The organism is Leifsonia sp. Y878, from assembly GCF_057669685.1.
The window spans coordinates 115,344-169,704 of the sequence record NZ_JBYHFS010000003.1 but is presented as its reverse complement, the minus strand read 5'-3'; the positions used below and the strand labels follow the sequence as shown (position 1 = coordinate 169,704).

Below are 54,361 nucleotides of genomic sequence, written 5' to 3'. Positions count from 1 at the left end.
GTCAACGGCCTGAACTTCGGCCTCCTGCTCGCGCTGGCTGCCATCGGCCTGTCGCTGATCTTCGGCACCACAGGACTCAGCAACTTCGCGCACGCCGAGATGATCACCTTCGGCGCACTGATGGCGTTGACGTTCAGCGTCAACATCGGTTGGCCGATCTGGCTGGCGATCATCATGGCCATCATCCTGAGCGGCGTGCTGGGCTGGGGCATGGATGCCGCATTGTGGCGGCCCCTTCGGAAGAGGGGCGTGGGTTTGATCCCGCTGATGATCGTGAGCATCGGCCTCTCGCTGGCGCTGCGCTATCTGTTCCAGTTCTACTACGGTGGCGCAACGCAGCAGCTGCCAGGGTCGGGACTCGCCGACCTGCAGCTAGGCCCTGTCAGGCTCTCGCCGATCGACATCGCGAGCATGGCCATCAGCATCGTCGTTCTGCTCGCCGTCTCCTACTTCCTGTTGCGCACCCGCATCGGCAAGGCGACTCGTGCGGTGTCCGACAACCCGAGTCTGGCCTCAGCCAGTGGAATCGACGTAGACCGTGTCATCCGCATCGTCTGGATTCTCGGCGGTTCGCTTGCCGGCCTGAGCGGCGTGCTCTGGGCGTACTTCCGCCCAGGCGTCAGCTGGGACATGGGCTTCCAGATCCTGCTGCTGGTGTTCGCCGCGACAACACTTGGCGGGCTCGGCACGGCATTCGGCGCCCTGATCGGATCGATCATCGTTGGCCTCTTCGTTGAGCTGTCGACGCTGTGGCTTCCCTCCGACCTGAAGTACGTCGGCGCACTTGTCGTCTTGATCCTGGTCCTGCTGCTTCGGCCGCAGGGAATCCTGGGTCGCAAAGAGAGAATTGGCTAGAGGGGCATCCGATGGACTGGGGAGCAATTTTCAACAACGCGGCCGTCGAGCTGATCAGCCCGACCACCGCGGCTTACGCCCTTGCCGCACTGGGGCTCGCCGTGCACTTCGGGTACACCGGACTGCTGAACTTCGGCCAGGCCGGGTTCATGGCACTCGGTGCATATGGCTACGCCATCTCGATTCTCACGTTTGGTTTCCCCGTGTGGGGAGCCGTGCTTGTGGGCATCGGGGCATCCGTCATCTTTGCCTTGATTCTCGGCATTCCGACGCTTCGGTTGCGGGCTGACTATCTCGCGATCGTCACGATTGCCGCCGCAGAGATCGTGCGGTTGCTGTTCACGACGAACACCTTCATTGCGGTCACTGGTTCGGCCAACGGCCTGAGCGGCTACAAGGGCGGGTTCGCGGCGCTGAACCCGATTCCGGAAGGCACGTACGGATTCGGACCGTTCACGTTCAATGCCTACGACCTGTGGCTGCGGATTGTGGCCTGGACCATCGTCGTCCTGGCCTGCCTGTTCACCTGGCAGCTGATGCGCAGCCCGTGGGGCCGCGTGATCAAGGGAATTCGTGAAGACGAGGACGCTGTCAGGGCCCTCGGCAAGAACGTCTACTCGTACAAGATGCAGTCGCTCATTCTCGGTGGCGTCTTCGGCACCATCGCGGGAATGATCTTCATCCTGCCGCGCGCCGTTGTGCCGTCGAACTACCAGACGTCGCTGACCTTCTTCGTCTACGCGATCCTGCTCCTCGGTGGGGCTGCAACGATCCTGGGGCCCGTCATCGGGTCGATGATCTTCTGGGTGTTGCTGTCATTCTTCTCCGGCTTCATCGCCAGGGCCGTCGAGGCCGGCTGGCTGCCGTTCATGTCGAGCATCCAGGCTGGCCAGTTGCGCTTCATCCTGGTTGGAGTCGCGATCATGTTGATCGTGGTGTTCAGGCCGCAAGGCATCTTCGGAAACAAGAAGGAGTTGGCCTTTGTCAAGTGACACGATTCCCACGCAAAAGCCGGTCAAGTCTGTCGACCTGCACATCGGCGAGGCCGTCCCCGGCTGCAAGAAGCGCGACCCCATCGTCGTAGCCGACAACGTGAGTCGCACCTTCGGCGGATTGAAGGCAGTGGATGTCGCCCACCTCGAAATCCCGCGCGGCGCGATCACCGCGTTGATCGGTCCGAACGGTGCCGGCAAGACCACGCTGTTCAACCTGCTCACCGGCTTCGACAAGCCCGATACCGGCACCTGGGACTTCGAAGGGCGTCCGCTACACGGCGTCCCAGCCTACAAGGTGGCCCGCATGGGTCAGATCCGTACCTTCCAGCTGACCAAGGCACTCGGCCTGCTCACTGTCATGGACAACATGCTACTTGGGGCGAAGGCGCAGATCGGCGAGAACTTCTTCCGAGCAATACTTCCGTTCCTATGGCGTCAGCAGGAGGCCGCAAACAGGGAGAAGGCCATAGAGCTCCTCGCCCGGTTCAAGCTCGACACCAAGAAGGACGACTACGCCGCCAGCCTCTCCGGCGGCCAGCGCAAGCTCCTCGAAATGGCCAGGGCGCTCATGAGCGACCCGACGCTCGTAATGCTCGATGAGCCGATGGCCGGCGTGAACCCGGCGCTCACGCAGTCGCTGCTCGATCACATCCTGAATTTGAAGGCCCAGGGAATGAGCGTGCTGTTCGTTGAGCACGACATGCACATGGTCCGTCACATCGCTGACTGGGTCGTCGTCATGGCTGAGGGACGTGTCGTCGCAGAGGGCGACCCGCACACGGTCATGCAGAACCCGGCCGTGATCGATGCCTACCTCGGGCAGCACCACGATGAAGACCTCGGCACAGACGAGCCAGAGCACGTTGAAGCAATTAAGGAGCTGCTCGATGACACTCTCTAACCCGGTGATCGCCGACGCCCCTATTGAGACACGCGTGCCCGTCGTCGACGTGCAGGCCATCACCGCCGGGTACCTGCCCGGCGTGAACATCCTGAATGACTGTTCCCTCACGGCATACGACGGTGAACTGATCGGCATCATCGGCCCGAACGGCGCCGGCAAGTCGACGCTGCTGAAGTCGATCTTCGGCCAGGTCAAGGTGCGCGAAGGCGACATCATGCTCCGCGGCGAGAAGATCACGAACCTGAAGGCCAACAAGCTCGTGGCCAAGGGTGTCGGCTTCGTGCCGCAGACGAACAACGTGTTCCCCACCCTGACCATCCAGGAGAACCTGGAAATGGGAATGTTCCAGAAGCCGAAGGGCCTGGCGGAACGACTGGAGTTCGTGACCGAGATCTTCCCAGAGCTCAGCAAGCGCCTCGGCCAGCGGGCAGGGTCACTCTCTGGCGGTGAACGCCAGATGGTCGCGATGTCCCGTGCACTGATGATGGGTCCGCACGTGCTGCTGCTTGATGAGCCGTCTGCCGGACTCTCCCCCGTGCGCCAGGACGAGGCTTTCCTGCGCGTCAAGGAGATCAACAAGGCCGGTGTCACCACGATCATGGTCGAGCAGAACGCCAGGCGCTGCCTGCAGATCTGTGACCGTGGCTACGTACTCGACCAGGGTACGGACGCCTACACGGGTACCGGCCGCGAACTGTTGCGGGACCCGAAGGTCATCGGCCTCTACCTCGGTACCCTCGGCCAGGACTAACCACCGCCACCATCGTCATCCGTTGCCCCGCGCTCGCCCAGAGCGCGGGGCAACGTTTGCATGTGCCCGCTGCGCTCCCCCACGTCGAACGAGCGACGTCCTCCGGCGTCCACAGCCGTCCATCGCTCCCCCACGTGGAACGGCAGACACATCCTGGCGCGCGATAGAGCGCAGGCCAGAGGCGTTGTAGCCCGTTGACGGCCACGATGGCCATTCGCCCAAGAGACCCTCGCTGGGTCTCGAGACGGCCGTGAACGGCCTCCTCGACCAACGGTGCGAGCGCCACGGGTACGCGAGCGGAAGCACGCTGTCGCCTCCCCCCGCACACGCCTCCCCCCGCACACGCCTCTCCCCACACACGCCTCTCCCCACACACGACGAAAGGCCCCGGCCGAAGCCGGGGCCTTCCTACATGCGTTGCTGCCTAGTTGATGCGGCTGTACGTGTTGTCTGGGTTGAACTGGAAGATACCGATCGTTGCTTCGGTCGGGTCGCCGTTCTCGTCGAACGTGATCGGGCCGGAGTAACCGTCGTAGTCGATCTGCTCGCCCTTCTTCAGCAGGTCAACTGCTGCTGCGAAGTCGGTGACCTTGGTGCCTTCACCGGTTCCGCCGGAGACCTGGCGGAGGTACTTGCCGATAGACACACCGTCGGTGTCGTTCCCAGCGTATGCAGCGAGCGCGATGAGGATGACGGCGTCGTACGACTCAGCTGCGTAGCTGAAGTCGGTGAGCGTCGGGTCGATGGCCAGCAGGCGCTCGGTGAAGTCACCGAGCGTTGCGGTGTCGAGTCCGGGCAGCGTGCCCTTCGAGCCGGCGATGAGGCCAGCGGGGAAGTCAGCGCTGTAGTCGGCCAGGTTTCCGTCGACGAAGTAGAGCTTGTCGCCGGCGAATCCGGATCCGACCAGGGCCGGGGTGATGACCTTGGCCTGGTCGAACGTGATCAGTGCGATCGCATCGGGGTTGGCCGCCGTCACTTCAGAGATCTGCGATGCGAAGTTGGAGTCACCTTCGTTGAAGAGCGACTGAGCGACAACCTTGCCGCCGGCGCCTTCAAATGCTGCGGTAACGGACTCGGCGAGGCCGGTTCCGTAGGAGTCGTTCAGCACGATGAGGCCGAGGGTGGAGTTTCCGTCTTCAGCGATCAGGTTACCGAGTACTTCACCCTGCAACACGTCGGAGGGAGCCGTACGCCAGAACAGGCCGTTGTCGGGGTAGTCGGTGAAGTCTGCCGAGGTGTTAGCCGGCGAGAACTGCACGACGCCGGCACCGGTGATGGTGTCGATGACGGTCTTGGAGACGCCGGACGATGCTGCTCCGACAATCGCCGAAACCTTCTGCGACAGCAGGTCGGTGACCGAGACAGTTGCTGTGTCTGTGGTGGTGTCACCGGAGTCACGCAGGATGGCTTCGATGTCGATGCCGAGGCCTGCCTCGTTGATTTCCTGAACGGCCAGGTTGACACCGGCTTCTTCGGGCGGGCCGAGGAACGCGAGAGCGCCACTCTGGGGAAGAATCGTGCCGATCTTCAGTGCGAGATCGCGGTCGCCGGCTGTGATCGGCTGCGCGTCACCGCTCGCGGCGGGCGAAGCGGTCTCGCCGGGTGTCTCGGCCGTGCTGTTGCTGCATCCAGTGAGCAGGAGTGCGCTGACGCCGACCATGGCGATACCAGTGACTACTGCCCGTACTGAGCGGGAGGCCGAGGCCTTCGCGAATACGCTCATGTTGCTCCTTGGGGCTAGGGATACTAAAGAGAACACAGCAGCCAACTAGCTACCGTCCTGTCACAGTATTGACAGGAAGCACCTGAAACAAGACAACGATGTAACAACCGTGTAAACCGACCCAAATCGTTACGATTTGTGATCTGAGCGAGTATTTATTGCGTGAGAGCTGTGAGCGTCCCGCTCGCGCCGCCGTAGCTGATGTGCTGGTCGTCGGCCAAAATGCTCAGGCATTCCCCCCACGACGCGCAGTCAACCTCTCCTGAGGCCACCTGTCGCAGTCCAGCTGCAACGGATGCGCCGCCATCGTCGTCGCTGACCACGGCAGCCAGGGCGCTCACCACGACAGCGTCGTAGGCTTCGGACCCTCCGGTCGTCTCCGCGAGCCCCGGATCGGCGCTGTTCAGTCGGATCCCGAACTCGCCGCTGGCCGCAAGCGCAGTGCCACCATTCACGAGGTCATACAGTGAGATGACGGCCATACCTGACGAGCGAGCGGATGACGCCACATCGGCAGGCAACTCTCGTGTCACATCCCACACCAGCACGTCGACGCCGCGCGCGACAAGGTCGGCCAGCGCGGTCACGAGATCCCCGGCCGAATTGCGGTGGATGATCTCGAGCGGTTGCCCGCGCACCCCGCCCTGCTCAGCGATTTCACGGGCGGCCAGCTGGGCTCCCGCGACCTGCGCGGCGCCGGATCCGGCGGCGTCGCCCGTCATCGGGAAGAGCGTTCCGATGCGGAGCACGCCGTCGCCGGATGGAACGACCCTGGCGGTCGCACTCGTCGGCGTTGGCGTCGGCGCCAACGGCTCTGACGAGCAGGCGGTCACAGCCAGCGGAATGACGACGGCAAGACCCAGGAGGGCGGCAACGGTGCGGCGAAGCATCATGGTCCTTTCGGTGGCTGGTGCATCCAGAGCGTATCGGCCGCTTAGACCGGTTCGAGCGATACGCGCCGCGGCGCGCGACCGGAGACGATCATGTCGATCGTCAGCACAATCAACGCGACCCAGACCAGAGCGAAACCGATGAGCCGTTCTGGCGGCATCTCTTCTCCCAGCACGAACACCCCAACCAGGAACTGCAGCACGGGAGCGATGTACTGGGTCAAGCCCAGGAAGGTGAGCGGCAGTCGGCTGGCCGCCGCTGCGAAGAAGAGGAGCGGAACCGCTGTCGCGACGCCCGCCGCAAGCAGTCCCATCGTGTGCCATGGAGAGATGGTGCCGATGGTCAACCCAGACAGCGCGGCGACGACGATGAGCTGGATGATGGCGATCGGAGCGAGCCACGCGGTCTCCAGCGTGAGGCCCGTCACGGCATCCACGTCGTTGCCGACGCGCTTCTTGATCAGGCCGTACGAGCCGAAGGAGAAGGCGAGGATCAGGGATATCCAGGGCACGGAGCCGTAGCCGACGGTGAGAACGCCGACGGCGATCACGCTGATTCCCACCGCGATCCACTGCACCACGCGCAGGCGCTCCCTGAGCACGATGACGCCGAGGAAGATCGTGACGATCGGGTTGATGAAATAGCCGAGCGCGGCCTCAAGGACGTGCCCGCTGACCGCAGCGAAGACGTAGGTCTGCCAGTTGACATAGATAAGAGCACCGGCCAGCCCCATCGTCCACACGACCCGCGGCTTCGCGAACACCGCGGTGAGAGCTCCCCACTTGCGCGTGACTGTGATCAGCAGCGCACAGAAGACGAGCGAGAACAGCACGCGCCACGCGACGATCTCGAAGGCACCTGTCGGCACGAGCAGCAGGAAGTACAGCGGCAGCAGGCCCCACAACGCATACGCAGAGACCGCATAGGTCAGCCCCTTGCTCTGCTCACTCCTGGCCGGTCGGCCGGCGGCGGCGAGTGCGGCGGAGGGAGCGGCAGGGGTTTTGAGGGGGTCTGCGGACATCTGTCAATCCTAGGGTCGGCGATTCGCCTGCCGCGCACAAAAAAGTCGGGCCCCCGATGCTGTGCATCAGGGGCCCGACGAGAAAAGCGAGAAACTATCGAACGACCACTGCGAGGACGTCGCGTGCCGAGAGGACCAGCAGGTCTTCCCCACCGAACTTGACCTCGGTTCCGCCGTACTTGGAATAGATGACCTTGTCGCCGACAGCGACGTCGAGCGGGATGCGGTTGCCGTTGTCGTCAATGCGGCCGGGGCCTACTGCAACGACTTCACCCTCCTGGGGCTTCTCCTTGGCAGTGTCAGGAATGACAAGACCTGAAGCAGTAGTCTGCTCTGCCTCGACCTGCTTGATGACGATGCGATCCTCGAGCGGCTTGATGGAGACCGACACGGTTGACCTCTTTCTTAACTAAGACATAAGGGTTGGCAGACTCACGTCGAGAGTGCTAATTCGAGTTTAGGGCGCATCTGGCACTCACGCAATGTGAGTGCCAGACAATGACGGCACCGACATCGGTGCTACCGTGACGTAATGGATCGCTCAGAGCTCGTCGAGCTGTTATCACCAGAGGGCCTGCGTCTTCTTGACTCACTTCCCCCCTTCGAATCCAGCGCAGATGTCGTACGCCTGGTCGCCGACCTGCGCAAGGCAGGGCACTCCCCTGGGCTCGTCGCAGCCGTCCTCACTCAATCCAAATTGCGCGCGAAGGCGCAGGGCAAGTTCGGCGAGTTCGCGCAGCGCATGCTGTTCACCGAAGCTGGTCTCGAGCAGGCCACCCGGTTGCGCGTTGCCGCACTGCACGCCGGCCGATTCGCAGGGGCGGGCCTCCATCGAGTCGCCGACCTCGGGTGCGGAATCGGGGGCGACGCAATGGCGATGGCTGCCATGGACATCGCGGTGACCGCCGTCGACGCCGACGAAGTGACAGCGACCGTCGCGAGTTTCAACCTGGCGCCGTTCCCGCAGGCCCACGTCGAGCACGCTGACGCTGAGACGTTCGACCTCACCGGATTCGACGCTGCCTGGTTCGATCCGGCCAGGCGCACCTCCGGCCACAAGAACACGTCTCGCCTGACGAGACCGGAGGACTACTCGCCCTCCCTCGACTACGTGTTCGGCCTCGCGAAAACCCTCCCCATCGGCGTCAAGCTCGGCCCCGGCCACGATCGCGACCTGATTCCAGCTGAGGCAGAAGCGCAGTGGATCTCGGTCGACGGGCAGCTCGTTGAAATGGGGCTGTGGTTCGGCGTATTGACCAGGGAGGGCATCCGACGTTCCGCGCTCATCCTCACGCCTGGCGGCGTTGCTGAGATGACAGCGGATGCCGACGCAGACGACGTGGATGTCGCCGAACTGGGCCAGTACATTTACGAGCCCGATGGCGCGGTCATTCGCGCCAGGCTCATCGGAGACCTGGCCCGATCCGCTGACGCCGGCATGGTGAGCGATGGGATCGCCTACTTCACGTCTGACACGCTGATCGAATCACCGTTCGCCACGGCATTCCGTGTCATCGACGAGTTGCCGTTCGACGAAAAGAAACTCAAGCAGGCACTCAAAGCCCGCGATATCGGCACCATCGAAATCAAGAAGCGCGGCGTTGACCTTGACCCGGCTGCCCTGCGGGTGCGGCTGAAGCCAACCGGAAGCGCCTCAGCCACGCTGATCATGACGAGGCGTGCTGGAAAGCGCGTTGCATTGCTGGTGGAGCGCGTGGCCAGCTCGGTATAGGCCGAGGCACGGCTCACAGCGGGGCAGGGCCGCGGCTACACGCGGCCGGGGAAGACCGCGGTGATCAGCACGATCCAGCCCGCTGCAACGACGACGCCGACGATGCCGGCGACCAAACCGAGCAGCCAGGTTCGCCCGGCCATCCGCTCAGTGCGCCGCGCGATGAGCGCCAGGATGATGGCAGCGAGTGAGACCAGGATGCCCCACATGCCGAACACCGCGATCACCAGGCCGAGCACGCCACAGACGACGGACGCGTTCGAGAGCTGTCGTCGCTCGGTGAGCGCCTGGATCTCCGAGTTCGTGTAGACGTACGGCACCCATTCGGTGGGGGCCGTCACCGTCGATTCGTAATCGAGCTGACCTTCAACCGGCGCTGGAGGACGGGTGAGATCCAGACTGAATTCATCCCTGGGCACCCCAGACTCGCTCTGTTGCCCGTTCATTGACGCGACCTCCGGGTTTAAGCACAACGCACGCACGAGGCGGCGCTCGCGTAACGCAGGATGGCGCCCCGAGTTCTGGCGCCCACCGTCGAAACTACGGCCACACTGGCCGGCTAGTTATAGTACCGGTAGCCACCGGGGGGAATCGTCGCGATGACGATGGCCCAACCGATGATGCTGATCACGGCGATCGCCAGGCCTACGAATCCGGTGATGATTCCGGTCAGCCACATGGCCTTGGCCCGCGGCTCCTTTGACCTGCCGAGGAAGCCGAGCACGACGGCGGCGGCGGGAATGATCAGGCCGAGGATGCCGCCGATGATCGGCAGGAAGACGACGGGAAAGCCGAGCAGGCCGACGATTCCGGCGATCAGCGAGATGATGCTGAGCACCGGCTGCTTGGCGGCGGGTGTCCCGTATGGAGCGGCACCCGGTGCGCCGTAGCCTGGTGCACCGTAGCCTGGTGCACCGTTGCCGGGCGGCGGCGGAGTCGGCGCACCGTATGACGGCGGTGCGGCCGGGCCGCCGTATGGCGAGCCGGACTGCGGTGTCGATGATCCGGATGGCGTGGACGGTTCGGACGGCGTGGAAGACGCGGTCGCTGCCGCGCGGGAATCTGCAGCTGAAGCGGATGCCGCAGTTGGCCTGTCGTCCAGCGGGTTGGGAATGTCGGGAACCTGCGGCGCATCCGGCCCCGGAATGTCCGGAACCTGGGGAACGTCTGGCACGTCGGGCACGTCCGGGACGTCGGGCACCTCTGGGACGCGCGGAGCGTCAGGGTTCTGTGGGTCGCTCATGATGGTGTCTTCCTTTCAACACGCTGATCGCGGTCGACGCCGGACAAGCGGGCGCGACCGCACACACTGCGCTAGTTGGTGTAAAGGTTGTCCGGGTTGAACGTGCCTGGGTACATGCTGGCCATATATGGCAGGAATGCAAACACAAGGATGATTCCCACGATGGTGGCAAGAATCCCGAGGTAGCCGAGCACCAGTCCCGCGATCGCGAGACCGCGACCGAGTTCGCCGGTGCGCTTGATCTGGCTCAGGGCGATGTGGCCGGTGATCACCGCGACGAGCGAGATGAAGAAGGCGGACACCAGAGAGACGATGGCGAGCGCGTTGTACTTGTTCTGCGGTACCTGCTCACCGTACGCTGGCTGCCCGTATGGCTGGGCGTAAGGCTGACCGTACGGCTGGCTAGGCGCACCTTGCTGGTATCCAGGTGCGGATGGTGGGGTTGTGGCAGGACGATTCGGGTCAGTCATGTCGAGGCTCCTTCCGAAAGCCGGGCATTCGCGGTGCCAGCGTGACACCCGAGAGTCAATCAGGTGTCATTCAACCATTTCGGCTGGTTACCCCCTCAATCAGGATAGTCTCAGTCCGCGCTGAACGGGAAGAATGCGCCGTTACACCTGAATCTGGGTGACGGGAAGCGTCGAATCCGCGCCGAATTCCAGTGTCGACGGTTCGTGGCCGGCCATGATCAACTGCGCGCCAAGTGCCGCAATCATGGCGCCGTTGTCCGTGCACAGCAACAGTGGCGGAATGCGCAGTGAAATTCCTGCCGCCCGCGTGCGTTCCTCTGCCACCGCGCGCAGCCTGGCGTTGGCGACGACACCGCCACCGAGCAGGAGACGCGGAACGCCATAGTCGTTACAGGCAGCGACCGCCTTGGTGAGCAGCACGTCAACAACGGCTTCCCTGAAGCTGGCAGCGACATCGGCCACCGGCACCGGCTCTCCGGCATCCTGACGCTGTTCGACCCACCGGGCGACTGCGGTCTTCAGCCCGGAGAACGAGAAATCGTAGCGGTGCTTGGCCATGTCCTTGGGGAGGCTGAGTCCGCGGGGAAACCGGATTGCCTTGGGGTTGCCGTCTGCGGCGACCCTGTCGATCTGCGGTCCGCCCGGATACGGCAGTCCGAGAACCCGCGCGACCTTGTCGAACGCCTCCCCTGCCGCGTCGTCGATGGTCTCCCCAAGCAACACGACGTCTGACACGAGGTCGCGCACGAGCAACAGCGACGTGTGGCCGCCAGAGACCAGCAGTGCGATGGTCGGATACGCCAGCGGTTCGGTGTCGGCCACCGCGTGGTCGGAATCCGTGGGGTCGGCATCCGCTGAGCCTGCTGCCCCTGCGTCCGTCACCCTGAGGACGTCTGCGCCCACGTGACCGACCAGGTGGTTGACCGCATAGATCGGCTTGCCGAGCGAGACGGCGAGCGCCTTGGCCGCGCCAACGCCGACCATGAGTGCGCCAGCAAGTCCGGGACCACTGGTGACAGCGATAGCGTCGATGTCGGCGAGGCTGATCCGGGCTTCGGCGAGCGCAGCGTTGATGGAGGGGACGAGCTCGTCGAGATGCGCCCTGGCCGCGACCTCAGGTACCACTCCCCCGTAACGCGCATGCTCTGCCATCGACGACGCAATCGTGTTCGACAGCAGCGTCGTTCCCCGCACGATGCCGATGCCGGTCTCGTCACAGGATGTCTCGATGCCGAGCACCAGCGGATTGGTGCGATTCAGTTGTTCGGTGTCACTCATTGATTTCATGCCTCTGCTGCAAGTGTCGCCGTTGGTTCGACGATGTGGAGTCGCATGACGACCGCATCGACGTTGTCCGGCTGGTAGTAGCCGCGGCGGGTGCCGACTGCCTCGAAGCCCAACCGGTCGTAGAGTCCCTGGGCGGTTGGATTGTCAGCGCGCACCTCGAGGAAGATCTCTCGCGCACCCCGTTTCCGGGCCTCAGCGATGAGGCTCTGCATGAGCACCCGGCCAAGGCCATGGCCCCTGGCGTCCTCGTGCACCGCGATGGTCTGGATGTCGCCCTCCCGCGCGCCCCTCGGGGCCAGCAGCCCGGCGTATGCCACGATGCGCTTCTGGTCATCGGGAACCGCTTCGTCCGGATCGACGGCGACCAGGTAGTAGCAGGCAGGGTCAGCGACGTCCCTGGCCATCATCGTCGGCGACCAGGCGTCGTTCTCGAAGATGCTCGTCTCCAGCAGCATGATGCCGTCAACGTCGGCCAGGTGGGCACGGCGCAGCTGCCAACTCACTCAGCTCACCCGTTTCGGGCCAGCGGAGAGCGTGACGTCGGGCGATCGCAGATACAACGGTTCGTCGGCCGCGAACGGTCGCCCGTTGGCAAACGTCAATTCGGCGACCATGCCGAGGTCACCGGCGGAGATCACCGCGGCATCGAAGCGGGGCATGCCGGCGTGAACGAAGTTCGCTTCGAGGAGCTCGGCAGGTTTGGACAGGCTTGGACCGTCTACACGCACCGGCAGCCCGGCATCGTCGCTGCCACTGTACGCAGACCAATAGACCTCTTTGCGGCGGGCGTCGGTGACGACGAGCAACGGACCCGCCTCCCCTGCACGGTAGCGCCCATAGGCAATGGCGTCGTGACTCACGATCGGAACGAGCGGCTTGCCTGACCCGAGTGCAAACACGCGCGCGGCGGCGATGCCGACCCTGAGACCGGTGAACGGCCCAGGTCCCATGCCGGCGACGACACCGGACAACGCAGAGACGGCGATGCCGGCCTCTGCCAGGCACTGTTCGATGAGGTCGCCGATCACTTCGGCGTGCCGCATGGTGTCTGGGATGCCGCGTTCAGCGATCACCCCAGCCTCGCGGTCGACGACGGCAACGCTGGTTCCTGCTGAGGTATCAATGGCGAGAAGCACTGGTTAAGCCTATGCCCAGCTCGCGTCTGCCCATCGAGGCCCGTATGCCCTGATGGTGACGGTGCGAGGTTCGTCGAGGTCGAGGCCCAGCTCATCGGCATCCGCTGCCGACTCGGCGGGCTGTGCCTCCGCTTGTGAAGCGCCCACCGGCCTCTCGATCTCAATGTCGAGCCAGGAGTCTGTGATGCCATCGAGCATGCCGCGGCCCCACTCCACCACCACGATGGAACGGGCGAAGTCAATGTCGAGGTCGTCGAGTTCAACCGCGCTGGTGAGCCGGTAGGCGTCGACGTGCACCAGCGGCGGGCCGCCGATCGTGCTCGGGTGGGTGCGCGCGAGCACGAACGTCGGGCTGGTCACGGCACCGCGCACCGCGAGGGCCTCGCCCAACCCCCTGGTGAACGTGGTCTTCCCTGCGCCGAGGGGGCCAGTGAGCACGATGAGGTCGCCAGCCCGCAGGATGCCGGCCATCTCGCGGCCGAAGTCATGCATGGCATCCGCGTCGGGGATGACCCTCGTCGCAGCGTGGGATGACTGCTCAGCGTTGGATGACTGCTCAGGGCTGGATGACGGGGTCATCGGTCGACCACCGGCAGGTAGCTGCGGGCGACCCGATTGCCGATTCGCGTGACGATCTCGTAATTCACGGTGCCAGCGGCATCCGCCCAGTCTGTCGCACTCGGTACGCCCGTTGCCGGGTCGCCGAAGAGCACGGCCTCGTCGCCGACGCTGACGGGGTCTTGACCGACGCTGACAACGAACTGGTCCATCGCGATGCGGCCGGCGACCTGGTAGGTCTTCCCGCTGATCGACACCGGTGCCCGGCCTGACGCCTGCCGCGGGATGCCGTCTGCGTAGCCGAGCGGCACGAGCGCCAGGGTGACCTCTTCTGGCGCACGCCAGGTGTAGTCGTACGAGACGCCGGTTCCTGGCGCAACCCGGCGCACAGCGGCCACCCTGGTGCGGAGGGTCATGGCAGGGATGAGCCCGAGCTCGGCAGAGGTGGCGTCGTCGAACGGCGACAACCCGTACAACCCGATGCCGATGCGCACCATCGAGTAGCGGGCAGCCGGGAGCCGGATAGCGGCAGCGGTGGAAGCCAGGTGCACCAGGGTTGGCGCCAGCCCTGCGCTGGTAGCGGCGGCCAGGCCGCGGTCGAAGCAGGCGATTGCTGCTGCGTCGTCGGCGGCAGACGCGTTCGAGAGATGACTGAAGATTCCACGCACACGGATGCTGCCTGCCGCTTCGAGCAGGGCAGCAGTCGCGAATGTCTCTGGCCAGTCGCCCTCTGAGACGCCGTTCCGGCTGAGGCCGGTCTCCAGTTTGATCTGCACGTTAGCGGTACGGCCATGCGCGTCGGCTGCACGAGCAATGCCCTGCAACTGCGCGCTGGAGGATGCCCCCAGGTCGATGTCGGCCAGGATGGCCGGCGTCCAGTCGGTCAGAGGGTCGTGCAGCCAGGCCAGGATCGGGGCGTGGATGCCACCGTCACGCAGCGCGAGGCCCTCCGCGATGTCGGCGACCCCCAGCCAGTCTGCTCCCGCCGCCAGCGCGGTCTCTGCGACGGGGATGGCGCCGTGCCCGTATGCGTTGGCCTTGACGACGGCCATGGTGTGTGGCGTGCCGGCCAGCGTGCGCAGCCGCGTGACGTTCGCTGCTATCGCAGTGAGGTCGATGACTGCTTCTCTGAAACTACTCATGAGTCGCCCTCCGCGACGACGAATGCGCAGGCAACGCCTGCATCGTGGGTCATGCTGAGATGAACGCTGGTGATCCCGCGGACGGTCAGCGCATCTAGCGCCTTACCCTGCAGCCTGAACTCCGGGTTGCCGCCGGCACCGCTGATCACTTCCAGCTCGTGCCAGGTGACGCCTGCGCTGTCCCCCATCGCCTTGATCAGCGCTTCCTTCGCCGCGAATCGCGCAGCGAGCGAATGCACGGGAAGCGTGCGTTCGCTCTCGGTGAACAGACGAGGGATGAGTCCCGGCGTCCGCTCAACCTGACGTGCGAAGCGGGCGAGGTCGACGATGTCGACGCCAATGCCCTTGATCATCGTCTGGCTATTCGACGGTGACGGATTTCGCGAGGTTGCGCGGCTGGTCGACGTCGAGTCCCTTGGCCGTGGCCAGTTCCATCGCGAAGATCTGCAGCGGCACGACGGCGAGCAGCGGCTCGAACAACGGCGCGGCCAGTGGAATGTGCAGCACCGTGTCGGCGAAGGGAAGCACTGCGGCATCCCCCTGCTCGGCGATCGCGATGATGCGAGCGCCCCTGGCGCGGATCTCCTGGATGTTCGAGACCACCTTGGGGTGCAGGTGGGCAGACCCGCGCGGGCTCGGCACGACGACGAACACCGGCTGGCCGGGCTCGATCAGCGCAATGGGGCCGTGCTTGAGCTCACCGGCGGCGAAGCCTTCTGCGTGGATGTAGGCCAGTTCCTTGAGCTTGAGCGCGCCCTCGAGTGCGATCGGGAACCCGACGTGACGGCCGAGGAACAGCACGGCCCTGGTGTCTGACATCCACTTGGCCAGCTGGCTGACTGCTTCGGCCTGCCCGAGCGTGGTCTCGATCTTCTCCGGGATCGCCAACAGTTCAGCGGTCTGCTCGGCGAGCTCTGCATGGCTCAGCGTGCCGCGCACGCGCGCCAGGTGCAGGGCGAAGAGGTAGAGGGCGGCGATCTGGGCGACGAATGCCTTGGTGGATGCCACGGCGACCTCAGGCCCGGCGTGTGTGTACACGACGGCGTCTGACTCGCGCGGAATCGTCGAACCCTGCGTGTTGCAGATCGAGACGGCCTTTGCGCCGGCTTCGCGGGCGTACTTGACGGCCATCAGCGTGTCCATGGTCTCGCCGGACTGGCTGATGGAGATCACCAGCGTGTCGGCGGTGAGTACGGGGTCGCGGTAGCGGAATTCGTGGCTGAGCTCCACGTCGACGGGCACCTTCGCCCACTTCTCGATGGCGTACTTGGCCGTCTGGCCTGCGTACGCCGCTGTACCGCAGGCGATGATGACGATGCGCTTGATGCCGGCGAGCACGTCGTCGCCAAATTCGACGAGTTCTGGAACGACGACGACGCCATCCACGATGCGGCCGCGCAGTGTGTTCGCAACGGCGTCCGGCTGCTCGGAGACTTCCTTGGCCATGAAGCTCGACCAGCCGCCCTTCTCAGACGCGGAGGCGTCCCAGGCGATGTCGAATTCTTCGGTCTCGACGGCGTTACCGTCGAAGTCGGTTACCGTGACGGCATCCGCTGTGATCTGGACGATCTGGTCCTGGCCGATGGCCATGGCGCGACGAGTGTATTCGACGAAGGCGGCGACGTCTGAGCCGAGGAAGTTCTCACCATCACCCAGCCCGATCACGAGCGGGGAGTTGCGGCGGGCGCCGACGACGAGGCCTGGGGAGTCCTGGTGCACGGCGAGCAGGGTGAATGCACCGTCGAGGCGGGAGACCACGGCGCGGAATGCCTCAGCCAGGTCACCGACGCGCTGGTACTCACGGCCGAGGAGCACTGCGGCGACCTCGGTGTCTGTCTCGCTCTCGAAGGTGAAGCCCTCCGCGAGCAGCTCGTCTTTCAACGGAGCGAAGTTTTCGATGATCCCGTTGTGGATCAGGGCGAGGCGGCCGTTGTCACCCAGGTGCGGGTGCGCGTTGCGGTCTGTTGGACCGCCGTGCGTCGCCCAGCGGGTGTGGCCGATGCCGGTGCTGCCGTTGTTGATGGGGTGCAGTTCAAGCTCCTGCGAGAGCATGGCAAGCTTTCCGGCGCGCTTGACCGTGTTCAGCGTGCCCGCGTCATCGATCACCGCGATCCCTGCGGAGTCGTATCCGCGATATTCGAGGCGACGCAGCCCTCCCATGAGTACTTCGACGCTCTTGTTGTCTCCGACATATCCCACAATTCCGCACATGGGGACGATTTTAGTCCGACTAAGCTTGGGAAAATGCCCGAGTCGCTGATGAGCCATGGATTCAATGGTCACAGCACCCCATTCGTGGAGCTCGATCGAGCCGCATGGGCCGTCCTCGGCCCCACGATGCCCCTCCCACTGCGTGAGACAGAGATCGTGCAATTGCGCGGTATTGGAGAGCCTCTCGAGCTGAGCGAGGTGACGGATGTCTACCTCCCCCTCTCGAGACTCCTCAACCTGTACGCGGCCGGCGCCAGCCAACTGCACAGGGCGACGAGCGACTTCCTGGGGGAACGCGCCAAGCGCACACCATTCGTGATCGGCGTCGCAGGGTCGGTTGCCGTCGGCAAGTCGACGATTGCCCGCCTGCTCCGTGAGCTGCTCGCCCGGTGGGAAGACACGCCCCGCGTCGAGCTCGTCACCACAGACGGTTTCCTCTTTCCGAACGCTGAACTCGAGCGCCGCGGGCTGATGGACCGTAAGGGCTTTCCAGAGTCGTACGACAGGCGAGCGCTGTTGCGCTTCGTCAGCGCAGTGAAGAGCGGTGCAGAAGAAGTACGGGCACCGTTCTACTCGCACCTCAGCTACGACATCGTTCCCGATGCGCAGATTGTGGTGCGGCAGCCCGACATCCTGATCGTCGAAGGGCTGAACGTACTGCAGCCGCCCGCCAAGGGCCATGGCCTGTCGGTCAGTGACCTGTTTGACTTCACCATCTACGTGGACGCCCGCACGGCGGACATCGCCAGGTGGTACGAAGAACGCTTCCTCAAGCTGCAGCGCGGTGCGTTCAGCAACCCGAACTCCTATTTCCACCGCTACGCCACGCTCGACGAAGAGCAGGCACGAGCACGCGCCCGCTCCATTTGGTCGAGCATCAACGAGCCGAACCTGCTGCAGAACGTCCGGCCTACCCGCTCACGGGCGACACTCGTGCTGCGCAAGGGGTCGAATCACGCCGTGTCGACGGTGTTGCTCCGCAAGGTTTAGCAGGCTCGCTGGTTGAGGGCCGCCCGAGGAACGAGGCCGCGTCTCGAAACCAGGTCTCGAGATGGCCTGGCGGCCTCCTCGACCAACGGAGGGGTGGACACCAACGCCAGAGCTGTTAGAGCGCGAGCTGTGCGCTGACGACATCCGCCAGCTGGTGAGCCAGACGATCGGCGGTCGGCTGGTTGGCCGCCTCGACCATAACGCGAACCATTGGCTCGGTGCCCGAGGGGCGCAGCAGCACCCGTCCGGTGTCGCCGAGTTCGATCGTGGCCTCGAGTACGGCCTGCGCGATGGTGTCGTTCTGGGCCAGTGCGTGGTGGTTGACACCGCGCACGTTGACGAGAATCTGCGGGAAGACCGTCATGACGGATGCCAGTTCGGCCAGCGTCTTCTTCGTTCTGGCCATCTCTGCCACCAGGTGAAGTCCGGTCAGGATTCCGTCACCGGTCGTGGCGTACTTGGTCATGATCACGTGGCCGGACTGCTCGCCGCCCAGTGAGTATCCGCCGGCGTTCAGCTCTTCGAGCACGTAGCGGTCGCCCACCTTGGTCTCGATCACCTTGATGTCGTTGGCGGCCATGGCCTTGCGAAGGCCGAGGTTGCTCATCACGGTGGCGACGAGGGTGCGGTCAGCCAGCACGCCGCGCTCTGCCATGGAGACCGCGAGGATCGCCATGATCTGGTCGCCGTCGACGATGTTGCCCTCAGCGTCGACCGCGAGGCAACGGTCAGCGTCGCCGTCGTGGGCGATTCCGACATCGGCACCGTGCGCGAGGACAGCCCGTGCGAGGTTGTCGAGGTGCGTTGAGCCGACACCGTCGTTGATGTTGATGCCGTCAGGGTCAGCGCCGATCAGCGTGATCTTCGCGCCTGCGTCGGTGAACACCTGAGGGGAAATGCCGGACGCAGCGCCGTGAGCGCAGTCGAGGACGACGTGAATGCCGTCCAGGCGATGCGGCAGCGTGGAGAGCAAGTGAATGATGTAACGGTCTTCGGCGTCGGCGAACCGACGGATACGACCGACATCGCCGCCCACGGGGGTCAGCTTGTCTTCGTCGAGATGCGCTTCAATGCGGTCTTCGACGTCGTCAGGAAGTTTGGTGCCGCCAAAGGCGAAGAATTTGATCCCGTTGTCGGGAGCAGGGTTGTGCGAGGCGGATACCATCACGCCGAAGTCCGCGCCGATGTCTGAGATCAGGAACGCGGCAGCGGGCGTGGGGATGACACCAGCGTCGAGCACATCAACACCGGAGCTGGCGAGGCCTGCTGCAACGGCGGATGAAATGAATTCGCCGGAGATCCGGGGATCCCTGGCGACGACGGCAACCGGCCTGCGGCCTTCTGCGCGTCGTTGTTCTGCACGTCGTCCCTGGGTCAGGACGACAGCGCTTGCTTGGGCGAGGCCCAGGGCCAGGCCAGCCGTGAGATCACGGTTGGCCAGGCCCCGAACACCGTCGGTACCAAAAAGTCGAGGCACGTGTGTTTGCTTGAGTCGACTTGCTGGTTAGCGCTTGGAGAACTGAGGAGCCTTGCGGGCCTTCTTGAGACCAGCCTTCTTGCGCTCCTTGACACGAGCGTCACGGCTCAGGAAGCCGTTCTTCTTCAGGATCGCGCGGTTGTTCTCTTCGTCGATCTGGTTCAGCGAGCGAGCGATGCCGAGACGCAGTGCGCCGGCCTGGCCCGAGGGGCCACCACCGGAGATACGTGCGATGACGTCGTAGCCGCCCATGAGGTCGAGGACCTTGAACGGGTCGTTGATCAGCTGCTGGTGCAGCTTGTTCGGGAAGTAGTCCGCGATGTCGCGGCCGTTCACCGTGATGGTGCCCGAACCGGGAACGAGACGCACGCGGGCGATAGCCTGCTTGCGACGGCCAACGGCTGCGCCGGGGACGGTGAGTGCGGCGCGGGGCGCCTTGGTTACAGCTTCAACGGGAGTCTCTGTCGAGTAGCTCTCCGGAGCCGCGTCAATCTGGTCTGCGATCTTCGCCACGATGGTGTGAATCCTTTTTCTTAGAGTCGAGAAGTCTGGGGGCCGACGCTACTGCGCGACCTGGCCGAGGGTGTACGGCTTCGGCTGCTGTGCAGCGTGCGGGTGCTCTGCGCCTTCGTAGACCTTGAGCTTCAGCAGCTGTGCGCGGCCGAGCGAGTTCTTCGGCAGCATGCCGCGAATCGCCTTCTCAACTGCACGAGTCGGGTGCTTCTCGAGCATCTCGGAGTAGTTCTGTGCCGACAGTCCGCCCGGGTAACCGGAGTGGCGGTAGGCGATCTTCTGGTCGAGCTTCTTGCCGGTCAGGGCAATCTTCTCGGCGTTGATGATGATGACGAAGTCTCCCATGTCCATGTGGGGAGAGAACGTTGCCTTGTGCTTTCCGCGGAGGAGAACGGCTGCGTGGCTGGCGAGACGGCCAAGAACGATGTCGGTGGCGTCAATGACGACCCAATCGTGCTGGACTTCACTTGCCTTGGGGGTGTAGGTGCGCGTCACTATAGTGCTGCTTTCTTGTTCGAACGGAGGTGTTCGTGAATCCCGCTCCGGGTGTGTTCTAGAAGAAGAACACGATCGATGGAGGGCTCACGTTCGTGTGCCTGGCTGCAACGCACAGACACCAAGGGTCCATGCTAGCCGATTGAGGCCCGATGCACAATCCTGTGGCGCAGTGAACCGACTACGCAGCGGGCAGTGCGCGCCGCGCCCTGGTCTCGACCGCACGGATGGCGAGTTCGACGTCTTCGGGATATCCGACCTGCATCAGCGTGAGGCCGCGGGCCTGCATGACCTTGAACTCGCTGGTGCGCGCCCGATCCACGCGCAGGTCGGCGAGGTGTTCACCGTCGAGCTTGCCCTCTCCCACAGAGACGGTTGCGCCGACGAGGGCACGCACCATGCTGTGGCAGAAAGCATCGGCGCGGAGCGAGCCCACCAGGACACCGTCGGAATCACGGCGCCAGGTGAAGTCCTGCAGCGTGCGGATGGTGGTGGCTCCTGGCCGCGGCTTGCAGTACGACGCGAAGTCATGCAGGCCGACCATGGACGCGGCAGCGGCATCCATCAGTTCGACGTCTAACGTGCCGTGGTACCACGTGGTGCGCAGCCGTTGCAGCGGGTCGTGGAACGATTCCGTGTCGGCGATGCGGTACTCGTACTGACGCCAGACCGCGGAGAAGCGGGCATCGAAGCCGACAGGCGCGATGGAGACGTTCCTGATGACGATGTCCGGCTGGCTGTTCAGGATGCCTGACAGTCGCTTCTTCAGGGCAGCGGCCAGGGTCAGCGGCGGCTTGGGCTTGCCGAGGCCACGCTTCTGCCTGACCAGGGCGGCTGCTTGCTCGTCGGTGAGGTCGAGGTGTACGACCTGGCCGAGTGCGTGCACGCCGGCATCCGTTCTGCCTGCGACGGACAGCTGTGGGGTCGCCGGGTGTCGGCGGAGAATCGTGGCGAGTGCGCCCTCGATTTCGCCCTGGACGGTGCGCTGGTCTGGCTGCTTCGCCCAGCCGTTGAAGAGCGTGCCGTCGTAGGCGATGTCCAACCGCATCCGGGTGAGCCCGGCGTTCTCCGTGGCCGGTGGTCCCGCGAAAGCGTCGGAGAGGGCTGGGAGTGTCACCACGGTAGTTTATGCGGCGGTCGCGTTCAGCGCACACCCAGCAACGGTGCTCTCGGGGGTGGGTTATCGTTGAGGCCGGGCTCGAGCCCACTTTGTTATGAAACGCGCTTACCCCACTCCGCCTCGTTCCCTTGGCACAGCTCTCGCAGTTGGCGGGCCACGTCGACTTGCCGGCCTCGATGGGCTTCGCGCCCTCGCTGTGACCGGCGTACTGCTCTACCACTTCTTCCCTGCGCTGCTGCCAGGCGGCTTCGTCGGCGTCGATGTCTTCTTCGTCATCAGCGGCTTCCTCATCACCTGGCTGTTGCTCACAGAGCGAACCAGAACCGGCCATATCTCGCTGCCGCGCTTCTGGCAGCGCCGTCTCCGTCGCCTCGTTCCGCCGCTGGTGCCACTCATTCTGGTGTGTGCGAGCGCCGCCTTCCTGATCGGCGGTGATGTGCTCATCGCGCTCGGTCGCCAGCTGATCGGTGCGTTCACCTTCAGCTACAACTGGATCTCGATTGCAAGCAACGCCAGCTACTTCGCCGCCGACCAGCCGGAGCTGTTCCGCAATCTCTGGTCACTTGCCGTCGAGGAGCAGTTCTACGTCATCTGGCCGCTGCTGCTCACCGCGCTGCTGCTGATTCGTCGACCGGGCATTCGCCTGGCCATCGTTCTCGTGTTGGCCGCGGCATCCGCTGTCTGGATGGGCGTGCTGGTGGAGCCGGGCGCCGATGCCACCCGCGTCTACTTCGGTTCGGACACCCACAGCTTCGGCCTGGCTATCGGCGCGGCTCTCGCACTGCTGCTCGGCCGCCCTGCCATGCCGCACGGCCAGCTGCCGCGCGCCCGCCCGCTGATCGGTCTCGGCGCCCTGCTCGGCCTCGGGGTGTTGTCGGTCGTGCTCACCTCCGACGGCATCTTCACCTACCGGGGCGGCCTCGTGCTCGCCTGCGTGCTCACCGCCGTGGCGATCTGGGCCGCCGTGCAGGGCGGCCGCTTCGGCCAGCTGCTCGACCTTCCGCCGCTTCGCGCCATCGGCATCCGTTCATACGGCATCTACCTCTGGCATTGGCCGGTTCTCGTGCTCGTGCAGCTCGCCTGGCCGACCACGACACCAGCGGATGCCGCCGGCCGAGTCATCGCCATCGGCGTTGTCACCCTGATTCTCACCCTGCTCGCCGCTGAGGCCTCGTATCGCTGGGTCGAGCAGCCCATTCGCCGGCTCGGCTACCGCGGCGCCCTGAGCCGCCTGCGCGCCCGACTGCGCGGCTCGCGCGTGCAGCGCCAGGTCGTGCTGGCCGGTATGGCTGCCGTCGTGGTGCTCGGCCTCGGAACGACGGCTGCCGTCGTCTCTGCACCCACCAGCAGCAGCGCGGAAGCCGTGATCGAACGCGGCCAGCAGGCGCTGGCGGCCGCACAGGCAGACGCGGAAGCGGCAGCGGCAGCGGACGCAGCGGCAGCGGACGCAGCAGCACCTGCCGCTCCGGCTCCGGCCTCGGGTACCGCTGCCGATTCCTCGGCGAGCGGCGCACCTGGCGCGTCGGGGCTGGCCCCCACAGCCGTACCATCGCCTGAGGCAACCGCTCCCCCGGCTGGCGAACGGATCACCGCAGTCGGCGACTCGGTGATGCTGGCCTCTGCACCTGAACTCCAGGAGGAGTTCCCCGGCATCGTCATCGACGCAGCCGTTTCGCGCGGCATGCGGGCCGCGCCCGAGATCCTGGCGGGCCTCGAACAGGCAGGACAGCTGCGCCCCGTCGTGGTGATCGGCCTCGGCACGAATGGCCCCATCGACGCGGAAGACCTCGTCGGCATCCGCTCTGCCATCGGACCAGACCGGCAACTGATCATGGTCAACGCCTTCGCTGAGCGCACGTGGACCCCCGGCGTGAACGAGACGCTGGCCGACTTCGCCGCGCGGTCCTCGCGCATTGAGCTGGCCGACTGGTCAAGCGCGATCGCACCGCACACCGATGTTCTGGCCGATGACAATATCCACCCAGGCCCAACGGGCGGGCACATCTACGCGGACTGCGTCCAGGCCGCCCTTCAGCGCCTGGATGAACTTCCGCCTGCCCAACAGCCTGGCCCCAACCGGCTGATCCTGAAGCCGAAGCACTAGCGCCGGCGCCTGCCGCTGCGGCTGCCGCACCGCCTGCCGCTGCCTCAGGCGCTGCGCTAACGCACCGCCTGACCTCCTGCACCGCTGCACCGCTGCTCGCCGGCTCCGCACCAGCTGCCAGCCGTCGCGAAAACAGGATGAATCGGCCATCTGTAAGCGAAAACAGGACAGAACGACCGCTTTCAGGCATCCGTTCCTGTATTCGCGACACTGCGCACGACACGACACGACACGACGCAGCCCTGCCCCTGGCGCGCAAAAAAGGGGCCCGACCGAAGTCGGGCCCCTCAATTCAAGCGGTGAAGACTACTTGGCTTCCTCAGCGGATGCCTCTGCAGCGTCAGCCTCGGGTGCGTCAGCAACCTCAGCCTCAACTACCTCAGCCTCTTCGGCTGCGGGAGCTTCTTCGACGACCTCAGCGGCAGCGGGCTTCTCAGCAGCTGCAGCCTTGTTCTTCTTCGGCTTCGGGTTGACGGGCTCGAGAACGAGCTCGATCTGCACCATCGAAGCGTTGTCTCCCTTACGGAAACCAAGCTTGGTGATGCGGGTGTAGCCGCCCTCACGCTCAGCGACCAGCGGTGCGATCTCCGTGAACAGCTCGTGTACGACGGTCTTGTCACCAATGGTGGCGAGAACGCGACGGCGAGCGTGCAGGTCGCCCTGCTTTGCAAACGTGATCAGACGCTCAGCGACCGGACGGAGGCGCTTGGCCTTCGTCTCAGTCGTCTTGATCGACTTGTGTGTGAACAGGGCAGCTGCCAGGTTGGCAAGCATGAGGCGCTCGTGCGCCGGTCCACCGCCGAGGCGGGGTCCCTTAGTGGGTGTAGGCATTTTTGGTTTTCTCCAGTATCAAAAGGCAGTCGGGAACGACAGGCCTTAGACGGTCTCTTCGTCGTAACCGCTGTAGAAGTGGGCGCCGTCGAAGCCAGGAACTGAATCCTTCAGCGACAGACCCAGCTCAACGAGCTTGTCTTTGACTTCATCCACTGACTTCTGACCGAAGTTGCGGATATTCATGAGCTGAGTCTCCGAAAGGGCGACCAGTTCGCTGACGTTGTTGATTCCCTCGCGCTTGAGGCAGTTGTACGAGCGGACGGACAGGTCGAGGTCCTCAATCGGAATCGACAGTTCGTTCGACAGCACAGCATCAACCGGCGCTGGGCCGATCTCAATGCCTTCAGCAGCAGTGTTCAACTCGCGAGCCAGACCGAACAGCTCGGTCAGCGTACGACCGGCGGATGCGATGGCGTCACGGGGAGTGATAGCCGACTTGGTCTCAACGTCAACGACGAGGCGATCGAAGTCAGTGCGCTCACCGGCACGAGTTGCCTCGACGCGGTAGGTCACCTTGAGCACGGGCGAGTAGATCGAGTCGACCGGAATCTGGCCAGCCTCTGCGTACTCTGCACGGTTCTGGGTCGCGGAAACATATCCACGTCCACGCTCAATGGTCAGTTCAAGTTCGAACTTGGCCTTGTCGTTGAGGGTTGCGATAACCAGTTCAGGGTTGTGGATTTCGACACCGGCCGGAGCCGAGATGTCTGCAGCCGTGACCTGGCCGGCACCCTGCTTGCGCAGGTACGCGGTGATGGGCTCATCGTGCTCGCTGGAGACGACGAGACCCTTGATGTTCAGGATGATCTCGGTGACATCTTCCTTCACACCGGGAACGGTGCTGAACTCGTGCAGCACACCATCGATACGGATGCTGGTGACAGCAGCGCCGGGAATCGAGGAAAGCAGGGTGCGGCGAAGCGAGTTACCGAGGGTGTATCCGAAACCAGGTTCCAGCGGCTCGATGACGAACCGTGAACGGAACTCCGAAATGTTCTCTTCGGTGAGCGTTGGACGCTGTGCAATAAGCACTATTGATTCCTTTCGGCTAAGTGTCCGCTATATGACACTTCTGTAGCGAGGTTTTAAGTTGTGATCAAAGCCCGACCCCCAGCCAGAGGCTGGGAATCGAGCTTCTCGTGCTGAACGGGCAGACCCTCGAAAGGGCCCACCCGGTCAACGAAAGGAATTAAACGCGGCGACGCTTCGGCGGGCGGCAACCGTTGTGCGCCTGCGGGGTGACATCGTTGATCGAGCCGACCTCCAGGCCAGCGGCCTGAAGTGAACGGATCGCAGTTTCGCGACCTGAACCCGGTCCCTTGACGAAGACGTCAACCTTCTTCATACCGTGCTCCTGGGCCTGGCGAGCTGCAGACTCTGCAGCAAGCTGAGCGGCGAACGGGGTCGACTTACGTGAACCCTTGAAGCCAACTCCACCTGAGGACGCCCACGCGATGACAGCACCAGTGGTGTCTGTGATCGAGACGATTGTGTTGTTGAACGTTGACTTGATGTGGGCCTGGCCCACAGCAACGTTCTTCTTTTCTTTCTTACGCGGCTTCCGTACGGCCGACTTGGGTGCTGCCATGATTTCTCCTGAATCCTAAAGGCGAGACGGGCTAGGCGAGGCCTAGCGCGCCTTCTTCTTGCCGGCTACGGTGCGCTTCGGGCCCTTGCGAGTACGAGCGTTGGTCTTGGTGCGCTGTCCGCGGACGGGCAGGCCCTTGCGGTGGCGAATACCCTCGTAGCTACCGATCTCGACCTTGCGGCGGATGTCAGCGGCAACCTCACGGCGGAGGTCACCCTCAACCTTGAAGGTTCCTTCGATGTAATCGCGAAGGGCGACGAGCTGCTCGTCGGTCAGATCCTTAACGCGAATGTTTCCATCGATTTCGGTGTCGGCGAGGGTCTTGAGGGCCCTCGTACGGCCAACACCAAAGATGTAAGTCAGTGCAACTTCCACGCGCTTTTCGCGAGGAATGTCAACGCCGGCTAGACGTGCCATTGTGGCTTCTCCTGTGAGTGAGTGGAGGTCTGTAACAACTCCTGTGCATCGGCCTCCAACCGATGGTGTCTCCCCTGGGGGATCCCGGAATTGCTATTTTGATACTGCTGGTTGAGCTTGTCGGGGCTACTGGAGCCCCAGAAACCGGTTGAGCCTGTCGAGAATCGACACGCTCAACAATCGGTTAGCCCTGGCGCTGCTTGTGACGCGGGTTCTCGCAGATGACCATCACGTTGCCGTTACGGCGGATGACCTTGCACTTGTCACAGATCTTCTTGACGCTGGGGTTGACCTTCATGGTGATTCCTTGTGTTCGCTGTCTTCGTGCCCGCAGGATGCCGCGGGCCGTTACTTACAGCAGCCGTTACTTGTAGCGGTAAACGATCCGGCCACGGGTCAAGTCGTATGGGCTCAGCTCAACAATCACGCGGTCCTCTGGGAGGATGCGGATGTAGTGCTGACGCATCTTGCCCGAAATGTGGGCAAGGACTTTGTGGCCGTTCGTCAACTCAACGCGAAACATCGCGTTAGGAAGAGCTTCGACTACTGCGCCCTCGATTTCGATGACACCGTCTTTTTTGGCCATTTACTCACTGTCGCTCAAGTTGTTGGTTGCTGGTCATGCGTGGACTTCGGTGAACGCCATCTCCACAAGGAGATGCCAGACACCAAGGGTCTATCCTATGCGACGGATGCGCGGTTTCGCAATCCGCCCCTATAATCCCTCACCACGTTCCCAGCTAACGCCCCGCTGCCTCTTTACAGCGCGTCGATGTACGGGTTGTCCTGCACAGACGCGACAACGAGCACCACATCGGGAAACAGCGGATGCCCCTCCTCCAGCCCGCACACTTCCGTCACGAATCCTTCCGCAGAGAGCCGGGCGAGCATGTGCTGCATTTCGACGCTCTGCTGGTCGCTGTCGACGTCGAAGCGCAGCACAGCGCCAATCGCCTCAAGCAGTGCCGTCGGCCGCGTACCGGATTCGGCAATCTCCGCGGCAGGCTTGATGAAGCGCTCGTTTCGACCCAGTTTTCGGAGCGGCTCGCGGCCCACCCTGTCCACGTTGTCTGGCAGGGCAGGATTCGCGAACCGCACCAGGATCTTCTCCCGGTAGTCGTGCAGCTCCTCCGCGTCGAGGCCGTGCTTCGACGCCAGCAGCGTCGACGTCTCCTCGAGAACGCGCCTGACGACATCCGCTACCTCTGGCTTGCCCATGGCGTCAGAGATTTTGTACGCACCATTGATGTGGCCGAAATACGCGATCGTGGCGTGCCCGGTGTTCACCATGAACAGCTTGCGCTCGATGTATGGTTCGAGGTCGTCGACGAACCTGGCACCGGGGATCGTCGGTGGGTTGCCGCCGAATGCGCCCTGTTCGATGACCCACTCGTAGAAGGCCTCGACCGTGACGTCGAGCCCGGCATGGGCCGCCTGGGTCGGCACAATCCGGTCGACGGCAGTATTGGCGAATGCCGCCCTGGGGGCAACCTCGTCCCAGCCGTCAGGCGCGACATTCGCCCAGACGTGTTTGGCCAGGGCATCGGTGGCGTTGATGGCGTTCTCGCAGGCCATGATGACCAGCGGCGGCAGGGCGGAATCACGCCGTTCCAGCCCTGCGGCGATCACGGGCGCGACGAACCGAAGCACGTTTGGCCCGACGGCGGTGGTCACCACATCGGCCGTCGCGATCTCCTCGATCAGTTGCTCTTCCTGGGTGGCGCTGTTGAGCGCCCGAAAGTTGTCGACGGTCTGTGTCGTGGTCGGGATGCCGGCTTCCACGACCTCGTAGTGGCCGGTGGAGGCCAGCTGATTGATCAGTTCGGAGTTCACATCCGCGAAGACGACCTCGTAGCCCGCCTCATGCAGGAGAAGTCCGACGAAACCGCGACCGATGTTGCCGGCCCCGAAATGTACGGCCTTCATTCTTCGTTCACATCCTCGAGCAGGGCGTAGATCTCAGCGGCCGACGCGGCATCGATGAGCTTCTGCACCTCGTCTTCATCCGAGAACACGGTGGCGATCTTCGCCAGGATCTCGAGGTGCTCGTTGTTCAGGCCGGCAATGCCCACTGCGAACCGCACAGGTTCACCGTTCCAGTCGATCGGCTCCGCGTAGCGCACCAGCGACAGCGCGGAACGCAGAATCGAATCCTTGGCCTCATTGGTGCCGTGCGGGATGGCGAGAAAATTGCCCATGTAGGTCGAGACGGATGATTCTCGCTCCAGCATCGACGGGATGTAGCTGTCGTTCACCGCCCCGACTGCCTCCAGTAGTGCTCCGGCTTCGCGGATCGCATCGTCGCGCGTCGTTGCCACTCCCGCAGCAACAATCGTGGACGGCTGCAGGATGTCCTGGCTCATCGCTACGCTCCCTCGTTGGTGTTCGTCTGCTGCACGAGGCTCACAACCTCGTCATACTTCGGGCTGTTCATGAAGTTGTCGACCGACACGTGGATCGAGTTCGGCGAGATCTGCTTCGCCCGTGGCGTGAGGTCCTGGTGCGTGATCACCAGGTCGGCGTTGCCGTCGAGGTTGGCGATGGCCTGGTTGGTGACCGTCACTCCCCCGATGCCCGCCTTCTTGAGCTTGTTGCGCAACACGGACGCCCCCATCGCGCTTGACCCCATGCCGGCGTCACACGCGAAGACGATATTCGTGAGCGGATGATCGGCGACGGCTGTCGCAGATCCAGCCCCGGTCGCGGCCGCACCGACAGCGCCAGCGCCCGCAGCAGCAGCCCCAGCAGCACCCGCACCGACAGTGGCCGAGGTGGCCGTGCCGGCCGCAGCGGCACCGTCAGCGGCATCCGCTGTCAGGTTGCCAAGCACGGCACTCGACTTGCCCTTATTGGCCTCTGTCTGGGCGATCGCTGCGGTCAGGTCGCCCGCTCCCTCTGCCGCGAGGTCTCGCTTCCTGCTTGCCCGCAGGATGACGGCACCGACCAGGAACGACACCGTCGCCGACGCGATCACCGAGAGAATCACCCCGACGTAACTGTCAGGGGCCGTTTGGATGAGGATCGCGAAGATACTGCCTGGGGACGCCGGCGCCCGCAGCCCTGTCTGGAACAACACGTTCACGAAGACGCCGGTCATGCCGCCAGCGATCGCGGCCAGGATCATCATCGGCTTCATCAGCACGTACGGGAAGTAGATCTCGTGGATGCCGCCGAAGAACTGGATGATGATGGCGCCCGGCGCACTCGCCTTGGCCAACCCGACGCCGAAGAACGCGAACGCTAACAGGATGCCGAGGCCTGGACCGGGGTTCGCCTCCAGCAGGAACAGAACGGACTTTCCGGTTTCCTGCGCCTGCTGCACGCCAAGCGGTGTCAGCACGCCGTGGTTGATGGCGTTGTTCAGGAACAGGATCTTGCCCGGTTCGATCAGCACGCTGGCCAGCGGCAGCAGGGAGGCGGCGATCAGCCAGTCAACCGCGGTGGAGAGCACGTTGCTGATCCACTCAACGGCGGGGGCGATTGCGTAGAAGCCGATGACGGCCAGGATGGTGCCGAGGATGCCGGAGGCGAAATTGTCGACCAGCATTTCGAAGCCGGGTTTGATCTTTCCTGCCCAGATGGCGTCGACCTTCTTCAGCAGCCACGCGGCCAGCGGGCCCATGATCATGGCGCCGATGAACATCGGAATGCCGCTGCCGACGATGACGCCCATGGTCGCGATCGCCGCGATCACGCCACCCCTGGTGCCGTAGATCATGCGCCCACCGGTGTATGCGATGAGCAACGGCAACAGGTACGTGATCATCGGGCCGACCAGGCCGACGTACTCGGTGCCGTCCGCAGCGGGGAAGCCGCCGATCTGGGGAACCAGGATCCCCCAGATCTGCGCCAGCCAGCCGGTTTGGATGAAGATGGCGGTGATGAGACCCCATGCGATGAACGCCGCGATGTTGGGCATCACCATGCCGCTGAGGAAGGTGCCGAATTTCTGCACCGCCACGCGGAAACCGCCTGGTTTCTGATCGGAGTGAGCTGACGTCGTTGTCATGATCGTTCTCTTCCAGCTAAGGGATGGATGCGGCATGCACCGCGGCTCTCGCGCTGGCCGCGTCTTCGGCGTCCAGCGCGATCCTGGCGAAGCGTCGAGCTTCATCCAGTGAGTATTTGGCCAGCTCTGCGCGCACGTCGGCGAGGGCTGGGGGCGACATCGAGAGGGAGGTCACGCCGAGGCCGACGAGCACGACGGCGAGCAGGGGATCTGCGGCAGCCTCACCACAGACTCCGACAGGCTTCCCGAGGTCGGCGCCAGCGGCGCCGACCTCGGCGACGAGACGGAGCACGGCAGGGTGCCATGGGTCCTGGAATGCGGCCACGGTGCCCAGCATCCGGTCGGCTGCCAGGGTGTACTGGGTCAGGTCATTTGTGCCGATGGAGGCGAAGTCGGCGTTCGCCAGTACCCGGTCGGCCAGGAGTGCCAGCGCGGGAACCTCCACCATGACGCCAGCCGTCTTCAGGCCGAGTTCGTGGGCCAGAGCTACGAAATAGCGTGTCTCTTCGACGGTGGACACCATGGGCGCCATCACCCACACATCGGCATCCGTCTCTGCATCGGCCTTCGCTAATGCCGTGAGCTGGTCGCGCAGGATGTCCTCAGCGATCCGCAGGGCGCGGAGCCCCCGCAGCCCGAGGGCCGGGTTCTCCTCTTTGGCGTCGTTCAGGAAGGCCAGCGGCTTGTCCGCGCCGGCGTCGAGGGCACGAACGACAACTTTCTTCCCTGGAAAGTTCGTCAGCATGCGGGTGTACTGCTCTTGCTGCTCCTGGGCCGTCGGGGCTGACGTCGCGCCGAGGAAGAGGAACTCGGTCCTGAACAGGCCGACGCCCTCTGCCCCGAGTTCAACCGCGTTGGCAGCGCCATCGGCAGAGCCGAGATTGGCCAGCAACGGAATGGGAGTTCCGTCTGCAAGCGCGCCAGGGCTGAGCGGCGCGTTGATACGAGCGGCGCGAGCGGCGATTCGGGCCTCAGCATCGGCCACCTCCGCCGAACCGGGTCCGGTCACCACGACGTCGTTCGCAGCGTCGATGATGACGTTGTCTCCGTTGGAGAGCTTGCCGGCATCCTGCACACCAACGAGGGCGACGATCGACTTCTCCCTGGCCAGGATGGCCGTGTGTGAGGTCGGGCCACCCTCGATCGTGATCAACCCGAGCACCGTGTCGAGGTCGAGAAGTGCGGTATCGGCGGGGGCAAGGTCACGAGCGACGAGGATGAACGGGTGGCCGGGATCCGGAACGCCAGGTGCAGGCAGACCGGCCAACTCAGCGACAACGCGCTGGGAGACATCGTCGAGGTCAGTGGCGCGCTCTGCCATGTAGCCGCCCATGCCAACGAGCAGGTCGCGGTAGGCGGCGAATGCCTCGAACACCGCACGTTCGCCGGTCTTGCCCGTTGAGAGCCGAGCTGCGATGTCGTCGGCAAGGGAGGGATCCTCGGCCATCATGGCCTGGGCTTCCAACACGTCCTGTGCAGCGCCACCGGCTCGGGCGCCGCGATCGTTGAGGTCAGCGGCGACGGCGGAGAGAGCCGCGTGTGTGCGGTCGGTCTCCTCTTGCGGCGTGCGGATGCTCGGCTCGTCACGCGGTTCAGGCAACGGATCTGACATCCGCACCACCGGCCCGATGACGATGCCCTGGCCAATTCCAATTCCACGCAGTTCCATCACAGCTCCTCTAAGACTGTCGGGTGTGAGCTGGTCGTGCCGGCGAGAGTGCTGGTGCTATCCGTCGTGATCGGTGAGCAAAAGTTCAACGAGGTCGTCGAGAACCGCATCAGCGCTGTCGCCCTCGACCACGAGGGTGACCTCGTCGCCGTGGTCGATTCCCAGTGAGATGACACCGAGAATGCTGGCCGCGTTGACCGGCTTTCCTTCTGCTTTGGCGATCGTGACTGATGCTCCAGACTCGGCTGCGGCTTGGGTGAAGAGCTTCGCGGGCCTGGCGTGCAACCCGTGCGCTGATCCGATTCGAACAGTGCGTTCAACCATTCCGTGGCTTTCCATTCCGGACGTCCAATCTGTGATTCACCATAGCGATGATTGCCGAGAAGGCATATGCAGGCGGGCGTGCGGCCGCTCTCCTGCGAGGTCATGATGCGCTCCATACAGAAGCGAGCGCGAGGTCGAGAGCCAGGGCACCCTCCCTGGCGGTGAACACCGTCGCAGGCAGCAGGGCAATCCCCACCTCACTCGCACGAGCACTCACCGCGATGGCGTCATAGCGGTCTGCGAGGTGTGGGCCGACGAGCACGACGTCGAGGTCACCGAATGCGGCAGGGAGGTTGGCCTCCGTGCCGGCGGAGATCTCAACAGCCAAGTGGCGCTCGGCTGCGGTCCTCCGCATACGGAGCGCGACGAAGGTGCTCGACGCACCGGCACCGCACACCACCATGATCTTCATCGATCGCCCTTTCACCAGGTACGTCGATCCTCGCAACGTGCCGGTGGGCCACGCCACCAGTTCTCCTTCCGCACCCCCGGAAGACTTCTGGTATTTCCGGCGGGGCCCAAGCGAAAGTGATTGACTGTCAGCTACGACACTGGAGTTGTACGTGATGAGCGACAGACGCGCACGGATGCTGGACTACCTGACCCTCGCGCCCGCCTGGGTCACGGCAGGCGAGCTTGCCGACCACCTCGGGGTGACGCCCCGAAGCGTGCGCAGTTACGTCACGAGTGTGAAGGCTGCGGCGCATCCGCTCGATGTCATCGAGTCTGGCCCCGCCGGCTACCGACTCGACCGCGACGCGTACGCCGCATTCAGGGCAGCGACGGAGTCTCGGTCGACAGACGTTCCTACCCCGCACGCTCGGCTGTACGACATTGTGCGTCGCCTCAGCGATGCCCCGACCGGGCTCGACGTCTACGATCTGGCCGCAACCCTGTTCGTGAGTGAATCGACGATCGAGGGCGACCTCGCCAAGGTGCGCGCCCTCCTGCCAGACACAGCACTCACGCTGGAGCGGCGCGACGGTGTGGTGTCGCTCTGTGGTCCGGAGACCGAGCGACGCCGTCTGCTCAGCCGAATGTTCCGCGAGGAGAGCGCCAGGGGGCTCGTGCAGCTGGAGGCCATTCAACGGGAGTTCTCCGCCGACGCGCTCGGCGACTTCAAGACCGACCTCATCGAGCTGCTCGGGTCGCAGGGCTACTTTGTGAACGAATTCGGTCTAGACAATGTGCTGCTCCACCTCGCGATCGCGCTCGACAGGGTTGCGAAACGCGCGCCGGAGGCGTCAGGGCATGCGTCGGGGCCTGTGGCAGGGGTTGATGCCGCAGCGCCGCGCATTCCCGGCGAATCGCTGGCCACCGGACTCGCACTGCTGACGGCGACCCACTTCGCCGTTGAGCTCAGTGCGCTCGACCTCGACTACCTCACCTTGCTGTTGACGAGCAGGGTGATCACACCAGGCAACAACCTGTCGCTCACCTCGCTCGTCGATAGTTTCGTGTCGCCAGGAGACCTGGCCATCGTGCGCCGCATCGTGCAGCAGACGAGTGAGGCCTACCTCATCGACCTCGCCGACGAGGACTTCATCGTGCGACTCACCATGCACGTGCGCAACCTCATCAATCGCGCCCAGGAGAAGTCGTACTCCCGCAATCCGCTGACCAGGTCGATCAAGACTGCGTACCCGATGACCTACGAATTGGCGGTCTACATCGCCAGCGAACTCCAACGCCAGCAGCAGGTGGTCATTACCGACGACGAGATCGCCTACATCGCGATGCATGTGGGCGCCCACCTTGAACAGCAGTCACGGCGCACAGAGCTCATCAGTTGCGCCATCGTCATCCCGAACTACTACGACATGCACCTCGTGTTCCTCCAGCGTCTTGAGCGAGCCCTCGGCACCGAGTTGAACGTGGTCACGATCATCACGCGCACCGATGTCGATTGGGCGCTGCTCGACGCCGACCTGGTGCTCACCACGATCGTTCCCCCTGTCCCGTCCGAGCATACGATCGTGGTTCAACCGTTCCTGACCGACAGCGACGTCGACAGGATCAGGCAGGCCGGTAGTCGGGTGCGGCGCCAGCGCAGGCGTGCGCAGATCAGGGATGAACTGCGCCAATTCGTCGACCCGGGCCTGTTTCTGCACAATTTCCACGCGACGGACGAGATCGCCATGATCAACGCGCTTGGGAGCCGGATGATGTCGGCCGGCATCATCGACCAGCGCTACATCGACGGCGCAATCGAACGAGAGCGGATGTCGTCAACGGCGTTCACGGACAGCCTGGCCGTCCCGCACTCCATGACTATGAGCGCCGTACGCACGTCCATCGCAATCGTCGTCAATGACGTGCCGATGTCCTGGGGCGAGAACAGGGTCAATGTCGTCGCGTTCATCGCGTTCAGCGAGTCTGGCCGCAAGACGTTCCAGAACATCTTCGATCAGTTCGTCGAAGTCTTCGCGGACCGCACCATCGTGCAGGAGCTCATCAAACGCACCCACGATTTCACGTCGTTCATCGACGAGCTCGTGCGGGTGATGGATCAGTAGCGGCGCCGAACAGCGCTACTGCAGGTCAGGCCAGCGGGGTCGGCTTCACGCCGAATGCTGCGAGCCCTGCTGCACCGCCGTCTTCTGCCGTGAGCACCCAGATGCCGTCCTTGTGAACGGCAACGCTGTGTTCCCAGTGAGCGGATGCCAAGCCGTCGTCCGTCGCAACAGTCCAGTCGTCCTCGCGCACGTGGGTATCGATGCTGCCGAGTACCACCATCGGTTCAATGGCGACGACGAGTCCTGGCTTCACGTCAGGACCCTTCTGGCGCACCCGGTAGTTGAAGACGGGCGGGTCTTCGTGCATCGAGCGACCAATGCCGTGTCCGACATAGTCCGTGAGGATGCCGTAGGTGCCACGGTCCTCGATGTACTCCTCGATTGCATGACCGACCTCATTGAGGTGGCGTGCTGTTGCAAGGCGCGCGATGCCGGCCCAGAGAGACCCCTCGGTCACATCGGAGAGCTTCTGGCGTTCTGCAACCAGCTCCGGACGCGTCGGGTCCGGTACGACGACGGTGAATGCGGCGTCGCCGTTCCAGCCCTCGATGATGGCCCCACTGTCAATGGAGACGATGTCGCCGGGGACAAGTACGCGACTCGTCGGGATGCCGTGGACGACATCCTCGTTGACCGAAGCACACACCGTGTGGTTGTAGCCAGGCTCCAGTTTGAAATTCGAGCTACCACCGAGGGCGATGATCGCGGCCTCAGCTGCAGCATCGACCTCCAGGAGCGTTGCACCGGCCTTGATCACGCGACGGGCGGCCTGCAGCGATGCCGCTGTGGCCAGCCCCGGCGCGATCATGAGGCGCATCTGCGCCGGCGACTTGTAAATCGAACGACGGAGACTCATGAACTTACTTTTCCTTGCAGGTTAATAGCGTGACGCCAGATTATTCGGCCGAGCCGATGCCGCGCGTGGCCAGTGCCTCGCGGATACGGGTGGCAACCTCGTCGATCTCGCCGAGTCCGTCGACCTCCACCAGCAAGCCCTGCGTGCGGTAGACATCGATGAGGGGCTCTGTCTCGCGAACGTAGACTTCCTGGCGGTGCCTGATGGCCTCTTCGGAGTCGTCGACACGGCCCTGTTCGAGCGCGCGCTTGGTGAGGCGTCCGACAATTTCATCCTGGTCGGCGACGAGGCGCACGACGGCTTCCAGCGGGCGACCCTGCTTCTCGAGCAGCTCGTTCAGGAAGGTGACCTGATCAAGCGTGCGCGGGTAGCCGTCGAGCAGGAAACCGTTCTTCGCGTCGTCGTGCTCAAGACGCTCGGCCACGATCTCGTTGGTGAGTGAGTCGGGGACATAGTCGCCGGAATCGACGATTGCCTTGATCTTCAGCCCGAGCGGGGTTTCGTTCTTGATGTTGTACCGGAAGATATCGCCCGTCGAGATGGCCGGGATTCCGAATGCGTCGCCGATGAAAGCGGCCTGGGTGCCCTTGCCTGCCCCTGGAGGGCCAACGATCAGGAGTCGTGCTCCGCGTGCCTTGGTACGTTCGGTTGTGGTGTCGCTCATCGCAGCAACCCTTCATAGTGACGCTGTTGCAGTTGCGAGTCGATCTGCTTCACCGTCTCGAGACCGACACCGACGATGATCAGGATGCTGGCGCCACCGAACGGGAAGTTCTGGTCTGCACCGATCGCGGTGAACGCGATCAGTGGCAGCAGGGCGATGATACCGAGGTAGAGGGAACCGGGGAGGGTGACGCGGGTCAACACGTAGTCGAGGTATTCGGCGGTGGGGCGTCCGGCACGGATGCCCGGAATGAATCCGCCGTATTTCTTCATGTTGTCTGCGACCTCTTCAGGGTTGAAGGTGATCGCGACGTAGAAGTAGGTGAACCCGACAATCAGCAGGAAGTACATGAGCATGTACAGCGGGTGATTACCCGTGGTGAGGTTGTTGGTGACCCACACGACCCAGCCAGCAGGTTCTTCGCCGGCAGCCGGCTGGTTGAACTGGGCGATGAGCGCGGGCAGGTACAGCAACGACGAGGCGAAGATAACCGGGATCACGCCCGCCATGTTGACCTTGATGGGGATGTAGGTGTTGTTGCCGCCATACGTGCGTCGGCCAACCATCCGCTTGGCATATTGCACAGGGATGCGTCTCTGCGATTGCTCGACGAACACCACGGCGAAGATGATCAGGATGCCGATGGCGATCGTGATCGCCAGGATGTCCCAACCCTTCTGCTGTCCGATGGAGCTCAGGGAGCCGGGGAAGCGAGCGGCGATCGACGTGAAGATGAGGAGCGACATTCCGTTACCGATGCCGCGCTCGGTGATCATCTCACCGAACCACATGATGACTCCGGTACCGGCAGTCATGGTGATGACCATGAGCATGATCGCGTACCAGGCGTCGTTGGTGATGAGCTGCGAGCACTCTGCGCTTGACGACGTGCCGAACAAAGCACCGCTTCGTGCAACTGTGATCAGCGTCGTTGACTGCAGGACTGCGAGGGCAATCGTGAGGTAACGGGTGTACTGAGTGAGCGTGCTCTGGCCGCTCTGACCCTCTTTGTACAGGGTCTCGAAGTGTGGGATGACCACACGGAGCAACTGGATGATGATCGATGCCGTGATGTACGGCATGATCCCCAGCGCGAAGACTGAGAGCTGCAGCAGTGCGCCACCGCTGAACAGGTTGACCAGCTCATAGAGGCCGCTGGCGTTTTGGTTGGCTGCAAGACAAGCCTGAACGTTGCCGAAGTCCACAAACGGGCTAGGGATGAACGAGCCCAGACGGAACAAGGCAACAATGCCCAGGGTGAATCCGATCTTCCGGCGAAGGTCGGGAGTGCGGAAAATCCGCGCAATGGCGCTAAACAACAAAGGCCTCCAGTTAATTGCGTTAGTCGAGCTTGTCGAGAATCCACCACCGAATGACTCGATAGGTGGCCCTCGACAAGCTCGACCAGCGTCTAGGACTTACTTGATTGAGCCACCTGCGGCGACGATCTTCTGCTCAGCTGAGCTGGAGACCTTGTCGACTGCAACGTTCAGCTTAACCGTAATGTCTCCATTACCGAGAACCTTGACCTTCTCGTTGTTCCGGACAGCACCCTTGGCAACCAGGTCGGCAACGGTTACGTCGCCACCCTTCGGGTACAGCTCGTTGAGCTTCTCCAGGTTTACAACCTGGTACTCAACGCGGAACGGGTTCTTGAATCCGCGCAGCTTCGGGGTGCGCATGTGCAGAGGCATCTGCCCACCCTCAAAGCCGATACGAACGGTGTAGCGGGCCTTGGTGCCCTTGGTGCCACGACCCGCGGTCTTACCCTTGGATCCCTCACCACGACCAACGCGCTGCTTAGCCTTCTTCGCTCCGGGAGCGGGGCGAAGGTGGTGTACCTTCAGCACGTGCTCACGGGTCTCAGCGGGCTCAGCCTTCGCGGCGGCCTTCTTGGGGGCAGCGGCCTTGGCCGGTGCCTTCTCAGCGGCAGCCTTGGCCGGAGCCTTGGTTGCTGCTGCCTTGGCCGGTGCCTTCTCAGCGGCAGCCTTGGGAGCTGCAGCCTTCTTAGCGGTCTTTACTTCAGTGGCGGGCTTGTCGGCTGTCTTCTTGACAGCGTCCTTCTCGTCAGCCATTAGTCAATCTCCTCGACCTTCACCAGGTGAGCAACAGTATTGACGTAGCCACGGTTCTGCGAGTTGTCCTCGCGGATCGTGACGGCGCCAATGCGACGCAGGCCCAGGCTGCGAAGCGTGTCGCGCTGGTTCTGCTTCTCACTAATTTTGGACTTGATCTGCGTAATCTTCAGCTGAGCCATTAGGCACCTGCCTTTGCAGTAGCTGCAGCAGCAGCTGCGTCGGCGTCGGCACGCAGGAAGCGGGCCGGAGCCACGTCTTCATAAGCAAGGCCACGACGAGCAGCCACAGCACGCGGCTCCTCGAGCTGGTGCAGGGCCTCGACCGTTGCGTGCACGATGTTGATGGTGTTCGACGAACCGAGCGACTTGCTCAGAACGTCGTGGATGCCTGCACACTCGAGTACGGCGCGAACCGGACCACCGGCGATAACACCGGTACCGGCAGCAGCCGGACGAAGCAGAACAACGCCTGCGGCGGCCTCACCCTGGACGGGGTGGGGAATGGTCAGGCCGATGCGGGGAACGCGGAAGAAGTTCTTCTTCGCTTCCTCGACGCCCTTGGAGATAGCGGTCGGGACCTCGCGGGCCTTACCGTATCCAACGCCAACCATGCCGTTACCGTCTCCGACGACGACCAGAGCGGTGAAGCTGAAGCGACGACCACCCTTGACCACCTTGGAAACGCGGTTGATGGTGACAACGCGCTCCAGGAACTGGCTCTTCTCCGCGTCGCGACTTCCGCGCTCACGGTTCGGGTTACGCTCGCGGCCGCCGCGACGAGCCTCACGAGGCTCGTTCTGTGCGGGAGCAGTCGACGCAGCGGTCTCCACGGGTGCCTCTACAGCCACCTCAGGCTCCTTGTTAGTAGGTTCAGTAGTGCTCACAGGTTCAATCCACCCTCTCGAGCTCCCTCGGCGATAGCAGCTACGCGACCCGCGTACTTGCTTCCACCACGGTCAAATACAACTGCTTCGATACCTGCAGCCTTGGCGCGCTCTGCAACAAGCTCGCCGACCTTGTGTGCCTTGGCAGTCTTGTCACCATCGAAGGTGCGCATGTCTGTTTCAAGCGTTGATGCCGATGCGAGGGTGATGCCCTTGCTGTCGTCGACGACCTGCACGAATACGTGACGAGCCGAACGGTTGACAACGAGGCGCGGACGAACCGCGGTGCCCTCAATCTTCTTGCGAAGACGCGTGTGCCTGCGTGTGCGGGCAGCCGACTTGCTCTTACCTCTAGTTCCGAGACCCATGGTTACTTACCACTCTTTCCGGCCTTGCGGCGAACAATCTCGCCGGCGTAACGCACACCCTTGCCCTTGTAGGGCTCAGGCTTACGAATCTTACGGATGTTGGCGGCTACCTCGCCGACGGCCTGCTTGTCAATTCCGCTGACCGTGAGCTTGGTGTTGCCATCAACGGTGAGTGAGATGCCTGCAGGCGGGTCGATGAGAACCGGGTGCGAGAAGCCGAGGGCGAACTCAACAGAGTTACCCTTCTGGGCTACGCGGTAACCGGTACCGACGATTTCGAGGCCCTTGCTGTAGCCCTGGGTCACACCGATGATCTGGTTGGAGATCAGGGTGCGGGTCAGGCCGTGGAGCGAACGCGAAGCGCGCTCGTCGTCCGGACGGGTGACCAGAACCTGGGCATCCTCGATGTTGACCTCGATGGGACGCGAAACGGTGAGCGACAGCTCGCCCTTCGGGCCCTTGACGGTGACGAGCTGGCCGTCAGCCGTTACTGTGACCCCGGCAGGGATCTCAATGGGGAGTCTTCCAATACGCGACATTGTTGGCTACCACACGTAGGCGAGAACTTCTCCGCCTACGCCCTTCTTCTCTGCCTGACGGTCGGTGAGCAGACCGCTGGAGGTGGACAGGATAGCAACGCCGAGGCCGCCGAGAACCGTGGGGATCTCAGTCGACTTTGCGTATACGCGGAGACCAGGCTTGGATACGCGCTTGATGCCAACGATTGAACGTTCGCGGTTCGGGCCGAACTTGAGGGTCAGCGTCAGGGTCTGGCCGACCTTTGCGTCGGTCACGTCCCAAGCCGAGATGTAACCCTGGGCCTTCAGAATGTCCGCAATGTGGGACTTGAGCTTGCTGTGCGGCATAGACACTGTCTCGTGGTACGCCGAGTTAGCGTTGCGCAGTCTGGTCAGCATGTCTGCGACCGGATCTGTCATTGTCATGATTTGTTGCCTTTCTCGCCTGGTTTCGTGCATCCGTTACACGGATGACGACCTGTGGTGGTGGTGGGGCTGGACGATTGTCCAGCCCCGGTGGTACAGCTTATTAGACCTGAGCGTCGTTCGACTTGAACGGGAAGCCGAGCGCCTTGAGCAGTGCGCGGCCTTCTTCGTTGTTCTTGGCGGACGTCACAACAGTGATGTCCATTCCGCGAATACGGTCGATACGGTCCTGGTCGATTTCGTGGAACATTACCTGCTCGGTCAGACCGAACGTGTAGTTTCCATTTCCATCGAACTGCTTGTCCGACAGTCCGCGGAAGTCGCGGATGCGGGGCAGTGCCAGGCTGAGCAGGCGGTCAAGGAACTCCCACATGCGGTCGCCACGAAGTGTGACGTGCGCGCCAATGGGCTGGCCCTCACGCAGTTTGAACTGCGCGATGGACTTGCGTGCCTTGTTGATCTGCGGCTTCTGGCCGGTGATCTTGGTGAGGTCTGCAACGGCGCCGTCAATGATCTTGCCGTCGCGAGCAGCCTCTCCGACACCCATGTTGACGACGATCTTCACCAAGTTCGGCACCTGGTGCACGTTGGTGAAGCCGAGGTCCTTCGTGAGCTGTGCGGAGATCTCGTCGCTGTACTTCTGCTTGAGACGCGGCTGGATTTTGCCAGCTGCAACTGCGGTGTCAGTCATTACAGGTCCTTACCTGACTTCTTGGCGTAACGAACGCGGACCGTCTTGGTGACGCCGTCCTTCGTTACTTCCTCAATGCGAACGCCAACCTTGGTCGGCTTCTTGGTCTCCGGGTCAACGATCGCGACGTTGGAAACGTGGATTGCGGCTTCCTGGGTCTCGATGCCACCGGTCTTCGTTCCACGCTGGGTCTGGCCAACGCGAACGTGCTTGGTGACGAAGTTGATGCCCTCTACGAGGACGCGGTTCTTTTCAACCTGTACCTCGAGGACACGACCCTGCTTGCCACGGTCTCCGCCGCGAGCCTGGCTGCGACCGGTGATGACCTCTACGAGGTCACCCTTCTTGATTCTGGCCATGACTTAGATAACCTCCGGAGCCAACGAAATGATCTTCATGAACTTCTTGTCGCGAAGCTCGCGACCGACCGGTCCGAAGATGCGGGTACCGCGGGGGTCACCGTCATTCTTCAAGATCACTGCGGCGTTCTCATCGAACTTGATGTACGAACCGTCTGGACGACGGGTCTGCTTTTTGACGCGAACGATGACAGCCTTGACGACGTCACCCTTCTTGACGTTTCCGCCAGGGATCGCGTCTTTGACGGTGGCAACGATCGTGTCGCCCAGTCCTGCGTAGCGACGGCCGGAGCCACCGAGTACGCGGATGGTCAACAGTTCCTTGGCACCCGTGTTATCGGCAACTTTGAGCCGTGATTCTTGCTGAAGCACTTTCTAACTCCTTCATTCAAGTAAGCGCGAGGCTTACTTGGCCTTCTCGAGAATCTCGACCAGGCGCCAGCGCTTTGAGGCGCTGAGCGGACGGGTTTCACTGATCAGGACCAGGTCGCCGATGCCGGCGGAGTTCGCCTCATCGTGAGCCTTCAGCTTGGACGTACGGCGGATGACCTTGCCGTACAGCGGGTGCTTTACGCGGTCTTCAACCTCAACAACGATGGTCTTATCCATCTTGTCGCTGGTGACGTAACCACGCACCGTCTTGCGGTAGCCGCGCACGAGAGCCTCGGCAGCGACGACCTTTTCGTCAGACTTCGCCATGGCTAGGCCTCCTTCGTCTCGGTCTCAACTGCAGCGTCTTCGACGACTGCGGTCTTGGCCTTCTTGGTCTTCTTCTCGTCCTTGGCTGCAACAGGTGCAGCAACCGGAGTCGCACGAATACCCAGCTCGCGCTCACGGAGAACCGTGTAGATGCGAGCGATGTCGCGCTTGACAGCGCGCAGGCGTCCGTGGCTCTCCAGCTGGCCGGTTGCCGACTGGAAGCGCAGGTTGAACAGCTCTTCCTTAGCCTTCTTCAGCTCTTCGAAGAGTCGTTCATTTTCAAAAGTGTCGAGCTCGTGCGAGGCGAGCTCCTTGGATCCGATCGCCATTATGCGTCGCCCTCCTCGCGCTTGATGATGCGTGCCTTAAGGGGCAGCTTGTGAATTGCACGGGTCAGTGCCTCACGAGCAACGGTGTCAGAAACACCGCTGAGCTCGAAGAGAACGCGACCCGGCTTGACGTTCGCAACCCACCACTCGACGGAACCCTTACCGGAACCCATGCGGGTTTCAGCAGGCTTCTTGGTCAGCGGGCGGTCAGGATAAATGTTGATCCAGACCTTTCCGCCACGCTTGATGTGACGCGTCATCGCGATACGAGCGGACTCGATCTGACGGTTGGTCACGTAAGCGGGAGTGATTGCCTGGATACCGTACTCACCGAAGGTGACCTTGGTACCACCGGTGGCGTGGCCGCTACGGCCGGGGTGGTGCTGCTTGCGGTGCTTGACTCTGCGTGGAATCAACATGGTTATGCCTCAACTCCTGCTGCAACCGGTGCCGTAGCCTCTGCACGAGGTGCACGGCGCGGACGGTCGTCACGGCGCTCGGGGCGAGACGACTTAGCGTTCGCCTGCTCGCGAGCGAGTTCCTTGTTGGTGATGTCGCCCTTGTAGATCCAGACCTTCACGCCGATGCGGCCGAAGGTGGTCTTCGCTTCGTAGAAGCCGTAGTCGATGTTCGCGCGGAGGGTGTGCAGCGGCACGCGACCTTCGCGGTAGAACTCGGAACGGCTCATTTCAGCGCCACCAAGACGGCCGGAAACCTGGATGCGAACACCCTTGGCGCCGGCGCGCTGTGCACCCTGCATACCCTTACGCATTGCGCGGCGGAAAGCCACACGTGCGGAGAGCTGCTCGGCGATGCCCTGTGCGACGAGCTGAGCGTCAGCCTCGGGGTTCTTGACCTCGAGGATGTTCAGCTGGATCTGCTTCTTCGTGAGCTTCTCGAGGTCTGAGCGAATACGCTCGGCCTCTGCACCACGACGGCCAATCACGATGCCCGGGCGGGCGGTGTGAATGTCAACGCGGACACGGTCACGGGTGCGCTCGATCTCGATACGGGAAACTCCCGCGCGGTCGAGGCTCGTGCTCAGCAGGCTGCGGATCTTGACGTCTTCAGCAACAAAGTCGCTGTAACGCTGACCCGGCTTCGTGCTGTCGGAGAACCAACGCGACACGTGGTCGGTGGTGATTCCCAGACGGAAGCCATAGGGGTTTACTTTCTGACCCATTACTTCGTACCCTCCTCAGGAGTGGCGAGCACAACAGTTATGTGGCTGGTGCGCTTCAGAATCTGGAATGCGCGGCCCTGTGCACGCGGCTGGAAACGCTTGAGGGTCGTGCCCTCATCAACGAATGCCTGCGAGATGTACAGGTCCTGCTCGTCCAGGAAGGTGTTGTCAGCATCTGCCTTGACCCTCGCGTTAGCGATGGCCGAAGCAACCAACTTGTACACCGGCTCGCTCGCACCCTGGGGTGCGAACTTCAGGATTGCCAAAGCTTCCTGTGCCTGCTTGCCGCGGATCAAGTTGACAACGCGACGAGCCTTCTGGGGGGTAACGCGGATGTGACGCACACGTGCGATCGACTCCACCATTTCTTATCCTCCTTCACGTCACCGCGTTAGCGGCGACGGCCCTTCTTGTCGTCCTTCACGTGTCCACGGAAGGTGCGGGTGGGTGCAAACTCGCCGAGCTTGTGCCCAACCATTGACTCGGTGACGAACACCGGGATGTGCTTGCGACCGTCGTGCACCGCGATGGTGTGGCCCAGCATGGCTGGGATGATCATCGACCGGCGTGACCAGGTCTTGATGACGTTTTTGCTTGCGGCTTCATTCGCCGTGACAACCTTGCGAAGCAGGTGGTCGTCAACGAATGGGCCTTTCTTGAGACTGCGTGGCATCGTCTACTCCTACTTACGCTTCTTGCCGACGGTACGGCGACGAACGATGAGCTTGTCGCTTTCCTTGTTGATGTGGCGGGTGCGCCCTTCCTTCTGGCCCCAGGGGGAGACAGGGTGACGTCCACCGGAAGTCTTACCTTCACCACCACCGTGCGGGTGGTCGACCGGGTTCATAGCGACACCACGAACTGTCGGGCGAACGCCCTTCCAGCGCATGCGGCCGGCCTTACCCCAGTTGATGTTCGACTGCTCGGCGTTGCCGACCTCGCCGATGGTCGCGCGGCAGCGCGCATCAACGTTGCGGATTTCACCGGACGGCAAACGCAGCTGGGCGTAGGGGCCATCCTTCGCGACGAGGCGAACTGACGCACCGGCTGAACGAGCCATCTTGGCTCCTCCACCTGGGCGAAGCTCGATCGCGTGAATGATGGTACCGGTGGGGATGTTCTTCAAGGGCAGGTTGTTACCTGGCTTGATGTCCGCGCCGGCGCCCGACTCAACGATGTCGCCCTGGTTCAGCTTGTTCGGAGCGATGATGTAGCGCTTGGAACCATCGACGAAGTGCAGCAACGCGATGCGTGCCGTACGGTTCGGGTCGTACTCGATGTGAGCGACCTTGGCGTTGACGCCGTCTTTGTCGTTGCGCTTGAAGTCGATCACGCGGTACTGGCGCTTGTGGCCACCACCGATGTGACGAGTAGTGATGCGACCCTGGTTGTTACGACCACCGGTCTTGGACAGGGGACGAAGCAGCGACTTTTCAGGCGTCGAACGGGTGATCTCTGCGAAGTCCGCAACAGAAGAACCGCGACGACCTGGGGTCGTGGGCTTGTACTTACGAATAGCCATTTCTTATTCCTCTAACCCGTGCCGTTAGCCGACGGCCGTGAAGATGTCGATGGAACCGGACTTCAGCGTGACAATGGCACGCTTGGTGTCCTTGCGCTTGCCCATGCCGAACTTGGTGCGACGTGTCTTGCCCTGACGGTTCAGGGTGTTGATCGAAGCGACCTGGACCTTGAAGATTGACTCGATAGCGAGCTTGATCTCGGTCTTGTTCGAACGGGGGTCGACAAGGAAGGTGTACTTGCCTTCGTCGATCAGACCGTAGCTCTTCTCAGAGACGACCGGAGCGATGATGATCTCGCGGGGGTCCTTGTTGATAGCGGTAGCCATTATGCGGACACCTCTTCCTTCTTGGTCTTGCTCGCCACGAACGCCTCAAGGGCGCCCTTGGTGAAGACGATGTCGTCGCTGACGAGCACGTCGTAGGCGTTCAGCTGGTCCCACGCAAGAACGTGAACCGTCGGAACGTTGCGGATGCTGCGAAGCGTGAGCTCGTCTGAGCGCTCCAGAACGACCAGGACGTGCTTGCTGCTCGCCACAGTGTTCAGCAGCTCGAGAGCGGCCTTCGTGCTGGGGGTCTCACCCGTGAAGAGGGCTTCGACCACGTGCACGCGTGAACCACGGGCGCGGTCAGACAGCGATCCGAGGAGTGCTGCAGCGATCATCTTCTTGGGGGTGCGCTGGTCGTAGCTGCGCGGCGTCGGGCCGTGCACGATGCCACCACCGGTCATCTGAGGTGCGCGGATCGAGCCCTGACGAGCGCGACCGGTTCCCTTCTGCTTGAACGGCTTGCGGCCTGCACCGGAAACTTCGCCACGACTCTTGGTCGAGTGCGTTCCCTGGCGTGCGGCAGCGAGCTGCGCGACAACGACCTGGTGGATCAGCGGGATGTTGGTCTGAACGTCAAAAAGCTCAGCAGGAAGCTCAACGGAGCCAGCCTTCTTGCCCTTGGCGTCGACGATGTCGAGTGCGGTAGCCATGGACTACGCTCCCTTCACTGCGTTGCGGACGAATACGAGGCGGCCCTTGGCACCGGGAACGGCACCCTTGACCAGCAGCAGGCCCTTCTCGGCGTCGACTGCGTGAACCTTGAGGTTCAGCACGGTCACGCGCTCTCCACCCATACGACCGGCCATGCGCATGCCCTTGAAGACACGGCTCGGGGTCGAGGAAGCACCGATTGAACCGGGCTTACGGTGGTTACGGTGTGAACCGTGTGAGGCGGAGACACCCTTGAAGTTGTGACGCTTCATGACACCGGCGAAACCCTTGCCCTTGCTGGTGCCCATGACATCAACCTTGGTACCGGCTTCGAACACACCGTCAACGGTGAGTTCCTGGCCCAGGGAGTAGTCAGCGGCATCCGCAGTGCGGAGTTCGGTGAGGTGGCGGCGAGGCGTAACGCCTGCCTTGTCGAAGTGGCCTGAAGCCGGCTTGTTGACCTTGCGCGGGTCGATGGCCCCAGCCGCAATCTGAACGCCGGCGTAGCCGTCTTTTTCAGTGGTGCGAATCTGGGTCACGACGTTCGGCGTGATCTCGATGACAGTTACGGGAACGAGCTTGTTGTTCTCGTCCCAAACCTGGGTCATGCCGAGCTTCTTGCCGAGCAGACCCTTTGTGGTCTTGGTATCGGAGTAAGACATGGGTTCCCTTAGAGCTTGATCTCGATGTTGACGTCTGCCGGCAGGTCGAGTCGCATAAGCGAGTCGACAGCCTTGGGCGTCGGGTCGATGATGTCGATCAGCCTCTTGTGGGTGCGCATCTCAAAGTGCTCCCGGCTGTCCTTGTACTTGTGAGGCGAACGGATGACACACACCACGTTCTTCTCAGTGGGAAGCGGCACCGGGCCGACGACAGTTGCACCCGCGCGGGTTACAGTGTCGACGATCTTGCGCGCCGAGGTGTCAATGACCTCGTGGTCATATGACTTAAGTCGAATGCGGATCTTTTGTCCCGCCATGTCGAACTCTCTTTCTTGTCAAGGCTTCTTACCTTCCCCGAATGTGTCGGGGACTGCATTGGACGCCGTCGTAGTACTACTGCTGTCGCACCACTATTCTTCTGTCAATTTCGGCCGATGAGATTGCTCCCAACAGCCGGCCAACGCCCGCTCCCGGAACGAATCCCGGGGGAAGACATGGTTTTACCCACTTCTTCCGTGCAGTTGGTTTAAGCTATGTTCTTCTCCCCGCGGCCTAGCCCAAACTTCAGAAGAAGCGGCTATGCACTGACTGGCAGTGATCCCGTCGCTGCGCGCAGCGCACGAACGGAAATGTTGAACTAGACGATTCTGCCATAGGACAGGGGGTTAATGCAACCCGGGCGTGTCGCGTTGGGCGTGTCGTGAGTTCCCCGTCATTCTGCGGAACTTGCCGCCTCTGCACGATGCACAGAAGGCTCCCGATCGCCACTATCCGAGCATCGAATCTGCTGCCAATTCTGGATGCCATTCTGAGTCCAATTCGTCGTGGGCTCGGGCCTATTCCGATCTGATGACGTGGTCGCAGGAGCCATTCGAACGGTTGTCGTACGCCCCGCTACACGAACGCAGCTGCGCGGGTGCTGCAGCTCCCGCGTAGCTGCGTTCAACCCGCGCAGCGCCGGCGGAATGGGGTCAGCTGGAAGCCAGGCTCAGTGGGAGCGTGGCGCGCCCAGTAGGGAGCCCCAGCTCGAGTAGGCGCGCCCGTAAGCGCGGTCGACTCATCGCGATACGTGAGTCCCAGCGCCCAAAGCTCAACACCTGTCGCCGAATCCGGTCTTCCCTGACCTTCTCCGCTTTCACGATGTCGAACGGCGTTCTCCCGGCCAGGAGTGCCGGATCGGAGTACTTCGAGTCGCCATCGCATTCGCCGACCGCGCTGAAGTCCGGCCAGAAGAAGTCGGTGTCGTAGGTGCAGCCGTCGACGACGAACTCCTGCTGCAGCACAGGCTCCGGAAACCCGCTCAGCGCCATATTCACTCTGCTGCCCGACTCTCCCGTCGATCCAGACAAGTGCGTGCCGAATGTGATGAAGGCCAAAGCTCGCGCTGAGCCATTGAACGGCAGCATCCGTTGCCACGTCGCGAGGAGTTCAGGTTTCGTCGTGAGAGGAGGTCTGCGCCCGAACTTGTCCACGGCCAGAGCGCTGTCGATAACACCTACCGCCGCCTTGATCTCCAAAATCGCAGCCAGATCGACAGTTGTGCGTGCCACTGACGTGACTAGTACGCCCTTGTGAAGCGTGACATCCTGTGCGTCGAAGCCAATGCCATGAACCCTGGTGCCCCGTGAGGACCGCCCGCCCGAACGTCGCTCGGTCACGAAATGCACATCTTCCGGCCAATGTCCGATGAGTGGGAGCCCCCACAGCACTGCGCTTGAATAGTGGCTGAGCGGCGGCGGCCCTGATCGTGAGAGAGCCGCTGCCAGGACCCTGACCTCGTATTTCTGATCGTCTCCAAGCGCCTGCCAGTCTGCCGCTGGAAAGTACTGACCGCGATTGATGCGGACTAGTTCGTGCCGCTTCACCTGGTCCCGCAGGCGCAGGTCAGCGCCGAAAGAATCCCTGATGTCCGAGGCGAAGATGAGCGAGTCAGAATGAGTGGGCATGAGCGAATCCTGGGTGACCGCCGAAAAACCGTCGTGCCAGAGGCGACATCGGTGGAGAAGCCAACGTCTGCGCTCCTGTGGAGGACAGCGACGGGGACGCACGGGTCGGCAGCGTGACGCCACGCTGAGCTACGCGGGTCAGACGCAGCTTCGCTGTGGTTGCAACACCCGCGCAGCTGCGTTCAGCCCGCGCAGCGCCCCGTCGGAGCCGATGGCCCTGGTGTCAGGAACTATCCGAACCGCCTGTGTGCAGCTCCACGATCTCGCGCTGTCGTGCCATGGCCAGCAGCGTTGTTCCTATCCCCATCACCACGGCAGCACAGATGAGGGCGACAGCGCCGCTCGTCCACAGGATGAGGAACGCTCCCAGCGCCCCGCCGCAGCCCATGGCGAGCACAGCGCCCAGCCGTCGAGGCCACCGATCGCCCTTTCCACCAGCCAGGTGGCTCTGCATAGCCAGGTTCACGAGTGTGCTCGTCACCACAACCGTGTTGACATCGTTGACGCCAGCCGCGCGGATGCTGACGGCCTGCATTCCCATGCTGAGCGCCAACAGCCCGGTCGTGACCAGGAGCGTCTGCTGCGGCAGCTCCCCCAGGATTCGCCACCACGCGCCGATGGCAAGCACGACCATGGCTGAACAGACCAACACCACCAGGTTGGCGGTGGGGAACCGGCTGGCGTGGGTTCGCCCCTTGACTATGCGTCCGCTGGTCACGGCGCCGATCACGAAGGCCACCAGGGCGAGGGTGTTGTTCAACAGGGGCACATCGGTGTCCCCCGCGACGCCGAAGCCGATGAACAGCACGTTGCCGGTCATGTTCCCCGTGAAGACCCGGTCGAGGGCGAGATAGCTCACGGCGTCGACGATGCCGGTCGAAAGCGTCAGAACAACGAGCCCCGGCAGGTAGAGCGGGTCGAGCGCGGCCTTCACCGGCGACTCAGCCATGCGGAATCCTCTCGCCCTGTCCCCCCACGCCCAAGCGGGGTCACACACGAGTGCGACCCCGCCTTTGCCTTATCTGAGCTGCGGACTACTCATTCCCGACGGCTTTGTCTGCCTTGTCCTTGGCCGTGTTGATTTGCTCGTTGAACTTGCCTCCTGTGACCTTGTTTGCCGCGTCTGCGACAGCGTTGAGCAGCTTGTCGCTCACGTCTTCGGCTTTCTCGCCCTTGAGCGCCTCCTTGAACTTGTTGTCTTTGAGCAAGTCCTGTGCCTTCTTGGTGACGTCGTCCAGTCCCACGATCTTCTCCATTTCTGGCTGCTCACATGCAGTCGTTTTTTCCACGATATGACGGCTCCCCGCCCTGCGCAATCGTCGGCTCACGGCAGGATAAAGGTATGACTGATTCTTCTCTCCCCCAGAGCACTCGCGTCGCACGCGGAAGCGTCTCTGTTCGCCGCACCGGTTCGCGCACCTATTCCGGCAGCAACGAACGCGGCGACACCGTGTTGATCGGCCCAGCAGATGCCGCCGGCCACTTCACGCCAGGCGAACTGTTAAAGCTCGCCCTGGCCGGTTGCGCCGGCATGAGCTCTGACCACTCGATCGCCCGGCGCCTCGGCGACGACTACGAGGCCACCATCTGGGCACACGGCCAGTCGGATCCGAAGGAGGAACGCTACTTCGCGATCGATGAGGAAATGCTGCTGAACCTGGACGGGCTAGAGCCAGCCGACGTGGAGAAGCTGCTCACCGTCATCCGGAATTCGATTGAGCGCAGCTGCACGATTGCCCGGAGCGTGAAGGACAGCATCGAGCTGACGAAGAGCGTGAACGGGATGCCGCTCTCGCACTAGGCGGGTCAGGGCGCCGCGCCCGCCTTGGTGGCTGGCCTGCTCAACCCGCGAAACGGGCGGTTAAACAAACAACGGGGCCGGACCCGAAGGCCCGACCCCGTTGCGTGAAACGCAAGTAGTGGAAACTACTTGATGATCTTCGTTACCGTTCCAGCGCCGACGGTGCGGCCACCTTCACGAATAGCGTAGCCGAGGCCCTCTTCCATGGCGATCGGCTGAATCAGCGCGACAGTCATGTCGGTGGTGTCGCCAGGCATGACCATCTCGGTGCCCTCGGGCAGCGTGATGACGCCGGTGACGTCGGTGGTGCGGAAGTAGAACTGCGGACGGTAGTTCGCGTAGAACGGGTTGTGACGACCGCCCTCTTCCTTTGACAGGATGTACGCGGTGCCCTCGAAGTCGGTGTGCGGCGTAACCGAACCCGGCTTGACGACAACCTGGCCGCGCTCTACGTCTTCGCGCTTGATACCGCGAAGCAGCAGACCACAGTTCTCGCCGGCCCAAGCCTCGTCGAGCTGCTTGTGGAACATCTCGATACCCGTAACCGTGGTCTTCTGCGTCGGGCGGATGCCAACGATTTCGACCTCAGAGTTGATAGCAAGGGTTCCACGCTCGGCGCGGCCCGTAACGACGGTTCCACGACCGGTGATCGTGAAGACGTCCTCGATCGGCATCAAGAACGGCTTGTCCTTGTCGCGGATCGGGTCGGGGATGAACGAGTCAACGGCCTCCATGAGGTCGAGGATGCTCTTGGTCCACTTCTCGTCGCCCTCAAGAGCCTTGAGACCGGAGACCTGGACAACAGGAGCGTTGTCGCCATCGAAGCCCTGGCTGGAGAGGAGTTCGCGAACCTCGAGCTCAACGAGCTCAAGGATCTCTTCGTCGTCAACCATGTCGGACTTGTTCAGTGCAACGAGCAGCGACGGAACGCCGACCTGCTTCGCGAGCAGAACGTGCTCACGGGTCTGAGCCATCGGGCCGTCAGTAGCGGCAACCACGAGGATTGCGCCGTCCATCTGTGCAGCACCGGTGATCATGTTCTTGATGTAGTCAGCGTGACCAGGAGCATCAACGTGAGCGTAGTGACGCTTAGGCGTCTCGTACTCAACGTGGGAGATGTTGATGGTAATACCGCGCTGGCGCTCTTCGGGAGCGGAGTCAATCGACGCGAAGTCGCGCTGCACGTTGGTAGCGGACGGGTACGTGTCAGCCAGGACCTTCGAGATCGCTGCCGTCAGCGTGGTCTTTCCGTGGTCAACGTGACCGATTGTTCCGATGTTTACGTGCGGCTTTGTCCGCTCGAACTTGGCCTTGGCCACTGTGGGTCCTCCTCAGGACTCGAGTGATCCACCGCCTGCAAAAATTTGCGTGCGGTGCATCAGCTGGATATGTGTATTCATGTTACTCGGGCCAGGTGGCCTAAGCGATTTGGGCACGAATGCCCAGGGGCTATTCGCCCTTGTTCTTCTGAATGATCTCGTCGGCGACTGCCTTCGGGACCTCAGCGTAGCTCTGGAAAGTCATCGAGTACACGGCGCGACCAGAGGTCTTCGACCGCAGGTCACCGATGTATCCGAACATTTCCGAGAGGGGAACATGGGCGCGAATAACCTTCACACCGCTTGCGTCCTCCATGTCCTGGATCTGACCACGACGCGAGTTGAGGTCGCCGATTACGTCACCCATGTACTCCATGGGCGTACGAACCTCAACAGCCATCAACGGCTCGAGCAGAACCGGGTTTGCCTTACGAGCGGCTTCCTTGAAGCCCATCGATCCAGCAATCTTGAACGCCATCTCCGAGGAGTCGACGTCGTGTGCGGCGCCGTCGAGCAAGCTCGCCCGAACGCCGACCATTGGGTAGCCCGCAAGTACACCGACCTGCAGGGCATCCTGGATACCCGCATCAACCGAGGGGATGTACTCCCGCGGGATACGGCCACCAGTGACCTTGTTGACAAACTCGTAGGTCTTGTCCACAGTGATTTCCATCGGCTCGATGGCAATCTGAATCTTTGCGAACTGACCTGAACCACCGGTCTGCTTCTTGTGAGTGAAGTCGTGACGCTCGACGGCCTTCTTGATCGTCTCGCGGTACGCAACCTGGGGCTTGCCCACGTTTGCTTCGACGTTGAACTCACGCTTCATGCGGTCGACGAGGATGTCGAGGTGAAGTTCACCCATTCCCTTGATAACCGTCTGGCCAGTTTCCTGGTTCTGCTCGGTACGGAAGGTGGGGTCTTCTTCAGCAAGCTTCTGAATAGCAAGGCCCAGCTTTTCCTGGTCCTGCTTGGTCTTCGGCTCGATAGCGACCTCGATGACGGGCTCAGGGAACGTCATCGACTCAAGAACGACCTGGTGGTTCGGGTCGCACAGGGTGTCACCCGTGGTGGTGTCCTTCAGACCGATGACCGCGTAGATGTGGCCAGCGGTGACGAAGTCAACCGGGTTCTCCTTGTTGGCGTGCATCTGGAAGATCTTTCCGATGCGCTCCTTCTTGCCCTTGGTCGAGTTGATGATCTGGGCACCACTGTCGAGGCGACCGGAGTAAACGCGAACGTAGGTGAGGCGACCGAAGAACGGGTGCACGGCAACCTTGAACGCGAGGGCCGCGAACGGCTCGTCTGCGTTCGGGTGCAGCGTGACGACCTTCTCTTCGTCGCGAGCGTCCAGCGCCTCAATGGCGGGAACGTCAAGCGGCGTCGGGAGGTAGTCGACAACAGCATCGAGCATCGGCTGAACGCCGCGGTTCTTGAACGCTGAACCACAGAGAACCGGGTAGATCTCGCTGGCTACGGTGAGCTTGCGGATCGCGCCCTTGATCTCAGCAACGGTCAGCTCTTCGCCACCGAAGTACTTCTCCATGAGTGCGTCGTCGGTCTCTGCAACGGCTTCGAGGAGCTTGGTGCGGTATTCCGCAGCCTTCTCAACGAGGTCGGCAGGGATCTCTTCGATGGCGTACTTCGCGCCCATCTCGACGTCACCCTTGGAGTCTCCGCGCCAGGTGAGTGCGCGCATCTCGACGAGGTCGACAACACCCTCGAAGTTCGACTCTGCACCGATCGGCAGCTGGATGACCAGCGGCTTGGCGCCGAGGCGGTTGATGATGGTGTCTACGGTGAAGTAGAAGTCAGCACCGAGCTTGTCCATCTTGTTGACGAAGCAAATGCGCGGTACGTCGTACTTGTCAGCCTGACGCCACACGGTCTCGGACTGGGGCTCAACGCCCTCCTTGCCGTCGAACACGGCAACAGCACCATCGAGAACGCGGAGCGAACGCTCCACCTCGACCGTGAAGTCAACGTGACCGGGGGTGTCGATGATGTTGATCTGGTTGTTGTCCCAGAAACAGGTCGTCGCAGCGGACGTGATGGTGATACCACGTTCCTGCTCCTGCGCCATCCAGTCCATCGTCGAGGCGCC

At 62.9% G+C, this 54,361-nt stretch carries 67 protein-coding genes (2 of these 67 only partly in view); 9 read left to right on the top strand and 58 right to left on the bottom strand.

The features are described from left to right. The 4 genes in view from AC25Y4_RS11915 to AC25Y4_RS11900 are tightly spaced (at most 11 nt apart) and all read left to right on the top strand, a layout consistent with a single transcriptional unit that may run on beyond the window. Window positions 1-855 carry the 3' portion of a branched-chain amino acid ABC transporter permease gene (locus tag AC25Y4_RS11915; protein ID WP_488120897.1) on the top strand. The gene continues 366 nt to the left of window position 1, outside the view, so 855 of the gene's 1,221 nt are visible here — the last part of the coding sequence; its start codon lies off the left edge, out of view; the stop codon is at window positions 853-855. Between the two features lie 11 nt (window positions 856-866). Beyond that, window positions 867-1,847: a branched-chain amino acid ABC transporter permease gene (locus AC25Y4_RS11910; protein ID WP_488120633.1), complete on the top strand. Its 981-nt coding sequence runs from the start codon at window positions 867-869 to the stop codon at window positions 1,845-1,847. 4 nt (window positions 1,848-1,851) lie between these two features. Then, on the top strand, window positions 1,852-2,751 hold the full coding sequence (locus tag AC25Y4_RS11905) for an ABC transporter ATP-binding protein (protein ID WP_488120896.1): 900 nt from the start codon (window positions 1,852-1,854) through the stop codon (window positions 2,749-2,751). Next, window positions 2,738-3,505 (top strand): ABC transporter ATP-binding protein, encoded by a 768-nt coding sequence (locus AC25Y4_RS11900; protein WP_488120632.1) that lies wholly within the window; start codon window positions 2,738-2,740, stop codon window positions 3,503-3,505. Before AC25Y4_RS11905 ends, AC25Y4_RS11900 begins: the two co-directional genes overlap by 14 nt. 424 nt (window positions 3,506-3,929) lie before the next feature. On the opposite strand, the gene AC25Y4_RS11895 is transcribed toward AC25Y4_RS11900, so the two are convergent. The 4 genes from AC25Y4_RS11895 to groES form a co-directional block, all read right to left on the bottom strand. Beyond that, the gene (locus tag AC25Y4_RS11895; RefSeq protein ID WP_488120631.1) at window positions 3,930-5,228 is read right to left on the bottom strand and encodes an ABC transporter substrate-binding protein; all 1,299 of its coding nucleotides are present in this window, start codon (window positions 5,226-5,228) and stop codon (window positions 3,930-3,932) included. A gap of 155 nt (window positions 5,229-5,383) precedes the next feature. Beyond that, window positions 5,384-6,121, bottom strand: coding sequence for an ABC transporter substrate-binding protein (locus AC25Y4_RS11890; RefSeq protein ID WP_488120630.1), 738 nt, complete (start codon window positions 6,119-6,121; stop codon window positions 5,384-5,386). Between the two features lie 41 nt (window positions 6,122-6,162). Further along, complete coding sequence (rarD, locus tag AC25Y4_RS11885) at window positions 6,163-7,140, bottom strand: EamA family transporter RarD (RefSeq protein WP_488120629.1); 978 nt, start codon at window positions 7,138-7,140, stop codon at window positions 6,163-6,165. 94 nt (window positions 7,141-7,234) lie between these two features. Beyond that, window positions 7,235-7,531: a co-chaperone GroES gene (gene groES / locus AC25Y4_RS11880; RefSeq protein WP_021763071.1), complete on the bottom strand. Its 297-nt coding sequence runs from the start codon at window positions 7,529-7,531 to the stop codon at window positions 7,235-7,237. Between the two features lie 141 nt (window positions 7,532-7,672). On the opposite strand from groES, the gene AC25Y4_RS11875 reads away from it, so the two are divergent. Next, on the top strand, window positions 7,673-8,872 hold the full coding sequence (locus tag AC25Y4_RS11875; RefSeq protein ID WP_488120628.1) for a class I SAM-dependent methyltransferase: 1,200 nt from the start codon (window positions 7,673-7,675) through the stop codon (window positions 8,870-8,872). 35 nt (window positions 8,873-8,907) lie between these two features. On the opposite strand, the gene AC25Y4_RS11870 is transcribed toward AC25Y4_RS11875, so the two are convergent. The 10 genes from AC25Y4_RS11870 to glmS all read right to left on the bottom strand — a co-directional run bounded on the left by AC25Y4_RS11870 (window position 8,908) and on the right by glmS (window position 16,919). Further along, window positions 8,908-9,213 (bottom strand): hypothetical protein, encoded by a 306-nt coding sequence (locus AC25Y4_RS11870; RefSeq protein ID WP_488120627.1) that lies wholly within the window; start codon window positions 9,211-9,213, stop codon window positions 8,908-8,910. 218 nt (window positions 9,214-9,431) lie between these two features. Then, window positions 9,432-10,115 (bottom strand): DUF4190 domain-containing protein, encoded by a 684-nt coding sequence (locus AC25Y4_RS11865; protein WP_488120626.1) that lies wholly within the window; start codon window positions 10,113-10,115, stop codon window positions 9,432-9,434. 71 nt (window positions 10,116-10,186) lie between these two features. Then, window positions 10,187-10,585, bottom strand: coding sequence for a DUF4190 domain-containing protein (locus AC25Y4_RS11860; protein ID WP_488120625.1), 399 nt, complete (start codon window positions 10,583-10,585; stop codon window positions 10,187-10,189). A gap of 141 nt (window positions 10,586-10,726) precedes the next feature. After that, complete coding sequence (gene tsaD / locus AC25Y4_RS11855) at window positions 10,727-11,863, bottom strand: tRNA (adenosine(37)-N6)-threonylcarbamoyltransferase complex transferase subunit TsaD (RefSeq protein ID WP_488120624.1); 1,137 nt, start codon at window positions 11,861-11,863, stop codon at window positions 10,727-10,729. A gap of 5 nt (window positions 11,864-11,868) precedes the next feature. Then, a complete protein-coding gene (gene rimI / locus AC25Y4_RS11850) occupies window positions 11,869-12,375 on the bottom strand; it encodes a ribosomal protein S18-alanine N-acetyltransferase (protein ID WP_488120623.1) in 507 nt (168 codons plus the stop codon). Then, complete coding sequence (gene tsaB, locus AC25Y4_RS11845) at window positions 12,376-13,008, bottom strand: tRNA (adenosine(37)-N6)-threonylcarbamoyltransferase complex dimerization subunit type 1 TsaB (protein ID WP_488120622.1); 633 nt, start codon at window positions 13,006-13,008, stop codon at window positions 12,376-12,378. Window positions 13,009-13,017: 9 nt separating this feature from the next. Next, window positions 13,018-13,587, bottom strand: a complete 570-nt coding sequence (gene tsaE, locus AC25Y4_RS11840; RefSeq protein WP_488120621.1) for a tRNA (adenosine(37)-N6)-threonylcarbamoyltransferase complex ATPase subunit type 1 TsaE — start codon at window positions 13,585-13,587, stop codon at window positions 13,018-13,020. Then, on the bottom strand, window positions 13,584-14,708 hold the full coding sequence (gene alr, locus AC25Y4_RS11835; protein ID WP_488120620.1) for an alanine racemase: 1,125 nt from the start codon (window positions 14,706-14,708) through the stop codon (window positions 13,584-13,586). The genes tsaE and alr overlap by 4 nt, the downstream gene beginning before the upstream one ends. Next, a complete protein-coding gene (locus tag AC25Y4_RS11830; protein ID WP_488120619.1) occupies window positions 14,705-15,061 on the bottom strand; it encodes a holo-ACP synthase in 357 nt (118 codons plus the stop codon). Before AC25Y4_RS11830 ends, alr begins: the two co-directional genes overlap by 4 nt. 7 nt (window positions 15,062-15,068) lie before the next feature. After that, window positions 15,069-16,919, bottom strand: coding sequence for a glutamine--fructose-6-phosphate transaminase (isomerizing) (gene glmS / locus AC25Y4_RS11825; protein ID WP_488120618.1), 1,851 nt, complete (start codon window positions 16,917-16,919; stop codon window positions 15,069-15,071). Window positions 16,920-16,952: 33 nt separating this feature from the next. On the opposite strand from glmS, the gene coaA reads away from it, so the two are divergent. Then, window positions 16,953-17,909 (top strand): type I pantothenate kinase, encoded by a 957-nt coding sequence (coaA, locus tag AC25Y4_RS11820; RefSeq protein ID WP_488120617.1) that lies wholly within the window; start codon window positions 16,953-16,955, stop codon window positions 17,907-17,909. Window positions 17,910-18,024: 115 nt separating this feature from the next. On the opposite strand, the gene glmM is transcribed toward coaA, so the two are convergent. The 4 genes from glmM to truA all read right to left on the bottom strand — a co-directional run bounded on the left by glmM (window position 18,025) and on the right by truA (window position 21,442). After that, entirely contained in the window at window positions 18,025-19,386 is a 1,362-nt protein-coding gene (glmM, locus tag AC25Y4_RS11815) for a phosphoglucosamine mutase (RefSeq protein ID WP_488120616.1), read from the bottom strand. 27 nt (window positions 19,387-19,413) lie between these two features. Next, window positions 19,414-19,899: a 30S ribosomal protein S9 gene (rpsI, locus tag AC25Y4_RS11810; RefSeq protein WP_488120615.1), complete on the bottom strand. Its 486-nt coding sequence runs from the start codon at window positions 19,897-19,899 to the stop codon at window positions 19,414-19,416. A 48-nt stretch (window positions 19,900-19,947) separates the two neighbouring features. Then, a complete protein-coding gene (gene rplM, locus AC25Y4_RS11805; RefSeq protein WP_488120614.1) occupies window positions 19,948-20,394 on the bottom strand; it encodes a 50S ribosomal protein L13 in 447 nt (148 codons plus the stop codon). A 181-nt stretch (window positions 20,395-20,575) separates the two neighbouring features. Further along, window positions 20,576-21,442, bottom strand: coding sequence for a tRNA pseudouridine(38-40) synthase TruA (gene truA, locus AC25Y4_RS11800; RefSeq protein WP_488120895.1), 867 nt, complete (start codon window positions 21,440-21,442; stop codon window positions 20,576-20,578). 166 nt (window positions 21,443-21,608) lie between these two features. Between truA and AC25Y4_RS11795 the strand changes: the two genes are divergently transcribed. After that, on the top strand, window positions 21,609-23,618 hold the full coding sequence (locus tag AC25Y4_RS11795; RefSeq protein WP_488120613.1) for an acyltransferase family protein: 2,010 nt from the start codon (window positions 21,609-21,611) through the stop codon (window positions 23,616-23,618). A gap of 306 nt (window positions 23,619-23,924) precedes the next feature. On the opposite strand, the gene rplQ is transcribed toward AC25Y4_RS11795, so the two are convergent. The 12 genes from rplQ to AC25Y4_RS11735 form a co-directional block, all read right to left on the bottom strand. Next, window positions 23,925-24,449 (bottom strand): 50S ribosomal protein L17, encoded by a 525-nt coding sequence (gene rplQ / locus AC25Y4_RS11790; RefSeq protein WP_488120612.1) that lies wholly within the window; start codon window positions 24,447-24,449, stop codon window positions 23,925-23,927. A 45-nt stretch (window positions 24,450-24,494) separates the two neighbouring features. Next, window positions 24,495-25,484, bottom strand: coding sequence for a DNA-directed RNA polymerase subunit alpha (locus AC25Y4_RS11785; RefSeq protein ID WP_488120611.1), 990 nt, complete (start codon window positions 25,482-25,484; stop codon window positions 24,495-24,497). A 157-nt stretch (window positions 25,485-25,641) separates the two neighbouring features. Further along, window positions 25,642-26,040, bottom strand: a complete 399-nt coding sequence (gene rpsK / locus AC25Y4_RS11780) for a 30S ribosomal protein S11 (RefSeq protein WP_488120610.1) — start codon at window positions 26,038-26,040, stop codon at window positions 25,642-25,644. 42 nt (window positions 26,041-26,082) lie between these two features. Beyond that, complete coding sequence (rpsM, locus tag AC25Y4_RS11775; protein WP_488120609.1) at window positions 26,083-26,457, bottom strand: 30S ribosomal protein S13; 375 nt, start codon at window positions 26,455-26,457, stop codon at window positions 26,083-26,085. 184 nt (window positions 26,458-26,641) lie between these two features. Further along, entirely contained in the window at window positions 26,642-26,755 is a 114-nt protein-coding gene (gene rpmJ, locus AC25Y4_RS11770; RefSeq protein ID WP_022883251.1) for a 50S ribosomal protein L36, read from the bottom strand. Window positions 26,756-26,821: 66 nt separating this feature from the next. Continuing rightward, window positions 26,822-27,043 (bottom strand): translation initiation factor IF-1, encoded by a 222-nt coding sequence (gene infA / locus AC25Y4_RS11765; protein WP_022883252.1) that lies wholly within the window; start codon window positions 27,041-27,043, stop codon window positions 26,822-26,824. Window positions 27,044-27,216: 173 nt separating this feature from the next. Beyond that, entirely contained in the window at window positions 27,217-28,383 is a 1,167-nt protein-coding gene (locus AC25Y4_RS11760) for a mannitol-1-phosphate 5-dehydrogenase (protein WP_488120608.1), read from the bottom strand. Beyond that, window positions 28,380-28,820: a PTS mannitol transporter subunit IIA gene (locus AC25Y4_RS11755; protein ID WP_488120607.1), complete on the bottom strand. Its 441-nt coding sequence runs from the start codon at window positions 28,818-28,820 to the stop codon at window positions 28,380-28,382. The genes AC25Y4_RS11760 and AC25Y4_RS11755 overlap by 4 nt, the downstream gene beginning before the upstream one ends. 2 nt (window positions 28,821-28,822) lie before the next feature. After that, a complete protein-coding gene (locus AC25Y4_RS11750; RefSeq protein ID WP_488120606.1) occupies window positions 28,823-30,466 on the bottom strand; it encodes a PTS mannitol transporter subunit IIBC in 1,644 nt (547 codons plus the stop codon). A gap of 16 nt (window positions 30,467-30,482) precedes the next feature. Next, window positions 30,483-32,135 (bottom strand): phosphoenolpyruvate--protein phosphotransferase, encoded by a 1,653-nt coding sequence (ptsP, locus tag AC25Y4_RS11745; protein ID WP_488120605.1) that lies wholly within the window; start codon window positions 32,133-32,135, stop codon window positions 30,483-30,485. A 57-nt stretch (window positions 32,136-32,192) separates the two neighbouring features. Further along, entirely contained in the window at window positions 32,193-32,459 is a 267-nt protein-coding gene (locus AC25Y4_RS11740) for an HPr family phosphocarrier protein (protein ID WP_488120604.1), read from the bottom strand. A gap of 100 nt (window positions 32,460-32,559) precedes the next feature. After that, window positions 32,560-32,928 carry a PTS sugar transporter gene (locus tag AC25Y4_RS11735; protein WP_488120603.1) on the bottom strand — a complete coding sequence of 123 codons (369 nt, stop codon included), beginning with the start codon at window positions 32,926-32,928 and terminating at the stop codon, window positions 32,560-32,562. Between the two features lie 97 nt (window positions 32,929-33,025). Here AC25Y4_RS11735 and AC25Y4_RS11730 point away from each other — a divergent pair, with 97 nt between their 5' ends. Continuing rightward, complete coding sequence (locus AC25Y4_RS11730) at window positions 33,026-34,975, top strand: BglG family transcription antiterminator (protein WP_488120602.1); 1,950 nt, start codon at window positions 33,026-33,028, stop codon at window positions 34,973-34,975. A 25-nt stretch (window positions 34,976-35,000) separates the two neighbouring features. Here AC25Y4_RS11730 and map read toward each other — a convergent pair whose 3' ends face one another. The 26 genes from map to AC25Y4_RS11600 form a co-directional block, all read right to left on the bottom strand. After that, window positions 35,001-35,831: a type I methionyl aminopeptidase gene (map, locus tag AC25Y4_RS11725; RefSeq protein ID WP_488120601.1), complete on the bottom strand. Its 831-nt coding sequence runs from the start codon at window positions 35,829-35,831 to the stop codon at window positions 35,001-35,003. Between the two features lie 40 nt (window positions 35,832-35,871). Further along, the gene (locus AC25Y4_RS11720) at window positions 35,872-36,495 is read right to left on the bottom strand and encodes an adenylate kinase (RefSeq protein ID WP_488120600.1); all 624 of its coding nucleotides are present in this window, start codon (window positions 36,493-36,495) and stop codon (window positions 35,872-35,874) included. Next, window positions 36,492-37,814 carry a preprotein translocase subunit SecY gene (gene secY, locus AC25Y4_RS11715; RefSeq protein WP_488120599.1) on the bottom strand — a complete coding sequence of 441 codons (1,323 nt, stop codon included), beginning with the start codon at window positions 37,812-37,814 and terminating at the stop codon, window positions 36,492-36,494. The genes AC25Y4_RS11720 and secY overlap by 4 nt, the downstream gene beginning before the upstream one ends. A 99-nt stretch (window positions 37,815-37,913) precedes the next feature. Then, window positions 37,914-38,570 (bottom strand): 50S ribosomal protein L15, encoded by a 657-nt coding sequence (gene rplO, locus AC25Y4_RS11710; RefSeq protein WP_488120598.1) that lies wholly within the window; start codon window positions 38,568-38,570, stop codon window positions 37,914-37,916. Next, window positions 38,570-38,752: a 50S ribosomal protein L30 gene (rpmD, locus tag AC25Y4_RS11705; RefSeq protein WP_066597599.1), complete on the bottom strand. Its 183-nt coding sequence runs from the start codon at window positions 38,750-38,752 to the stop codon at window positions 38,570-38,572. Before rpmD ends, rplO begins: the two co-directional genes overlap by 1 nt. Next, window positions 38,752-39,420, bottom strand: a complete 669-nt coding sequence (rpsE, locus tag AC25Y4_RS11700) for a 30S ribosomal protein S5 (protein WP_488120597.1) — start codon at window positions 39,418-39,420, stop codon at window positions 38,752-38,754. The genes rpmD and rpsE overlap by 1 nt, the downstream gene beginning before the upstream one ends. A gap of 32 nt (window positions 39,421-39,452) precedes the next feature. Next, on the bottom strand, window positions 39,453-39,824 hold the full coding sequence (gene rplR / locus AC25Y4_RS11695) for a 50S ribosomal protein L18 (RefSeq protein WP_488120596.1): 372 nt from the start codon (window positions 39,822-39,824) through the stop codon (window positions 39,453-39,455). A gap of 2 nt (window positions 39,825-39,826) precedes the next feature. Then, the gene (gene rplF / locus AC25Y4_RS11690; RefSeq protein ID WP_488120595.1) at window positions 39,827-40,363 is read right to left on the bottom strand and encodes a 50S ribosomal protein L6; all 537 of its coding nucleotides are present in this window, start codon (window positions 40,361-40,363) and stop codon (window positions 39,827-39,829) included. A gap of 6 nt (window positions 40,364-40,369) precedes the next feature. After that, window positions 40,370-40,768: a 30S ribosomal protein S8 gene (rpsH, locus tag AC25Y4_RS11685; protein ID WP_488120594.1), complete on the bottom strand. Its 399-nt coding sequence runs from the start codon at window positions 40,766-40,768 to the stop codon at window positions 40,370-40,372. 103 nt (window positions 40,769-40,871) lie between these two features. Next, window positions 40,872-41,459, bottom strand: a complete 588-nt coding sequence (rplE, locus tag AC25Y4_RS11680) for a 50S ribosomal protein L5 (protein WP_488120593.1) — start codon at window positions 41,457-41,459, stop codon at window positions 40,872-40,874. After that, complete coding sequence (gene rplX / locus AC25Y4_RS11675) at window positions 41,459-41,818, bottom strand: 50S ribosomal protein L24 (RefSeq protein ID WP_488120592.1); 360 nt, start codon at window positions 41,816-41,818, stop codon at window positions 41,459-41,461. Before rplX ends, rplE begins: the two co-directional genes overlap by 1 nt. A 3-nt stretch (window positions 41,819-41,821) precedes the next feature. After that, on the bottom strand, window positions 41,822-42,190 hold the full coding sequence (gene rplN, locus AC25Y4_RS11670) for a 50S ribosomal protein L14 (protein ID WP_414802430.1): 369 nt from the start codon (window positions 42,188-42,190) through the stop codon (window positions 41,822-41,824). 33 nt (window positions 42,191-42,223) lie between these two features. After that, window positions 42,224-42,517: a 30S ribosomal protein S17 gene (rpsQ, locus tag AC25Y4_RS11665; protein ID WP_488120591.1), complete on the bottom strand. Its 294-nt coding sequence runs from the start codon at window positions 42,515-42,517 to the stop codon at window positions 42,224-42,226. Window positions 42,518-42,519: 2 nt separating this feature from the next. Next, entirely contained in the window at window positions 42,520-42,846 is a 327-nt protein-coding gene (gene rpmC, locus AC25Y4_RS11660) for a 50S ribosomal protein L29 (protein ID WP_488120590.1), read from the bottom strand. Further along, on the bottom strand, window positions 42,846-43,265 hold the full coding sequence (rplP, locus tag AC25Y4_RS11655; protein ID WP_488120589.1) for a 50S ribosomal protein L16: 420 nt from the start codon (window positions 43,263-43,265) through the stop codon (window positions 42,846-42,848). Before rplP ends, rpmC begins: the two co-directional genes overlap by 1 nt. A gap of 2 nt (window positions 43,266-43,267) precedes the next feature. Next, window positions 43,268-44,029: a 30S ribosomal protein S3 gene (gene rpsC / locus AC25Y4_RS11650; protein WP_488120588.1), complete on the bottom strand. Its 762-nt coding sequence runs from the start codon at window positions 44,027-44,029 to the stop codon at window positions 43,268-43,270. Continuing rightward, window positions 44,029-44,394, bottom strand: coding sequence for a 50S ribosomal protein L22 (rplV, locus tag AC25Y4_RS11645; RefSeq protein ID WP_488120587.1), 366 nt, complete (start codon window positions 44,392-44,394; stop codon window positions 44,029-44,031). Before rplV ends, rpsC begins: the two co-directional genes overlap by 1 nt. A gap of 26 nt (window positions 44,395-44,420) precedes the next feature. Continuing rightward, on the bottom strand, window positions 44,421-44,702 hold the full coding sequence (rpsS, locus tag AC25Y4_RS11640) for a 30S ribosomal protein S19 (protein WP_414802424.1): 282 nt from the start codon (window positions 44,700-44,702) through the stop codon (window positions 44,421-44,423). Between the two features lie 9 nt (window positions 44,703-44,711). Then, window positions 44,712-45,551, bottom strand: coding sequence for a 50S ribosomal protein L2 (gene rplB, locus AC25Y4_RS11635; protein WP_488120586.1), 840 nt, complete (start codon window positions 45,549-45,551; stop codon window positions 44,712-44,714). Window positions 45,552-45,575: 24 nt separating this feature from the next. After that, window positions 45,576-45,878 (bottom strand): 50S ribosomal protein L23, encoded by a 303-nt coding sequence (gene rplW, locus AC25Y4_RS11630; protein WP_488120585.1) that lies wholly within the window; start codon window positions 45,876-45,878, stop codon window positions 45,576-45,578. Continuing rightward, a complete protein-coding gene (gene rplD / locus AC25Y4_RS11625) occupies window positions 45,878-46,528 on the bottom strand; it encodes a 50S ribosomal protein L4 (RefSeq protein WP_488120584.1) in 651 nt (216 codons plus the stop codon). The genes rplW and rplD overlap by 1 nt, the downstream gene beginning before the upstream one ends. A gap of 3 nt (window positions 46,529-46,531) precedes the next feature. Continuing rightward, window positions 46,532-47,191 (bottom strand): 50S ribosomal protein L3, encoded by a 660-nt coding sequence (gene rplC, locus AC25Y4_RS11620; protein ID WP_488120583.1) that lies wholly within the window; start codon window positions 47,189-47,191, stop codon window positions 46,532-46,534. A gap of 8 nt (window positions 47,192-47,199) precedes the next feature. Next, complete coding sequence (gene rpsJ, locus AC25Y4_RS11615) at window positions 47,200-47,508, bottom strand: 30S ribosomal protein S10 (RefSeq protein ID WP_005050520.1); 309 nt, start codon at window positions 47,506-47,508, stop codon at window positions 47,200-47,202. A gap of 654 nt (window positions 47,509-48,162) precedes the next feature. Beyond that, window positions 48,163-49,137: a hypothetical protein gene (locus tag AC25Y4_RS11610; protein WP_488120582.1), complete on the bottom strand. Its 975-nt coding sequence runs from the start codon at window positions 49,135-49,137 to the stop codon at window positions 48,163-48,165. 223 nt (window positions 49,138-49,360) lie between these two features. Continuing rightward, the gene (locus AC25Y4_RS11605) at window positions 49,361-50,086 is read right to left on the bottom strand and encodes a YoaK family protein (protein ID WP_488120581.1); all 726 of its coding nucleotides are present in this window, start codon (window positions 50,084-50,086) and stop codon (window positions 49,361-49,363) included. Between the two features lie 85 nt (window positions 50,087-50,171). Further along, entirely contained in the window at window positions 50,172-50,393 is a 222-nt protein-coding gene (locus tag AC25Y4_RS11600; RefSeq protein WP_488120580.1) for an Rv0909 family putative TA system antitoxin, read from the bottom strand. Window positions 50,394-50,479: 86 nt separating this feature from the next. On the opposite strand from AC25Y4_RS11600, the gene AC25Y4_RS11595 reads away from it, so the two are divergent. Then, a complete protein-coding gene (locus AC25Y4_RS11595) occupies window positions 50,480-50,938 on the top strand; it encodes an OsmC family protein (RefSeq protein WP_488120579.1) in 459 nt (152 codons plus the stop codon). A gap of 125 nt (window positions 50,939-51,063) precedes the next feature. Here the strand turns inward: AC25Y4_RS11595 and tuf are convergent, their stop codons facing one another. Both tuf and fusA read right to left on the bottom strand, forming a co-directional pair. Further along, window positions 51,064-52,257, bottom strand: coding sequence for an elongation factor Tu (tuf, locus tag AC25Y4_RS11590; protein ID WP_488120578.1), 1,194 nt, complete (start codon window positions 52,255-52,257; stop codon window positions 51,064-51,066). Window positions 52,258-52,387: 130 nt separating this feature from the next. Beyond that, window positions 52,388-54,361, bottom strand: partial view of an elongation factor G gene (fusA, locus tag AC25Y4_RS11585; RefSeq protein WP_488120577.1) — the 3' portion only. 141 nt of this gene lie beyond the right edge of the window; only the last 1,974 of its 2,115 coding nucleotides appear in the window; its start codon lies beyond the right edge, outside the window; it ends in the stop codon at window positions 52,388-52,390.

Coding starts and splice junctions, on each gene's coding strand:
- AC25Y4_RS11910 (WP_488120633.1), top strand. CDS start 867: ATGGACTGGGGAGCAATTTTCAACAACGCGGCCGTCGAGCTGATCAGC.
- AC25Y4_RS11900 (WP_488120632.1), top strand. CDS start 2,738: ATGACACTCTCTAACCCGGTGATCGCCGACGCCCCTATTGAGACACGC.
- AC25Y4_RS11895 (WP_488120631.1), bottom strand. CDS start 5,228: ATGAGCGTATTCGCGAAGGCCTCGGCCTCCCGCTCAGTACGGGCAGTA.
- AC25Y4_RS11890 (WP_488120630.1), bottom strand. CDS start 6,121: ATGATGCTTCGCCGCACCGTTGCCGCCCTCCTGGGTCTTGCCGTCGTC.
- rarD (WP_488120629.1), bottom strand. CDS start 7,140: ATGTCCGCAGACCCCCTCAAAACCCCTGCCGCTCCCTCCGCCGCACTC.
- AC25Y4_RS11875 (WP_488120628.1), top strand. CDS start 7,673: ATGGATCGCTCAGAGCTCGTCGAGCTGTTATCACCAGAGGGCCTGCGT.
- AC25Y4_RS11865 (WP_488120626.1), bottom strand. CDS start 10,115: ATGAGCGACCCACAGAACCCTGACGCTCCGCGCGTCCCAGAGGTGCCC.
- AC25Y4_RS11860 (WP_488120625.1), bottom strand. CDS start 10,585: ATGACTGACCCGAATCGTCCTGCCACAACCCCACCATCCGCACCTGGA.
- tsaD (WP_488120624.1), bottom strand. CDS start 11,863: ATGAGTGACACCGAACAACTGAATCGCACCAATCCGCTGGTGCTCGGC.
- tsaE (WP_488120621.1), bottom strand. CDS start 13,587: ATGACCCCGTCATCCAGCCCTGAGCAGTCATCCAACGCTGAGCAGTCA.
- alr (WP_488120620.1), bottom strand. CDS start 14,708: ATGAGTAGTTTCAGAGAAGCAGTCATCGACCTCACTGCGATAGCAGCG.
- AC25Y4_RS11830 (WP_488120619.1), bottom strand. CDS start 15,061: ATGATCAAGGGCATTGGCGTCGACATCGTCGACCTCGCCCGCTTCGCA.
- glmS (WP_488120618.1), bottom strand. CDS start 16,919: ATGTGCGGAATTGTGGGATATGTCGGAGACAACAAGAGCGTCGAAGTA.
- coaA (WP_488120617.1), top strand. CDS start 16,953: ATGCCCGAGTCGCTGATGAGCCATGGATTCAATGGTCACAGCACCCCA.
- truA (WP_488120895.1), bottom strand. CDS start 21,442: ATGCGGTTGGACATCGCCTACGACGGCACGCTCTTCAACGGCTGGGCG.
- AC25Y4_RS11795 (WP_488120613.1), top strand. CDS start 21,609: ATGAAACGCGCTTACCCCACTCCGCCTCGTTCCCTTGGCACAGCTCTC.
- rplQ (WP_488120612.1), bottom strand. CDS start 24,449: ATGCCTACACCCACTAAGGGACCCCGCCTCGGCGGTGGACCGGCGCAC.
- rpsK (WP_488120610.1), bottom strand. CDS start 26,040: ATGGCAGCACCCAAGTCGGCCGTACGGAAGCCGCGTAAGAAAGAAAAG.
- rpsM (WP_488120609.1), bottom strand. CDS start 26,457: ATGGCACGTCTAGCCGGCGTTGACATTCCTCGCGAAAAGCGCGTGGAA.
- rpmJ (WP_022883251.1), bottom strand. CDS start 26,755: ATGAAGGTCAACCCCAGCGTCAAGAAGATCTGTGACAAGTGCAAGGTC.
- infA (WP_022883252.1), bottom strand. CDS start 27,043: ATGGCCAAAAAAGACGGTGTCATCGAAATCGAGGGCGCAGTAGTCGAA.
- AC25Y4_RS11760 (WP_488120608.1), bottom strand. CDS start 28,383: ATGAAGGCCGTACATTTCGGGGCCGGCAACATCGGTCGCGGTTTCGTC.
- AC25Y4_RS11755 (WP_488120607.1), bottom strand. CDS start 28,820: ATGAGCCAGGACATCCTGCAGCCGTCCACGATTGTTGCTGCGGGAGTG.
- AC25Y4_RS11750 (WP_488120606.1), bottom strand. CDS start 30,466: ATGACAACGACGTCAGCTCACTCCGATCAGAAACCAGGCGGTTTCCGC.
- ptsP (WP_488120605.1), bottom strand. CDS start 32,135: ATGGAACTGCGTGGAATTGGAATTGGCCAGGGCATCGTCATCGGGCCG.
- AC25Y4_RS11740 (WP_488120604.1), bottom strand. CDS start 32,459: ATGGTTGAACGCACTGTTCGAATCGGATCAGCGCACGGGTTGCACGCC.
- AC25Y4_RS11730 (WP_488120602.1), top strand. CDS start 33,026: ATGAGCGACAGACGCGCACGGATGCTGGACTACCTGACCCTCGCGCCC.
- map (WP_488120601.1), bottom strand. CDS start 35,831: ATGAGTCTCCGTCGTTCGATTTACAAGTCGCCGGCGCAGATGCGCCTC.
- AC25Y4_RS11720 (WP_488120600.1), bottom strand. CDS start 36,495: ATGAGCGACACCACAACCGAACGTACCAAGGCACGCGGAGCACGACTC.
- rplO (WP_488120598.1), bottom strand. CDS start 38,570: ATGGCTGACGAGAAGGACGCTGTCAAGAAGACAGCCGACAAGCCCGCC.
- rpmD (WP_066597599.1), bottom strand. CDS start 38,752: ATGGCTCAGCTGAAGATTACGCAGATCAAGTCCAAAATTAGTGAGAAG.
- rplR (WP_488120596.1), bottom strand. CDS start 39,824: ATGGGTCTCGGAACTAGAGGTAAGAGCAAGTCGGCTGCCCGCACACGC.
- rplF (WP_488120595.1), bottom strand. CDS start 40,363: ATGTCGCGTATTGGAAGACTCCCCATTGAGATCCCTGCCGGGGTCACA.
- rpsH (WP_488120594.1), bottom strand. CDS start 40,768: ATGACAATGACAGATCCGGTCGCAGACATGCTGACCAGACTGCGCAAC.
- rplE (WP_488120593.1), bottom strand. CDS start 41,459: ATGACTGACACCGCAGTTGCAGCTGGCAAAATCCAGCCGCGTCTCAAG.
- rplX (WP_488120592.1), bottom strand. CDS start 41,818: ATGGCCAGAATCAAGAAGGGTGACCTCGTAGAGGTCATCACCGGTCGC.
- rpsQ (WP_488120591.1), bottom strand. CDS start 42,517: ATGGCGAAGTCTGACGAAAAGGTCGTCGCTGCCGAGGCTCTCGTGCGC.
- rpmC (WP_488120590.1), bottom strand. CDS start 42,846: ATGGCGATCGGATCCAAGGAGCTCGCCTCGCACGAGCTCGACACTTTT.
- rplP (WP_488120589.1), bottom strand. CDS start 43,265: ATGTTGATTCCACGCAGAGTCAAGCACCGCAAGCAGCACCACCCCGGC.
- rpsC (WP_488120588.1), bottom strand. CDS start 44,029: ATGGGTCAGAAAGTAAACCCCTATGGCTTCCGTCTGGGAATCACCACC.
- rplV (WP_488120587.1), bottom strand. CDS start 44,394: ATGGTGGAGTCGATCGCACGTGTGCGTCACATCCGCGTTACCCCCCAG.
- rpsS (WP_414802424.1), bottom strand. CDS start 44,702: ATGCCACGCAGTCTCAAGAAAGGCCCATTCGTTGACGACCACCTGCTT.
- rplB (WP_488120586.1), bottom strand. CDS start 45,551: ATGGCTATTCGTAAGTACAAGCCCACGACCCCAGGTCGTCGCGGTTCT.
- rplW (WP_488120585.1), bottom strand. CDS start 45,878: ATGGCTACCGCTATCAACAAGGACCCCCGCGAGATCATCATCGCTCCG.
- rplD (WP_488120584.1), bottom strand. CDS start 46,528: ATGGCTACCGCACTCGACATCGTCGACGCCAAGGGCAAGAAGGCTGGC.
- rplC (WP_488120583.1), bottom strand. CDS start 47,191: ATGTCTTACTCCGATACCAAGACCACAAAGGGTCTGCTCGGCAAGAAG.
- rpsJ (WP_005050520.1), bottom strand. CDS start 47,508: ATGGCGGGACAAAAGATCCGCATTCGACTTAAGTCATATGACCACGAG.
- AC25Y4_RS11610 (WP_488120582.1), bottom strand. CDS start 49,137: ATGCCCACTCATTCTGACTCGCTCATCTTCGCCTCGGACATCAGGGAT.
- AC25Y4_RS11605 (WP_488120581.1), bottom strand. CDS start 50,086: ATGGCTGAGTCGCCGGTGAAGGCCGCGCTCGACCCGCTCTACCTGCCG.
- AC25Y4_RS11600 (WP_488120580.1), bottom strand. CDS start 50,393: ATGGAGAAGATCGTGGGACTGGACGACGTCACCAAGAAGGCACAGGAC.
- AC25Y4_RS11595 (WP_488120579.1), top strand. CDS start 50,480: ATGACTGATTCTTCTCTCCCCCAGAGCACTCGCGTCGCACGCGGAAGC.